The sequence below is a fragment of the Cellulosilyticum sp. I15G10I2 genome (assembly GCF_900095725.1).
Classification (GTDB): Bacteria; Bacillota; Clostridia; order Lachnospirales; family Cellulosilyticaceae; genus FMMP01.
The window spans coordinates 1-57671 of sequence record NZ_FMMP01000019.1 but is presented as its reverse complement, the minus strand read 5'-3'; the positions used below and the strand labels follow the sequence as shown (position 1 = coordinate 57671).

At 35.7% G+C, this 57671-nt stretch carries 57 protein-coding genes, 1 tRNA gene, 2 rRNA genes and 1 other annotated feature (1 of these 61 running past the window's edge); of the genes, 14 read left to right on the top strand and 46 right to left on the bottom strand.

What is annotated here, in order from left to right:
• The 9 genes from cimA to BN3326_RS17130 form a co-directional block, all read right to left on the bottom strand.
• A protein-coding gene (cimA, locus tag BN3326_RS17170; RefSeq protein WP_070000558.1) for a citramalate synthase crosses the window boundary here: on the bottom strand, positions 1-1043 show its 5' portion. 547 nt of this gene lie to the left of the window's left edge; the window shows 1043 of its 1590 coding nt (coding positions 1-1043); its start codon is at positions 1041-1043; the stop codon falls past the left edge of the window.
• Between the two features lie 3 nt (positions 1044-1046).
• Positions 1047-2579: a 2-isopropylmalate synthase gene (locus BN3326_RS17165; protein WP_070000491.1), complete on the bottom strand. Its 1533-nt coding sequence runs from the start codon at positions 2577-2579 to the stop codon at positions 1047-1049.
• A 20-nt stretch (positions 2580-2599) separates the two neighbouring features.
• A complete protein-coding gene (ilvC, locus tag BN3326_RS17160) occupies positions 2600-3601 on the bottom strand; it encodes a ketol-acid reductoisomerase (protein WP_070000490.1) in 1002 nt (333 codons plus the stop codon).
• Between the two features lie 82 nt (positions 3602-3683).
• The gene (gene ilvN, locus BN3326_RS17155; RefSeq protein ID WP_070000489.1) at positions 3684-4178 is read right to left on the bottom strand and encodes an acetolactate synthase small subunit; all 495 of its coding nucleotides are present in this window, start codon (positions 4176-4178) and stop codon (positions 3684-3686) included.
• 14 nt (positions 4179-4192) lie between these two features.
• Positions 4193-5803: a biosynthetic-type acetolactate synthase large subunit gene (ilvB, locus tag BN3326_RS17150; protein WP_070000488.1), complete on the bottom strand. Its 1611-nt coding sequence runs from the start codon at positions 5801-5803 to the stop codon at positions 4193-4195.
• A gap of 72 nt (positions 5804-5875) precedes the next feature.
• Positions 5876-6120: a binding site (T-box leader), on the bottom strand.
• A gap of 487 nt (positions 6121-6607) precedes the next feature.
• Positions 6608-8422 (bottom strand): translational GTPase TypA, encoded by a 1815-nt coding sequence (gene typA, locus BN3326_RS17145; RefSeq protein ID WP_070000487.1) that lies wholly within the window; start codon positions 8420-8422, stop codon positions 6608-6610.
• 166 nt (positions 8423-8588) lie between these two features.
• A complete protein-coding gene (locus BN3326_RS17140) occupies positions 8589-8762 on the bottom strand; it encodes an indolepyruvate ferredoxin oxidoreductase subunit alpha (RefSeq protein WP_070000486.1) in 174 nt (57 codons plus the stop codon).
• Positions 8763-8845: 83 nt separating this feature from the next.
• The gene (locus tag BN3326_RS17135) at positions 8846-11056 is read right to left on the bottom strand and encodes a DNA topoisomerase (RefSeq protein WP_070000485.1); all 2211 of its coding nucleotides are present in this window, start codon (positions 11054-11056) and stop codon (positions 8846-8848) included.
• A gap of 158 nt (positions 11057-11214) precedes the next feature.
• Positions 11215-11694 carry a heme-degrading domain-containing protein gene (locus BN3326_RS17130; RefSeq protein WP_171903855.1) on the bottom strand — a complete coding sequence of 160 codons (480 nt, stop codon included), beginning with the start codon at positions 11692-11694 and terminating at the stop codon, positions 11215-11217.
• A 157-nt stretch (positions 11695-11851) separates the two neighbouring features.
• Here BN3326_RS17130 and BN3326_RS17125 point away from each other — a divergent pair, with 157 nt between their 5' ends.
• Entirely contained in the window at positions 11852-12955 is a 1104-nt protein-coding gene (locus tag BN3326_RS17125) for a pyridoxal phosphate-dependent aminotransferase (RefSeq protein ID WP_070000483.1), read from the top strand.
• A gap of 27 nt (positions 12956-12982) precedes the next feature.
• On the opposite strand, the gene BN3326_RS17120 is transcribed toward BN3326_RS17125, so the two are convergent.
• From BN3326_RS17120 to BN3326_RS17105, 4 genes are all read right to left on the bottom strand, one after another.
• Positions 12983-13375: a hypothetical protein gene (locus tag BN3326_RS17120; protein WP_070000482.1), complete on the bottom strand. Its 393-nt coding sequence runs from the start codon at positions 13373-13375 to the stop codon at positions 12983-12985.
• 65 nt (positions 13376-13440) lie between these two features.
• Positions 13441-13842 (bottom strand): secondary thiamine-phosphate synthase enzyme YjbQ, encoded by a 402-nt coding sequence (locus BN3326_RS17115; protein WP_070000481.1) that lies wholly within the window; start codon positions 13840-13842, stop codon positions 13441-13443.
• Positions 13843-13862: 20 nt separating this feature from the next.
• Positions 13863-14777 carry a homoserine O-acetyltransferase MetA gene (metA, locus tag BN3326_RS17110; protein WP_070000480.1) on the bottom strand — a complete coding sequence of 305 codons (915 nt, stop codon included), beginning with the start codon at positions 14775-14777 and terminating at the stop codon, positions 13863-13865.
• Between the two features lie 35 nt (positions 14778-14812).
• Positions 14813-15589, bottom strand: coding sequence for a GTP pyrophosphokinase (locus BN3326_RS17105; RefSeq protein WP_330389763.1), 777 nt, complete (start codon positions 15587-15589; stop codon positions 14813-14815).
• 178 nt (positions 15590-15767) lie between these two features.
• Here BN3326_RS17105 and spoVB point away from each other — a divergent pair, with 178 nt between their 5' ends.
• The gene (spoVB, locus tag BN3326_RS17100; RefSeq protein ID WP_070000478.1) at positions 15768-17297 is read left to right on the top strand and encodes a stage V sporulation protein B; all 1530 of its coding nucleotides are present in this window, start codon (positions 15768-15770) and stop codon (positions 17295-17297) included.
• Here the strand turns inward: spoVB and BN3326_RS17095 are convergent.
• Positions 17284-18612, bottom strand: coding sequence for a replication-associated recombination protein A (locus BN3326_RS17095; protein WP_070000477.1), 1329 nt, complete (start codon positions 18610-18612; stop codon positions 17284-17286). The two genes, spoVB and BN3326_RS17095, sit on opposite strands and share 14 nt — an antisense overlap.
• Positions 18613-18814: 202 nt before the next feature.
• Between BN3326_RS17095 and BN3326_RS17090 the strand changes: the two genes are divergently transcribed.
• Positions 18815-19504, top strand: coding sequence for a TrmB family transcriptional regulator (locus BN3326_RS17090; protein WP_070000476.1), 690 nt, complete (start codon positions 18815-18817; stop codon positions 19502-19504).
• Between the two features lie 10 nt (positions 19505-19514).
• Complete coding sequence (gene lysA / locus BN3326_RS17085) at positions 19515-20765, top strand: diaminopimelate decarboxylase (RefSeq protein ID WP_070000475.1); 1251 nt, start codon at positions 19515-19517, stop codon at positions 20763-20765.
• A 223-nt stretch (positions 20766-20988) separates the two neighbouring features.
• Here the strand turns inward: lysA and yajC are convergent, their stop codons facing one another.
• Together yajC and tgt are read right to left on the bottom strand one after the other, a co-directional pair.
• A complete protein-coding gene (gene yajC / locus BN3326_RS17080; RefSeq protein ID WP_070000474.1) occupies positions 20989-21405 on the bottom strand; it encodes a preprotein translocase subunit YajC in 417 nt (138 codons plus the stop codon).
• Between the two features lie 16 nt (positions 21406-21421).
• Complete coding sequence (tgt, locus tag BN3326_RS17075) at positions 21422-22549, bottom strand: tRNA guanosine(34) transglycosylase Tgt (RefSeq protein WP_070000473.1); 1128 nt, start codon at positions 22547-22549, stop codon at positions 21422-21424.
• Between the two features lie 258 nt (positions 22550-22807).
• Here tgt and aroC point away from each other — a divergent pair, with 258 nt between their 5' ends.
• Positions 22808-23902, top strand: coding sequence for a chorismate synthase (aroC, locus tag BN3326_RS17070; protein WP_070000472.1), 1095 nt, complete (start codon positions 22808-22810; stop codon positions 23900-23902).
• Positions 23903-24114: 212 nt separating this feature from the next.
• On the top strand, positions 24115-24348 hold the full coding sequence (locus BN3326_RS17065) for a polya polymerase (RefSeq protein WP_070000557.1): 234 nt from the start codon (positions 24115-24117) through the stop codon (positions 24346-24348).
• 126 nt (positions 24349-24474) lie between these two features.
• On the opposite strand, the gene BN3326_RS17060 is transcribed toward BN3326_RS17065, so the two are convergent.
• The 3 genes from BN3326_RS17060 to BN3326_RS17050 form a co-directional block, all read right to left on the bottom strand.
• On the bottom strand, positions 24475-24669 hold the full coding sequence (locus BN3326_RS17060; protein WP_070000471.1) for a CDIF630_02480 family spore surface protein: 195 nt from the start codon (positions 24667-24669) through the stop codon (positions 24475-24477).
• Between the two features lie 65 nt (positions 24670-24734).
• On the bottom strand, positions 24735-25181 hold the full coding sequence (locus BN3326_RS17055; RefSeq protein WP_070000470.1) for a YaiI/YqxD family protein: 447 nt from the start codon (positions 25179-25181) through the stop codon (positions 24735-24737).
• 75 nt (positions 25182-25256) lie between these two features.
• Complete coding sequence (locus BN3326_RS17050) at positions 25257-26921, bottom strand: ribonuclease J (RefSeq protein WP_070000469.1); 1665 nt, start codon at positions 26919-26921, stop codon at positions 25257-25259.
• A 163-nt stretch (positions 26922-27084) separates the two neighbouring features.
• Between BN3326_RS17050 and BN3326_RS17045 the strand changes: the two genes are divergently transcribed.
• The 4 genes from BN3326_RS17045 to BN3326_RS17030 all read left to right on the top strand — a co-directional run bounded on the left by BN3326_RS17045 (position 27085) and on the right by BN3326_RS17030 (position 30021).
• Positions 27085-27909 carry a hypothetical protein gene (locus BN3326_RS17045; RefSeq protein ID WP_083258876.1) on the top strand — a complete coding sequence of 275 codons (825 nt, stop codon included), beginning with the start codon at positions 27085-27087 and terminating at the stop codon, positions 27907-27909.
• Between the two features lies 1 nt (position 27910).
• Entirely contained in the window at positions 27911-28987 is a 1077-nt protein-coding gene (locus tag BN3326_RS17040) for a hypothetical protein (protein ID WP_070000467.1), read from the top strand.
• Between the two features lie 73 nt (positions 28988-29060).
• A complete protein-coding gene (locus BN3326_RS17035; RefSeq protein WP_070000466.1) occupies positions 29061-29855 on the top strand; it encodes a ParA family protein in 795 nt (264 codons plus the stop codon).
• Positions 29842-30021, top strand: coding sequence for a hypothetical protein (locus BN3326_RS17030; protein ID WP_070000465.1), 180 nt, complete (start codon positions 29842-29844; stop codon positions 30019-30021). The genes BN3326_RS17035 and BN3326_RS17030 overlap by 14 nt, the downstream gene beginning before the upstream one ends.
• A gap of 682 nt (positions 30022-30703) precedes the next feature.
• Here the strand turns inward: BN3326_RS17030 and BN3326_RS17025 are convergent.
• From BN3326_RS17025 to BN3326_RS17010, 4 genes are all read right to left on the bottom strand, one after another.
• Positions 30704-31447 carry an acyl-[acyl-carrier-protein] thioesterase gene (locus BN3326_RS17025; RefSeq protein ID WP_070000464.1) on the bottom strand — a complete coding sequence of 248 codons (744 nt, stop codon included), beginning with the start codon at positions 31445-31447 and terminating at the stop codon, positions 30704-30706.
• Positions 31448-31586: 139 nt separating this feature from the next.
• Positions 31587-32615, bottom strand: a complete 1029-nt coding sequence (gene queA / locus BN3326_RS17020; RefSeq protein WP_070000463.1) for a tRNA preQ1(34) S-adenosylmethionine ribosyltransferase-isomerase QueA — start codon at positions 32613-32615, stop codon at positions 31587-31589.
• Between the two features lie 9 nt (positions 32616-32624).
• The gene (locus BN3326_RS17015; protein WP_070000462.1) at positions 32625-34214 is read right to left on the bottom strand and encodes a SpoIID/LytB domain-containing protein; all 1590 of its coding nucleotides are present in this window, start codon (positions 34212-34214) and stop codon (positions 32625-32627) included.
• A gap of 97 nt (positions 34215-34311) precedes the next feature.
• Complete coding sequence (locus tag BN3326_RS17010; protein WP_070000461.1) at positions 34312-35286, bottom strand: hypothetical protein; 975 nt, start codon at positions 35284-35286, stop codon at positions 34312-34314.
• Positions 35287-35478: 192 nt separating this feature from the next.
• Here BN3326_RS17010 and BN3326_RS17005 point away from each other — a divergent pair, with 192 nt between their 5' ends.
• Positions 35479-36201 carry a superoxide dismutase gene (locus BN3326_RS17005; RefSeq protein ID WP_242876026.1) on the top strand — a complete coding sequence of 241 codons (723 nt, stop codon included), beginning with the start codon at positions 35479-35481 and terminating at the stop codon, positions 36199-36201.
• Here BN3326_RS17005 and BN3326_RS22430 read toward each other — a convergent pair.
• Complete coding sequence (locus BN3326_RS22430; protein WP_242876025.1) at positions 36187-36462, bottom strand: hypothetical protein; 276 nt, start codon at positions 36460-36462, stop codon at positions 36187-36189. The genes BN3326_RS17005 and BN3326_RS22430 overlap by 15 nt on opposite strands.
• 282 nt (positions 36463-36744) lie before the next feature.
• Positions 36745-37299, bottom strand: a complete 555-nt coding sequence (locus tag BN3326_RS17000) for a LemA family protein (protein ID WP_070000460.1) — start codon at positions 37297-37299, stop codon at positions 36745-36747.
• Positions 37300-37496: 197 nt separating this feature from the next.
• Between BN3326_RS17000 and BN3326_RS16995 the strand changes: the two genes are divergently transcribed.
• The gene (locus tag BN3326_RS16995) at positions 37497-38222 is read left to right on the top strand and encodes a LytR/AlgR family response regulator transcription factor (protein WP_070000459.1); all 726 of its coding nucleotides are present in this window, start codon (positions 37497-37499) and stop codon (positions 38220-38222) included.
• A 24-nt stretch (positions 38223-38246) separates the two neighbouring features.
• Positions 38247-39518: a sensor histidine kinase gene (locus BN3326_RS16990; RefSeq protein WP_070000458.1), complete on the top strand. Its 1272-nt coding sequence runs from the start codon at positions 38247-38249 to the stop codon at positions 39516-39518.
• Between the two features lie 132 nt (positions 39519-39650).
• Here BN3326_RS16990 and BN3326_RS16985 read toward each other — a convergent pair whose 3' ends face one another.
• The 5 genes from BN3326_RS16985 to murB are packed head-to-tail and all read right to left on the bottom strand — an operon-like array spanning position 39651 to position 43689.
• Positions 39651-39917 carry an HPr family phosphocarrier protein gene (locus tag BN3326_RS16985; RefSeq protein ID WP_070000457.1) on the bottom strand — a complete coding sequence of 89 codons (267 nt, stop codon included), beginning with the start codon at positions 39915-39917 and terminating at the stop codon, positions 39651-39653.
• Positions 39910-40875, bottom strand: a complete 966-nt coding sequence (gene whiA, locus BN3326_RS16980; RefSeq protein WP_070000456.1) for a DNA-binding protein WhiA — start codon at positions 40873-40875, stop codon at positions 39910-39912. Before whiA ends, BN3326_RS16985 begins: the two co-directional genes overlap by 8 nt.
• 24 nt (positions 40876-40899) lie before the next feature.
• Complete coding sequence (locus BN3326_RS16975) at positions 40900-41877, bottom strand: gluconeogenesis factor YvcK family protein (protein ID WP_070000455.1); 978 nt, start codon at positions 41875-41877, stop codon at positions 40900-40902.
• Position 41878: 1 nt separating this feature from the next.
• Positions 41879-42751 (bottom strand): RNase adapter RapZ, encoded by an 873-nt coding sequence (rapZ, locus tag BN3326_RS16970; protein WP_070000454.1) that lies wholly within the window; start codon positions 42749-42751, stop codon positions 41879-41881.
• Positions 42752-42771: 20 nt separating this feature from the next.
• Complete coding sequence (gene murB, locus BN3326_RS16965; protein ID WP_070000453.1) at positions 42772-43689, bottom strand: UDP-N-acetylmuramate dehydrogenase; 918 nt, start codon at positions 43687-43689, stop codon at positions 42772-42774.
• A 264-nt stretch (positions 43690-43953) separates the two neighbouring features.
• Here murB and BN3326_RS16960 point away from each other — a divergent pair, with 264 nt between their 5' ends.
• Complete coding sequence (locus BN3326_RS16960; protein ID WP_070000452.1) at positions 43954-44946, top strand: alpha/beta fold hydrolase; 993 nt, start codon at positions 43954-43956, stop codon at positions 44944-44946.
• Between the two features lie 64 nt (positions 44947-45010).
• Here BN3326_RS16960 and BN3326_RS16955 read toward each other — a convergent pair whose 3' ends face one another.
• The 16 genes from BN3326_RS16955 to BN3326_RS16880 form a co-directional block, all read right to left on the bottom strand.
• Entirely contained in the window at positions 45011-45349 is a 339-nt protein-coding gene (locus BN3326_RS16955; RefSeq protein ID WP_070000451.1) for a hypothetical protein, read from the bottom strand.
• A gap of 117 nt (positions 45350-45466) precedes the next feature.
• Entirely contained in the window at positions 45467-45817 is a 351-nt protein-coding gene (locus BN3326_RS16950) for a hypothetical protein (RefSeq protein ID WP_083258872.1), read from the bottom strand.
• 86 nt (positions 45818-45903) lie between these two features.
• Positions 45904-46956, bottom strand: coding sequence for an ABC transporter substrate-binding protein (locus BN3326_RS16945; RefSeq protein WP_070000450.1), 1053 nt, complete (start codon positions 46954-46956; stop codon positions 45904-45906).
• Between the two features lie 47 nt (positions 46957-47003).
• A complete protein-coding gene (locus BN3326_RS16940; protein WP_070000449.1) occupies positions 47004-47792 on the bottom strand; it encodes an ABC transporter permease in 789 nt (262 codons plus the stop codon).
• Positions 47792-48604, bottom strand: a complete 813-nt coding sequence (locus BN3326_RS16935) for an ABC transporter permease (RefSeq protein ID WP_070000448.1) — start codon at positions 48602-48604, stop codon at positions 47792-47794. Before BN3326_RS16935 ends, BN3326_RS16940 begins: the two co-directional genes overlap by 1 nt.
• Positions 48597-49664: a spermidine/putrescine ABC transporter ATP-binding protein gene (gene potA, locus BN3326_RS16930; protein ID WP_070000447.1), complete on the bottom strand. Its 1068-nt coding sequence runs from the start codon at positions 49662-49664 to the stop codon at positions 48597-48599. The genes BN3326_RS16935 and potA overlap by 8 nt, the downstream gene beginning before the upstream one ends.
• A gap of 17 nt (positions 49665-49681) precedes the next feature.
• Positions 49682-50221, bottom strand: a complete 540-nt coding sequence (locus tag BN3326_RS16925) for a helix-turn-helix domain-containing protein (protein WP_070000446.1) — start codon at positions 50219-50221, stop codon at positions 49682-49684.
• Between the two features lie 212 nt (positions 50222-50433).
• Complete coding sequence (locus BN3326_RS16920; protein ID WP_070000445.1) at positions 50434-51474, bottom strand: TolC family protein; 1041 nt, start codon at positions 51472-51474, stop codon at positions 50434-50436.
• Between the two features lie 12 nt (positions 51475-51486).
• Positions 51487-52689 (bottom strand): ABC transporter permease, encoded by a 1203-nt coding sequence (locus tag BN3326_RS16915; protein ID WP_070000444.1) that lies wholly within the window; start codon positions 52687-52689, stop codon positions 51487-51489.
• An 18-nt stretch (positions 52690-52707) separates the two neighbouring features.
• The gene (locus BN3326_RS16910) at positions 52708-53928 is read right to left on the bottom strand and encodes an ABC transporter permease (protein ID WP_070000443.1); all 1221 of its coding nucleotides are present in this window, start codon (positions 53926-53928) and stop codon (positions 52708-52710) included.
• A gap of 2 nt (positions 53929-53930) precedes the next feature.
• Positions 53931-54623 (bottom strand): ABC transporter ATP-binding protein, encoded by a 693-nt coding sequence (locus BN3326_RS16905; protein ID WP_070000442.1) that lies wholly within the window; start codon positions 54621-54623, stop codon positions 53931-53933.
• Complete coding sequence (locus tag BN3326_RS16900) at positions 54620-56068, bottom strand: efflux RND transporter periplasmic adaptor subunit (protein ID WP_070000441.1); 1449 nt, start codon at positions 56066-56068, stop codon at positions 54620-54622. The genes BN3326_RS16905 and BN3326_RS16900 overlap by 4 nt, the downstream gene beginning before the upstream one ends.
• Before the next feature lie 27 nt (positions 56069-56095).
• Positions 56096-56749, bottom strand: a complete 654-nt coding sequence (locus tag BN3326_RS16895) for a TetR/AcrR family transcriptional regulator (protein WP_070000440.1) — start codon at positions 56747-56749, stop codon at positions 56096-56098.
• Between the two features lie 186 nt (positions 56750-56935).
• A tRNA-Leu gene (locus BN3326_RS16890) sits at positions 56936-57019 on the bottom strand.
• Positions 57020-57025: 6 nt separating this feature from the next.
• A 5S ribosomal RNA gene (gene rrf / locus BN3326_RS16885) occupies positions 57026-57143 on the bottom strand.
• Positions 57144-57560: 417 nt separating this feature from the next.
• A 23S ribosomal RNA gene (locus BN3326_RS16880) occupies positions 57561-57671 on the bottom strand; the annotation flags it as partial.

Sequence of the window (57671 nt, the reverse complement as noted above, 5' to 3'; positions counted from 1 at the left end):
TGTGGCGCAATTCTTTGAATTTTTTCGATAATTGTACTGCGTCCAGCTACCTCAGACATTAAAAATCTTCTTTCATTCCCTACCGAGTGTGGCGGAACATGTTCAAAAGAAGTAGAAGCCTTTGTAACACCATCGATATGCATGCCAGCTTTATGGGCAAAAGCACTTTTGCCTACATAAGGCATATTATCTCTTAAGGACACATTTGCAATCTCTGCCACTCTTCTAGAGAGTGAAGTAAGCCTTGTCATATTTTCCTCTGGTATACACTGATAGTCTCTTTTAACTTGAAGATTTGGAATAATAGTAGACAGATTTGCATTACCGCATCTTTCTCCAAAACCAACCAGTGTGCCTTGAACATGCGTTGCGCCAGCAAGTACTGCCATAATACTATTTGCAACGCCCATTCCCGTATCATCATGGGTATGTATACCTATTTGTACATCCACATGACCTACTACAGTCTTAACAATTTCATAGACTTCATCAGGGAACGCTCCCCCATTCGTTTCACATAGGGCGATACAGTCTGCACCAGCTTCTTCAGCTTTTTTTAAAGCACTTAGGGCATACTCTTTATTATTTTTATAGCCATCAAAAAAATGTTCTGCATCAAAGATAACTTCCTTGCCATTGTCTTTAAAAAATTTAATCGTATCATAGATCATGTTTAAGTTTTCTTCTAAAGTTGTCTTAATGATCTCCGTCACATGAAAATCCCATGTTTTACCGAATATCGCCACTGCAGGGGTATCTGCCTCAAGGAGTGACATAACATTGCTATCTTCTTGTACTTTCATATTTCTTCTTCTTGTGCTGCCAAAAGCTGTAAGCTTCGCTGCTTTTAGATGAAGTTTTTTAACTTCTTTAAAAAACTCAAGATCTTTAGGATTTGAGCCGGGGTTACCAGCTTCAATATAGCTAACCCCCAACTCATCCAGAGTACTTACTATTTTTAATTTATCTGATACAGAAAAGGAGATACTTTCTGCTTGTGCACCATCCCGAAGGGTGGAATCAAAGATAGCAATTTGTTTCATCATTTAGACCTCCTTTTTTTCTTCTTGATCATATAACATATTATTAATAGCTGATATATAGGCAAGTATACTTGCCTCTACAATATCCATACTGACACCATAACCATTATAAACTCTGTTATTGTTTCTAATTTTTACATTAACTTCCCCTTGTGCATCTGTGCCTCCTGTTACAGAGTTGATGACAAAGTCTTCTAACATAAACTTCTTGCCAACTAGTTTATCAATCGCTTTATAGGAAGCATCGATTGGACCATCATAGGAAGATACAACTTCCTCTAATATATGACCCGTTTTACTTAAAAGTCTCATTGAAGAAGTGGTCGTAATGGTGTTGCCTGAATTGATAACAAAACGATCTAACTTATACGCTTGAGGAATCTGAACAACTCTTCTGCAGACTAAAGCTTCAATATCTCTATCTGTAACGTCTTTTTTCTTATCAGCTAGCACTTTAAATTGTTCAAAAACAGTTGTTAAAGCTTCTGGATCCATCTCATAACCCATAGATTTTAATTTATCTTCAAAAGCATGTCTTCCTGAATGTTTACCAAGTACCATTTTGTTTTCGCTAAGACCAATAGATTCAGGTGTCATAATCTCATAAGTGCTCTTATTTGCAAGCATACCATGTTGATGAATACCTGACTCATGGGCAAAAGCATTTTCTCCAACAACAGCCTTATTAGGCTGCACACGTACTCCTGTAATGCTGCTTAAAAGCTTACTTGATTTATGGATTTCTTTTGTATTTACTCTGCAGTCTAACCCATAAAGATCTTTTCTTGTATTTAAATTCATGACAATTTCTTCTAAAGCTGCATTACCAGCTCTTTCACCGATCCCATTAATCGTACATTCAATCTGGTTAGCGCCTGCTCTTGCCGCTGCTAATGAATTGGCAACAGCAAGACCTAAATCATTATGACAGTGAACAGAAATATCTGCCTTATGGATACTTGGTACATTTTCTCTAATCCCTTTAATAAGAGTTACAAATTCTTCTGGTGAAGTATAGCCTACTGTATCCGGCACATTAATCACTGTAGCCCCCGCAGCTATGACTGCTTCAAAAATTTGATATAAGAAGGCTGGATTACTTCTTGAAGCATCTTCTGCAGAAAACTCAATATCCTGGCAGAATTTTTTTGCATATTTAACCATTTCTACAGCAGTTGCTAAAACTTCCTCTTTAGTCTTTTTAAGCTTATACTGCATATGAATATCTGATGTTGCAATAAAGGTGTGAATTCTTGGATATTTTGCACCCTTTAAGGCGTCTGCTGCTGCATCAATGTCCTTTGTAAGAGCTCTTGCCAAACTTGCTACTGTGGTATTTTTGATGTTTTTTGCAATAGACTTAACAGATGCAAAGTCCCCAGGCGAAGCAATTGCAAAACCTGCTTCCATTACATCTACACCAAGTCTCTCAAGTTGATGAGCCACTTCTAACTTTTCAGCTAAATTCATACTACATCCTGGCGATTGTTCTCCATCTCTAAGCGTCGTATCAAAAATTTTAACAAAGTTTGCCATAAATATCTCCCTCTAATCTATTAGTTATCTGTTTCTGTTGCCCAAGACATCATTTTTCTTAATGATTTTCCTACTGTTTCTACTTGGTGAGCAGCTTCGATACGACGAATCGCATTAAAGTATGCACGATGAGATTGATTTTCTACAATCCAGTTTTTAGCGAAAGTACCATCTTGGATTTCTGTAAGTACTTTTTTCATTTCTTTTTTAGTTTCTTCTGTAATAATACGTGGTCCTACTGTGTAGTCTCCATATTCTGCTGTATCAGAAATAGAGTATCTCATATATTCAAAACCACCTTTATTAATAAGGTCTACGATTAGTTTCATTTCATGTACACATTCAAAGTAAGCACTTTCTGGTTGATATCCAGCTTCTACAAGTGTTTCAAAACCAGCTTTCATAAGCGCTGTTACCCCACCGCAAAGTACTGCTTGTTCTCCAAAAAGATCTGTTTCTGTTTCTTCTTTGAAAGTCGTTTCTAAAATACCGCCTCTTGCCCCGCCAACCCCTGCAGCGTAAGCTAGCGCTAAGTCTTTTGCATTCCCCGTAGCGTCGTGATTAACAGCAATAAGACATGGAACGCCTCTTCCTTCTTCGAACTGAGTTCTTACAGTATGCCCTGGTCCTTTTGGAGCGATCATAACAATATTAACGTTTTGTGGTGCTATGATTTGCATATAGTGAATGTTAAATCCATGAGCAAATGCAAGTGTTTTGCCTTCTGATAGATTTGGTGCGATATCTTCTTTGTAAATTGCCGCTTGCTTTTCATCATTTACAAGGATCATAATAAGATCTGCAGCCTTTGTAGCCTCTGCCGTAGTCATTACTTTAAGTCCAGCTTTTTCAGCTTTTGCCCATGATGGACTACCATTATATAATCCTACGATAACATCTACACCTGAGTCATGTAAATTAAGAGCATGCGCATGTCCTTGACTACCGTAGCCAATTATTGCTACTTTTTTACCTGTTAATAAATTTAAGTTACAATCTTTTTCATAATATAATTTTGCCATTTGTGAAATCCTCCTATGATTTGTTATATAATTTTTTATTATTTATGATTAATCAAACTCTGCTATTTAAAACTGGGTTTGTTTAATTTTTGAGTTCTTTTTCTCCTCTTTGAAGAGCTGTAAGGCCTGTTCTTATAATTTCTTTAATGCCATAAGGTTCGAGCATACTTGTCAGGGCTGTTATTTTCCCTTGATCACCAGTTGCCTCAATAACAAGTGCTTCTTTTGAAACATCAACGATATGTGCTCTAAAGATGTTAGCTATTTCGATAATTTCTGCTCTTGTTTTTTTATCAGCTGCAATCTTGACTAAAGCCAACTCTCTATAAATAGACATTTCTTCTTTGAGTTCAACGATTTTTATAACGTCGACAAGCTTATTGAGCTGCTTTTTGATCTGTTCTAAAGTAGACTCATCTGCATCAACGACAATGGTCATACGAGATACAGTGCGATCTTCTGTTTCACCTACAGATAAACTATCTATATTATAGCCGCGGCGACTGAACAAGCCAGATATTCGGCTTAATACCCCTGAGTGATTTTCAACCAATACAGATAATACATGCTTTTTCATCTCTTCCCTCTTTTCTATAATGTAGATTCTTTATCACTTACAATAAATTCTAAGAAGTATGGCTTACCACTTGTTAAAGCTTCATTTAATGAAGCTTCTATCTCTTTTTCATCAGATATCGTTTTTGCTGTGATACCATAAGCTCTTGCAATAGCTGCAAAGTCTGGATTACTTCTAAGTGCTACCCCATGTTCTTTGAGATCTTCATTTCTTCTTTGAATTTCTCTTACCATGCCGAGTCCGCTATTGTTAAATAAGATAACAAGTGGATTTATGCCTTCTTGTATGAGCGTACCAAGTTCAAATAAACTCATTTGAAAACTGCCGTCTCCAAGTATGCTGACTACTTGTTTTTCTTTATTCCCAATACTTGCGCCTATAGCCGCTGGAAGTGAATACCCCATAGTTCCAAAGCCACCTGAACAAATAAGCTTTCTATTACCTTTAATCTCCATATTTCTCATAGTCCAAAATTGATTTTGTCCTACATCTGCTGCAATAATCGCCTCATCATTCAACATCTCGGAGAGTTTTCTTACAACAAGTTTTGGATTAATAGCATCTTTTGGATGAACCTCTTCTTTAATGTTGCGTTTACTGTTTAACTGTTCTCTCCACATTGTTGTATCTAGTTTCTTAATAAGTGAACTAAGTCCCTTAAGAATATCTTTTGCATCTCCTACTACCGGAATAGTTGCAGATGTGATTTTGCCAATTTCAGCAGGATCGACATCAATATGAATGATATTAGCATTCTCATCAAAAAGTCCTAAATTAGCCACTGCTCGGTCAGCTATACGCGCCCCAACGAACAAAATAGTATCTGCATGTTTGAGCCCCCAGTTAGCTTGTGCATAACCATGGGTGCCTATCATGCCAAAATTATATTCTGAACGCGTTGGCATCGATCCTGTACCCATTAAAGTGTGTACAACCGGAATATCAGACTTTTGTATAAAGTCGCTAAGCTCCGCTGTGGCATTCCCTAGTACAACCCCACCGCCTGCACAAACCAACGGTCTCTTGCTATGTTCTAAAAGTTTGATGATTTTTTTAATCTGACCTACATGCCCTTCTATCGTTGGCTTATAGCCTCTGATCTTAACTTCCTTTGGATAATGGTATTCTATTTGTTCTTCCTGAACATCCATAGGCAGGTCGATAAGCACAGGACCAGGTCTTCCAGTTGTTGCAATATAAAAAGCTTCTTTAAGTATTCTTGGAAAATCCTTAGCATTTTTAACTAAATAACTATGTTTAATAAAAGGTTCTGTAGCCCCTGTAATGTCAACTTCTTGAAATACATCTCTTCCTATAAGACTTGATTTTACCTGTCCTGTAATAATAACAATAGGAATCGAGTCCATATAAGCTGTTGCTATGCCTGTAATAAGATTAGTGGCTCCAGGTCCTGATGTAGCAATACATACACCGACCTTACCTGTTGTTCTGGCATAACCACTTGCACTATGCACAGCAGCTTGTTCCTGCCTTACCAGTACATGGTGCAAAGAAGAGGTTCTCAGTGATTCATAGACGGCTAGTACTGCAGCACCTGGATAACCAAATACTGTATCTACCTTTTCTTCAACTAAACAACGCACTAATACGTCTGATAACTTCATCACAATTCCTCCTTCATTTTTATCTACACCTTTAAATATTCCCGGAATATATATAAAAAATCCTCATCCCAAGAACGGGACGAGGAATATTCCACGCGTTACCACCCATTTTGACCTATAAAAAAATATAAGTCCACTCATCAGGTTCTATCAAACCCTTGCCTTTAACGGGGCTACCGGAGACTTTCTACTTAGCCTGGACTTTTCAAAAGTTCTGCTCAAGAGTGATTTACATTTTGCATCAATATTAGCTTCCACCACCCGCTAACTCTCTAAAATTGATTCTGCAAAAAGTCATTCTCCTTCATCGCATTTTAAAATAAGTATTAATTTATTAGTATTCTATCAACATTACGATAGGGTGTCAATATTTTTAATAAATTTTTATACTTAATTTTATATTTAACAAATCATAGTTTTTCTAATATAAAAGTTAGTTAAATATATATTATGTAAACCACTTCATCAACAATACCTTGCAATCAGCAAAATTAATCTAATATTCTAAGGCTTAATAAAAATACTTGGTGTCCAATTAAGTTTACATAATATATGATTTTGACGTGTTATATTTTTTAGTTCTAACAAAATAATGTATAAATATACAAATTATAAATATTTATTAATCAGCTGCATATATTTGTTTCTATTACTATTCTTTCAAGTTAAACTGTTTATTTAGTCAGTATAAAACTTTAAGCTTTTCATTTAGCTCTTACGTTACATTACCAAAAAGCAAAAAAAATCAGCCAATCACTTTTTTGTGATTTACTGATTTTTCGACAGTCTTTATAGCTTCACTTTCTATTTCTTTCTGTTAGCTCTTGTTCTTTCACCTTCGTCTAATATTTTCTTACGAAGTCTAATAGCATCTGGCGTAATTTCTACAAGCTCATCTTCTTCAATAAACTCCAATGCTTCCTCAAGTGAAAACAGTCTTGGTGGTGATAACCTAATGGCATCATCTGCTCCTGAAGATCTTGTATTCGTCATTTTTTTATTTTTACAAGGATTAACGGTCATATCTTCTCTACGAGAATTCATACCAATAATCATGCCTGAATAAACTTCTGTTTGCGGTTTTACAAAAAGAGTCCCTCTATCTTCAAGGCTGTTTAGAGCATACCCCATAGTTGTTCCCTGCTCTTGTGCAATAAGAACGCCATTTCCTCTTCTAGGCAGTTCTCCTACATACTCTGTATAACCTTCAATTGTCCTAACCATAGTCGCCTCACCTCTTGAATCGGTGATAAGCTCACTTCTAAATCCTAAGAGGGAACGTGTTGGGCAAAGATATTCTATACGGATATGACCATTTTCAGGCTCCATGCTCAGCATTGTTCCTTTTCTCATATTTAGCTTACTAATTACAGAACCTGAATACTCATCTGGCACACTAATAATAACCCGTTCAACTGGCTCCACAAGTTTGCCATTTTCATCTCTGTGCATAATAACTTCTGGTTTAGAAACCCCAACTTCATAGCCCTCTCTTCTCATATTTTCGAGAAGAACAGATAGGTGAAGTTCACCTCTTCCTGATACTCTGTAACCATCTGTCGTTTCCATAGGTTCTACTCTAAGCCCTACATTAATTTCTGTTTCTTTTTCAAGCCTGTCTTTAATATGTCTTGTCGTTACGAACTTACCGCTTTGCCCTGCAAAAGGTGAATTATTAACTAAAAAGTTCATTGCAAGAGTAGGTTCTTCTATCGTAATAGGTGTCATTGCTTCTACTTTCCCTACTTCTCCTATTGTTTCTCCAATAGAAATATTAGGAATACCTGCTAGAACAACAATATCACCACTAGTTGCCTCTTTCACAACAACTTGTTTTAATCCCTCATAAACCATCATCTTTGAAATACGCGCTTGTCTTAGCACGCCTTCATTATCTACTATTTCAACAGTTTGTCCTTCGTTTATCGTTCCTTCGTAAATACGTCCTATACCAAGTCTACCAACATAATCGTCATATGCAAGCGCACTGATTTGCATTTTTAAAGGTTTTTCATCCTGTTTAGGATATGCACCAACACGCTCGATGATTGTTTCTATAAGCGGCTTAATATCTTGCCCAGCGTCATCTAACTCATACTGCATAATACCTTCTTTTCCAATACCATAAAGAATAGGGAAATCTAATTGCTCATCATTAGCTTGTAAATCTACAAATAAATCAAAAGTCATATCTACGACTTCTTCGGCTCTATGATTTGGCTTATCAATTTTATTAATGACAAGAATAGGTTTAAGACCAAGCTCTAATGACTTTTGAAGTACAAATCTAGTTTGTGGCATAGGGCCTTCTATAGAGTCAACAAGTAAGATAACTGTATCTACTGTACGTATAACACGCTCAACCTCTGATGAGAAATCACTATGTCCTGGTGTATCTACTATGTTTATCTTATAGTCTTTATATTTAATTGAACAGTTTTTAGAATAGATGGTAATGCCTCTTTCTCTTTCTAAATCATTACTGTCCATAATACATTCTACATGCTCTTCATTATCTCTAAATACACCATTTTGGCTTAAAAAAGCATCTACAAGTGTCGACTTACCTGCATCTACATGGGCTATTACTGCTATATTAATAATTTTCATATCACTCATCTGTATATGAACCTTCTTTCTCTATTTTAATCACAATTATTGATTTTACCACCTTTAAATAAATTATTCAATATAAATGTTTTTTATTCCTTAAATTACTACAAAAATTGATATAAAAAAGGGTGATTTCTGTTCCCAGAAATCACCCTTATTCTATTTATTCTTATTATTCTGCTGGATTTGGTGCGTTAACAGGACAAACATCTGCACATGCGCCACAATCTATACATTCAGCTGCATCAATTACGTATTTTGAATCTCCTTCAGTAATACATGTTACTGGACATTCACTTTCGCATGCACCACAGTTAATGCAATCTTCATTAATAAAATATGCCATGATCCGTTACCTCCATAGTATGATTAAATTTCATGTTAATCATACTATTTTTTGGACCAGCCTGTCAAGAATTTCTGATTATTTCAGAGCACATTCTGTTGCTCTATTATAACGAATTTATAGGTCTCTTTAAGAGGTTCTCTAGTATATTTTACTAGCAAATCAATAGGTTTGCCATCTTGGGTATTGATATTCTTAAGCTTTGCTTCCCCATTTTTAAGAAGTGTTTTAACTAAAGTCTTTGTAACTTTTTTGCCATACTTGGATAAATCAGGCATTTCTTTCCATATTACAAACTTACATCCCTTTTTATACCCCATACAGCCAAATCCCTTAGTCCCTTCTACAATATCCTCTCCACACAGTGGACACTTCCCTAAAACTTCACGTTTTTTATCTTCAATCTTATCTTTCGTTTTAGATTCGGACTTTTTAGCGGGCGCTGCGCTGCCCGTACTATTTATAGGTTTTAGTGCGATGCTTCTCTGAGTTTTTATAGCACCTACAGCTTGAGTCACAAAATTTGTTATATGCTCTAAAAACTCTTGCTTTAAAATATTACCTTTTTCTATGTCCTGGAGGGTTTTTTCTAATTTGCCTGTATACTCAAGGTCCATAAGCTCTTTAACGGGTAGGGTCTCAATAATATATCTCCCCTTTGAGGTACATCTTATATTTTTCTTTTGCATCATCACATATTCAGTCGTATTTAGCTTTTTTATAGTTTCTGCCCTTGTTGCGGGTGTGCCAATACTAAAGCCACTCAAAATAGCTTCCATAAATTCACTGTCTTCTTTTTGCTCTTCCTCTTTAAACTGTTTGCCGCACGTTTCCATAGCCCTAAGAAGCGTTTTTTCTGTATAAGGCGCGGGTGGCTTAGTCTTGTGTTCTGCAACGATAGCATCTTCTGTATTTAATACGAGTCCTTTATCAACATTGGGCAGGATCACATCTTTTGTTTGTTCCTGCTCTACTTTTTTATAGCCCAGTTCTTTTTGAATCTTACCTTTAGTTATAAACACATAGTCCGTATCATTAACTGTAGTCTCGAGTATGGTTTCTTCTACCTTGGCAGGGGGCATAAATTGTGCTATAAATCTATTTCTTATGGCTAAATATACTTTTTCTTCTTGAGGTGTTAGCTGCTTAGGTATAATATAGGTCGGTATAATCGCACTATGGCTTTCTACCTTTTTGCTGTTAAATACTTTTTTTGATACTGTAAAACGAATCTCATCTTCAAATGGCAGTCCTTTTTTCAGCGTATAAAGTACACTTTTAGCCTTATCAACTAGACTTTCATCTAAAACACTACTAGCTGTTCTTGGATACGTAATATGCTTTTTTTCATATAAGCTTTGTGCAATACCCAGAACCTTATCTGAGGTAAAGCCTTGATACTTACTTGTAATATAACCTTGCAGTGCCGACAAGTTAAAAAGACTCTGTGGATACTCTGTCTTTTCAACAACCTCTTTCTTCGTAATGGTCGCCTCTTGATCTTTAATTTTATCTCTTATTTGCTCTAAATAGACTTTATCTTCAAATTTATCCTTCTTTTCCTCTGTATAGGTCCCTTCATAGCTAATATCATCTTTTTTAAACTTAGCAGCGAGCTTATAATAAGGCTCCTGTTTAAAGTTTTCGATCTCAATATCTCTGTCGTAAATCATCTTAAGTGTCGGCAGAAGCACTCTTCCTACATTTAAAAGTTGTCCCTTGCCGCCATATTTAAGCGTCGCAGCAGAGGTTAGATTAATACCTATAAGCCAGTCCGCATGCTGCCGGCTAATCCCTGCATCTTGAAGAGGCTTAAGTTGTTTATTAGGGACTATTTCCTGAAGTCCCTTAATAACCTCTTTTTCTGTCCATTCATTAAGAAGAAGCCTGTAAATAGGTTTTTTAACTTTAAGATAGGCAAAAATAATATCTGCTATAATCTGCCCTTCACGGTCATAGTCACAAGCAGAGATGACAGCTTCTGTATCTTTTCTGTAAATCAGCTCTTTGATACATTTAAGCTGCTTTTTAGCGCCTGCATCAGTTACTTTTTTAAGCTTATTTTCTTTAACCTTATATTCAAAGCTTGGAGGAATAAATGGAAAGTTCTCCAGACGCCATATTTTCATCTTTTCATCATAATCTTTTGCATCAAATAACTCCAGAAGATGTCCAAAAGCCCATGTGATTAAATAGTCTTCTCCCTCAAAATAACCATCACATCGTTTTTTTATTTTAAGTGCATCTGCAATATTTTTAGCTACAGAAGGCTTTTCAGCTATTATTACCCTCATTTTTTTCATCTCCTATATTTAAATCTGCATTCTATTTTTACCGCTAAAACTTTAACCGCTAAAAACAGACACAATGGCATATATCCTTTGTGTCTGTTTTATTTTGCTATAGATTGTATAAATAGTATAGCATATTTTTATGGCTAAATATACCCTTTTTATGCTTTAAGGTTTACTTTTAAATAGTCACATAACACATCGACTATCATTTGATGATCTTCAAGATGAGGCAGTCCGGATACACCAATGCAGCCTATTATACCCGTTTCTTTTATATGAATAGGAAAGCCTCCACCCATACAAGCATATTCCATCGGATCAAGAAACCAATCTTTCAATAAGTCTTGCTCTTTTTCCTGCAAAATAGTAAAAACATGCAGTGAACTTTTATGCACTGTATTAACTGTATTAATTTTTCTTTTAAGCCACTTATCATTATGTGCGTTCGTTCCTTTAAACCCGTATCTAAATACCTGATAACCATTAATTGAAATATCAATAGCGACTGCGGCATTTCGGCTTTTTGCTTTTTCAATGAGAAGCATTCCTATTTCTAATGCGTCTTCATTAGAAAAATGCTCAAATCTTAGAAGTTCTTCTTGTTTAATAATTTGTTGCTGCAATGATTTTAGATTCATCTGAGCCTCCATCAATAGATTATTTTGACTTAATTATATAGTATTTTTTTAGTATATTAAATGTTTTAATGTCTCTTATGATATTTTTGACTTTAATCAGGCACTATAGTATATTATTAGTATTTATTCTAAGACTCCAGAAAGAAGGACTGTAGTTATGAAAAGTAAACATTATTTACACGGCGGAGATTTGGATGCTGTCTCCATTAAACATAATATAGATCGAAACAGCATCTGGGATTTTAGCGGCAATATTAACCCTCTTGGTATCTCGCCTAAAACACGGGAAGCCCTTAAAGAAAATATTGATCTGATTGCTACTTATCCTGATCGAAACTATACTAAACTTAAAGAAGTTATCTCTACGTATGCTCAGGTGGATTCTAACCATATCATTGTTGGAAATGGATCGACCGAGCTTATTGCAATGACAATAAAGTGTATTAAGCCTCAAAAAGCATTGGTACTGGGTCCAACTTATTCTGAATACGAAAGAGAAATAAATCTTTTGGGAGGACTTTGTGATTATTATCCACTTCAAGAGTCTAATGACTTTAGATTAGACACAGAAGATTTTATAGCAAGCTTAAGTGTGGATTACGATCTGCTCATTATATGTAATCCAAATAATCCAACAGGTACGGGTATTTCCGCAGACCATCTTAAACGCATTTTAGAGATCACTCAAAAACTTCATATTTTTACGATGATAGATGAAACTTATGTTGAGTTCTGTGATGACCCAGGCGTTTATTCAGCAGTTCCTTTGACACTCATCTTTGATCATTTGCTTGTCCTGCGTGGTATATCTAAGTTTTTTGCGGCACCTGGTCTCCGGTTTGGGTACGGTATTTCTTCAAATGCACCCCTTAAAGCCACCCTTTTAAAGCTTCAAAATCCTTGGAGTATTAATAGTCTTGCTGACTTTGCAGTACAAATGATGCTTACTGATCAAACTTATATCTCAGATACACATCGTCTATTTGTTTCAGAAAGAAAACGTATAGTAAATGAACTTTCTGCAGTTAAAGAACTTCATTTATTTGAACCTGCTGCAAATTTCGTTTTGATCAAAATACTAACGGAATCTATTTCATCTGATTATCTTCTGCATGAACTTCTAAAAGATCATATCTTAATACGTGATGCAAGTTCATTTCCATTTCTGAGTGATGGCTATATACGGTTTTGTTTCTTAAACCCTGAGCAAAACGACATTCTTATATCAAAGCTCAAAACACTTATAAAAAATAGAGGATAGCTTATAGGCTACCCTCTATTTTTTATATTACTCTTGATTTTGTACGTCACTTTCTTTACTTGTAGATTCATCTGATTCAACCGATTCTTCTGTTTGTGGTTCAACACCTTTTTCATCTTCTGAATAATTCATGAAGTCTTTGATTTTAACATACTCAACTTCTTCATCCTCATAAATAGAGTCATCATACTCATCAAAATCTTCATAATCCTCAGCTTCATCATAGTCGTCGTCAAAGTATTCATAATGTTCTTCTATATCTTTACAACTCTTTTTAGCAAGCCAAATAACTATGGCAACAAGTACAAGAATAACACTTACCGCGATGGTAATCCATATTGCCTTATTAGAATTCTCTTTTTTTATCAAGTCTCTAACCTCCTCGAATGTTAATGGAAATTCTCTGCCTCTAATCTGCATACGATCAACTCCTTAATCTCCTTAGATTATTATACCAATATTTAAGTTTCTTAACAATGATAATATTATTTTTCCCCAAATATACTGATAAAAACTTGTCTTTGTCTCGGGCCGTCAAACTCACAAAAATAAATACCTTGCCACCTTCCGAGTAGAAGTTTACCTGCATTAATAAGTACTGTTTGCTGAAATCCTACAGTCGATGCCTTAATATGTGCTGCTGAATTGCCTTCAAAATGTCTATAATCAGCTTGCCTCGGATAAGCCTTATCAAGTGCATAAAGCATATCTCTTTGTACATCTGGATCAGCGTTTTCATTAATAGTAAGCCCTGCTGTTGTATGCGGCACATAAATGATACAATAGCCATCTTGAAGATTGGTTTTATCAACATATTGCTGTACCATATGTGTAATATCTAACATCGCATCTCTTTTAGGTGTTGAAATATTAAGCGTATGAATCATTTTAATGGCTCCTTTTTAGTTTATCGTATTTCATCTAAATTATACGGTGTAACTTGATATACATAATAATTCAGCCAATTTGAAAATAAAATATAAGCATGTGAACGCCAGCGTACAAGTGTACCTTTTTCCATTTCATCATCAATATAATAATTATCTGGTATTTCTATAGGTAAATTTTTCTCTAGATCTCTCATATACTCTTTGCCTAATGTATGAGGGTCATACTCTGCATGTCCCGTTGCAAATATATGTTTGCCATCATTAGATATAACAAGCGCAACACCGGCTTGCTCTGAATGCAAAAGCAGCTTAAGGTCTTTACACGAAAGAATCTCTTCTTTAGAAACCTCAGTATGTCTTGAGTGTGGTATATAGACAATATCGTCCAGTCCTTGTAATAACTTTTCAAAGTTAACAATTTCATGCTCAAACACACCAAACTTCTTTTGTGGAAGATGGTATTTTGGTATGCCATAATGGTAGTGAAGCCCAGCTTGCGCACCCCAGCAAATATGAAAAGTTGAAGTAACATGGTGCTTAGACCACTCCATAATCTGTGTAAGCTCATGCCAATAAGTAACCTTTTCAAACTCAAGCTGTTCTACGGGGGCTCCTGTTATAATCATACCATCAAATTTAAGATGTTTAATCTGATCAAAAGTCTTATAAAAAGTTTCAAGATGTTCTTGGGAGGTATTCTTGCTGTCATGTGAAATTGGCCTTAGCAGGGTAATATCTATTTGCAGCGGTGTATTACTAATTAAACGCAGCAGCTGTACTTCTGTTTCTTGTTTAATAGGCATTAAATTAAGTACCGCTATTTTAAGTGCCCTTATATCTTGCTTAACTGCTCTGTTTTCATCCATTACAAATATATTTTCTTGCTGTAATATTTCTATTGCTGGTAATGCATTAGGAACTCTAATTGGCAAATTCTTTTCCTCCTTATGTTTAACACGCAATCATTTTATGTGGAATACTGCAAACTTTCACTAAACTCTTTAAGCTTATTGATATCCCCTTCTTCCCAAAGACTCCAAAACATCTCATAAATTTCATGCATATCTCTTGTACTATTTTTGTTGTTTATCGTCTGAATACTGCTAAAAATATCTGCTATAAGATTAGATTCCAGTTGAAAAGACTCTTGACATTTAAGCACTTCTTCTCTGATTTCTGCCATTTCCTGATCTAATTGATAAGCAGCTTCTGCTGCCTTTGTGAGCCTTGCTTGTATCTGAGTCGGCATATTCTGTTTATATTTATATCTTAGCGAGTGCTCAATTGTTGCCCAAAAATTCATAGCCAATGTTCTGATTTGGATTTCTGCAAAAATCATTTTTTCTCCATGACCCGTTTGTAATGGATATTTGATAATAATATGATAACTTCGATAACCGCTGCTTTTTATATTTGTGATATAATCTCTTTCTTCTTCAATATAAAGATCTTTGCCGTCTCTCGCCCGTATAATATCTATCACTCTGTAAATGTCTTCTGCAAACTGGCACATAATGCGAATGCCCGCTATATCCTCTATCTTTGCTTCTATATCCTCCACTGCTATATTTTTTTTCTTCGCCTTTTCTAAAATACTGGATATTTTTTTGACCCTACCTGTAACAAACTCAATAGGAGAATATTCATCTAAACTTATATAGTGATTTCGAATACTTTTGAACTTAACTTTTAACTCCTCAACAGCTTGTGAATAGGGTAGTAAAATCTGCTTCCAGTTTTTCATTTCCACTTAACTTCACCTCCACTTTGCATTCCCCTCTTGCTCATTATATATAATTATTGCCTTATGCTCAACTTTTAAGTGAAATATTACTTATTTTATTGGATTATTTTCATATTTCACCATCTTGTCTCATAAATTGTACTAGCTGCACTTTTATCTCTTTACGAAAGGAGTCCGTATGCGAAAAAAAACATTAATCACTGGTACACTCATTTTAACAATAGCTAGTCTAATTACACGTTTATTAGGCTTTGGATTTAGAGTTTATATGTCCAATATCATGGGAGCAGAAGGGATGGGGCTCTATCAGCTGCTATTTCCTATCTACATGCTGTTATGGGCTGCATCTTCTGCTGGGATATCTCTTGCTGTATCTAAAATGGTTGCTGAGCAAACTTCAAGAAATCAACATAGTAATGCTGTCAGAATTCTTAAGACCTCCCTATGTATTGCGTTAGGTATAAGTGTCATTTTATCTTTAGCACTTTACACTTTTTCTTCATTTATTGCAACCTATTATATTCATGAACCTATTACAACTTTATCACTTAAAATACTTGCAGCATGTATTCCTTTTATGTCTGCAGCCTGCTGCATTCGCGGCTATTTCCAGGGTCGGCAGGAAATGACTGTATCAGCACTTGCTCAAATCGTTGAACAAGTGGCTCGTATGCTTGTTATTTATCTATTTGCAGGCTTTTTCATCCCAAAGGGGCTTGAATATGCATGCGCCCTAGGTGTTTTAGGCATGTGCATTGGGGAAGTCTTTTCATTTATTTTGTCCTTTGCGGCTTTTCGCTTAAAAAAACGCCAACTCTATTTCACCAAAGCAACACTTAATTATCACACGACTTTTAATACACTGCTTGCCCTATCTATTCCTATTACTGCCAACCGTTTTTTAACATCTGGCTTGCAATCTTTTGAAAATATATTGATTCCAATACAGCTTCAAAAATTTGGACTCGACTCAAGCAGTGCACTTGCTCTTTATGGGAAATTCAGTGGTATGGCGCTTCCGCTTCTTTTCTTCCCATCTATGGTTACAATGTCTTTATCCACTGTATTGGTGCCTGCTATATCTGAGGCTGTTAGCAGAAATAATCATTTAACACTGCAAAAGATCATCTCCAAAGCTATTCAATTTTCTTGTCTGATAGGCGTAGGCGCAACTGCTCTTTTTTTATCACTTTCAAAAGAAATTGCTCTTGCATGCTATGGACTTGAAGATGTAGGCGAACTTCTTAAACTACTTGCTATTATCTGTCCATTTCTTTATTTGCAAAATATCCTTACCGGAACAATGAATGGACTTGGTATGCAGAAACAAACTTTTAAAACCAATATTTTAGGTTCATTAACCTGCATTTCTATTATATTAACTATTGTTCCGCTAAAGGGCATTTTAGGCTTTGTACTCGCACTCCTTATTCAATCAGGCTTTGTCACAGTAATGCTCTTATGGCACGTATTAAAAAACATAGATCTGCCCGTTGATATTAATAATTGGGTCGTTAAGCCTATCGTGGCCGCACTTGCGGGAGCGCTTACCACTACATATATTCATCACACTTATTTGATGCCCGCTTTTTCTCTAAGGCCCGCTACACTCATTGCTATCTCTTTACTCGGAACTTTCTATATTTTTATGCTTTTTGTGCTACGGTGTATTACCCTAAAAGACATTAAGATGCTTACAGGGTCCTAGAGTCTTTTCTTGCTTCTAGAAGATGTTTGATATGCTTTTCATAGCCTTCATTGGTTGGTTCATAATATAGGGTGCCTTGAAGCTGATCCGGCATATATTGCTGCTTCACATAGTGATGCGGATAATCATGGGCATATAGGTACCCTATGCCATGTCCCATATCTTTCGCCCCACTATAATGACTGTCTTTAAGATGTGCTGGCACCAAGCCGATCTCTTTTGTTCTTATATCCTCCAGTGCTTTATTAATAGCAAGATAGCTTGCGTTACTTTTAGGGGCGCAGGCTACATAAAGTGCTGCCTGTGAGAGAATAATCCGACCTTCCGGCATGCCTATTCTTTCAACTGCCATCATAGCATTTGTAGCAATAATAAGGGCTTGTGGATCTGCATTGCCCACATCTTCACTGGCACAAATCACTATTCTTCTGGCAATAAATTTAGGATCTTCTCCCGATTCAATCATTCTGGCTAAATAGTGTGCAGTTGCATCTTGATCGCTGCCTCTCATACTCTTAATAAATGCTGAGATAATATCATAATGATTATCTCCATTTTTATCATAATTAAGTACTTTTTTTTGCAAACATTCCTTAAGCACATCTTGGGTTAAATGAATCTTGCCGTCGCTACTTCTATCTGTAGTCATCGCTGCAAGTTCTACAGCATTTAATGCACTTCTGGCATCTCCGCTTGTATTAACTGCTAAATAATGAATGGCTTCGTCTGTAATAGCCATGATATAGGCCCCTAAACCTCTCTCCTTATTATAGACAGCTTCTTTTATGATTGTTTCAATATGCTTAGTACTAAGCGGCATTAGTTCGAATACTAACGAACGGGAGATGAGCGCTCTATTTACTTCAAAATAAGGATTTTCTGTAGTGGCACCTATTAACACAAGGGTGCCATCTTCTGTATAGGGTAATAATGCATCTTGCTGTGCTTTGTTAAAACGATGAATTTCGTCTATAAAAATGATCGTCTTTTTACCAGATAAGGAGCGCTCTACTTTTGCCTCTTCCACTGCTTTAACAATATCTGCTTTTCCTGATGTCGTCGCATTGAGTACAATAAAATGAGCTTTTGTTGTACTTGCTATCACTTTAGCTATCGTTGTCTTACCCGTTCCTGGGGGGCCATAAAAAATAAGTGATTGCAGCTTATCAGCTAATATAGCGCGGTAAAGCAATTTATCTTTACCTAAAATATGTTCTTGTCCAACTATTTGATCAAGCTTTGTAGGTCGCATCCGGGAAGCAAGGGGAGATTCACTGTTTCCCTTTTTTTCATTAATATATTCAAAGAGGTCCATAGTTTCACCTTTCTTTTTTCACTTCTTATCTTATTATATTAGATGTTGGTAATTTATACAAATATTTAGAGAAACAACAAAAAAACTCTTTTAATTTTAATATATCGGGCGCATTTTTCTAATAAATTTCACATACTATATTGACATTCTTTTTACACTGTTTTATAGTAGTACTAAACAATACTACTACAAAGGTGAGCTAATGAACTTTAATGAAGCACTTCAAAAAATAGGCTTTTCACCCCTTGAAGCAACTGTCTATATTACCTTATGCAAACACGGCTCTTTAACTGGCTACGAGGTAGCTAAGCTCAGCGGTATCTCCCGCTCAAATGTTTATGCTGCTTTATATAGCCTGCAAGATAAAGGCATGTGCTCTGTATCCGAAGGAGAATCCACGAAATATGTGGCACTTTCTAAAGAAGAGCTTATCCTCTCGGCAAAACGCTCTATGTCTGAAGTTCTTGCTGAAATTGATACGCATTTTCCTGACAGGATAGATGTATCTGAACCTTATATCACTATAAAAGGCTATGATAATGTGCTCGCAAAGGTTAAAAACAGCATATTACTTTGTCACTCACATCTTTATATTTTAAGTACTTCAGCTTATGTTGAACTCTTTAAAGAAGAATTACTGACGATCAGCAGTTCTAAAAAAGTCACTATTTTATGTAATGAAAAGCTTGATCTAGGACCAAACGTGGCAATAGGACCCAGAAATAAAGCCCCCCAAGGCTTTCATATGATTATTGATACTAAATCTATCATTACCGGAGATTTAAAACCCGAAGGCTCTCAATGCCTCTACTCAACGAATCAATCATTAGTTCGTATGATGCGGGAATCTTTTATTACTGAACTCGATAATATTACTTTAACCAATTATTAAGGAGGATATCATGCACACTTTAAACGGTATTTTTACACAACAAACAAATTTTTATGGCGGAAACGATGTATTTGATCTTATGAGCCAATACGGAAGTCCCCTTTATGTTTATAACGAAGACATCCTAAGATCTCGTTGTAAAGAAATGAAAAACTTAGTGACTTATGATAACTTTGTACCACATTATTCCATCAAAGCCAATACCAATATTCACTTATTAAAAATTGTTCGCGAAGAAGGTTTGCACGCTGATGTTATGAGCCCTGGAGAAATATTTCTGGCACTTGAAAGCGGTTATACGGCGGATGAGCTTTTCTTTATTCCAAACAATGTAACTAAGGAAGATATGATTTATGCGATAGAACACAATGTAACAACTAGTATTGATTCTCTTGATCAGCTTAAGTTATATGGTGAACTTAATCCTGGCGGGAAGGTAGCTATTAGGTTTAATCCTGGAGTAGGTGCCGGCCATCATGAGAAAGTCGTTACAGCTGGCAAAAAGACAAAATTTGGTGTAGGTCCTGAATCTATTCCTGAAGTAAAAAAACTTCTTGAAACTTACAACCTCACTTTAGTTGGAATCAATCAGCACATTGGTTCTTTATTCATGGACCCTACCCCTTATATTCAAAGTCTGGATTCTATCTTAGATATCGCTAGACACTTTGATGATTTAGAGTTTGTTGATCTTGGCGGTGGATTTGGTATTCCTTACCACAAACAAGATGGCGAGGCACGCTTAGATATTAAATCCCTTGGCGAAAAACTTGATGAGGTCCTTCATGCCTTTGCAGCATCCTACGGTAAGAAAATTCAGTTTCAAATTGAACCAGGCAGATACATCGTTGCTGAGTCAAGCGCCATTCTTGGGGCTGTAACCGCTACTAAATCTAATGGGGGTACTAAGTATATTGGCTGTGATATAGGCTTTAATCAACTTCAAAGACCTATTATGTATGATTCACATCACGACATTGAGCTTTATTCGACAGAAGAAAGAGCAGCAGTATCCGGGCCTTTCACTGTAGTAGGTAATATTTGTGAAAGCGGAGATATCCTTGCAAAAGACCGCATACTTCCAGAAGCTCAAACAGGAGACATCATTGCATTAATGGATGCTGGTGCATATGGCTATTGTATGGCTTCTTGCTATAATCAAAGATTTAGACCTGCTGAAGTGTTAATTACATCTGATGGGTCTACAAAGTTAATCAGAAAAAGAGATACTTTTGAAGATTTAATTAGAAATATGATTTAAAGCACAAAAAAAGAAGCTATTGGGGATTAGCTTCTTTTTTTTGTTCCGTTCATATTTTATAAACAGGAAAATAGATATATTATGGGGAGATTCTGTAAGCAAGAAGCGTTATGTTTCTTGCTTACTCTTACTATACACTAACTTTCTTAAGAAATTATGAATTTGTAGTGAATAATTGTGTTTTTATCCCGCCAATTTATGGAAACGACTTAATAAGTAGCGTCTATTCTTCTACTTCTTCTTCAACTTCAATGTATTCGTATTCTACACCATCTTCTTCAACTACTTTTGTACCTACTTTAGGCTCTACCTTTTTACCAACCGTTAAGTTTGGTTCTTGTACTGCTGCTACAGCTGCTTTTTTCACAGGTATACGTACACTTTTATTAAGTCCAAATTCAATAACAAAAAGGTCATTAACAACATCTACAACTTTACCATATTCCCCTGACTGTAATAAAACATGATCCCCAACTTTAATTGTATTTTGCATTTCAGCTACTTGTTTTTCTCTTTTCTTCTGAGGTCTAATAACTAAGAACCACATAATTCCAAAAAACACCGCCATATATGCAACTGTTACAAACATCCCTACGCCCCCACCTGCTGCGCCTCCTGTAAATCCTAATATTAAATTCATTTTCATTCCTCCATTTTTAGTTGTTTTTATATCCTTCTAAACGCATTTTTTTGTAACTTTCAAAGTTACCTTGGTCTAATGCATTGCGGATTTCTAACATTAAATTATTAAAGTAGTGTAAGTTGTGCAGTACACATAATCTCATACCGAGCATTTCTTTCGCTTTTAAGAGATGTCTGATATAAGCTCTGCTGTGCTGCTTACAAGTAGGGCAATTACAGTCTTCGGCTAAAGGCGAGCTATCCTTTTCATGCACTTTGTTAAATAAATTCAGCTTGCCCTCATTTGTATAAACATGCCCATGTCTGCCATTTCTTGCTGGTAATACACAGTCAAAGAAATCTATGCCTCGTGAAACAGCCTCTAGAATATTTTCTGGCGTCCCTACTCCCATTAAATACGTCGGCTTATTTTGCGGCAAATAAGGTACAACAGCTTCTAATACGTTGTACATATCTGCATGGGACTCACCTACAGCAAGTCCACCTACAGCATAACCCGGCAGATCAAACTCGCTAATAATTTTTGCATGTTCTATCCTGATATCTTCAAGTACTCCGCCTTGATTAATACCAAAGAGCATTTGTTTTTTATTAATAGTTTCTTCTAAAGTATTTAATCTGTTCATCTCATCCATGCAGCGCTTTAGCCATCTGGTCGTTCTTTCAACAGAAGGTATAATATAATCTCTATCAGACAGTGCCGGCGGACACTCATCAAAAGCCATGGCAATTGTAGAGCCTATATGAGATTGTATTTGCATACTTTCTTCTGGTCCCATAAAAATTTTCCTGCCATCTATATGGGAAGAAAAGTGAACCCCTTCTTCTTTGATCTTACGCATAGCTGCCAATGAAAAAACTTGAAACCCTCCTGAATCTGTGAGTATAGGCTTGTCCCATACCATAAAACGGTGAAGTCCCCCGAGTTCCCGAATAAGCTCATCACCGGGTCTAAGATGCAGATGATATGTGTTTGCAAGCACTACTTGCGTTCCTATATTTTCTAAATCCTCTGTAGATAATGCGCCCTTAATAGCCGCTACAGTCGCTACATTCATAAATACAGGTGTTTCGATTGTCCCGTGTGGTGTATGAAATCGTCCCCTTTTTGCACGTCCTTCTACTTTTAGTAATTCATACATGTAATATCTCCAATCTTTTTAATACTCTCATACAGTTTACAAGAAAACGGTATTTTTTTCAATATTAGTTCTTCTTATTTTAATCATTTTTGCAAAGTATTAATCAGTTCTTATTGAAGATATACTATATCTCTGTTAAAATTATCTTTATATCATGTTGTTTCTCAGAATGATTTCACATTATATATTATTGTGAATAACTAAAATGCAAAGAAGTGAAATCTATATCTATTCTATATAAATGAAAGGGGCATAATAATGTCAGGTTCAATATTTGGTAAAATGTTTTGTATTTCTACGTTCGGCGAATCGCATGGGAATGCCCTTGGTGTAGTTATTGATGGTTGTCCTTCTAATATCACCTTGTCTCATGAAGATATTATGGAAAACATGAATAGAAGAAAACCGGGCAATGCTGCCGTGGCTACATCTCGCCAAGAAGATGATATCGTTGAAATATTATCTGGCGTATTTGAAGGTAAAACAACTGGAACGCCCATAGCACTTATGATCAAGAATACTAATCAAAAATCTCATGATTATTCTAAAATTCAAAATGTCTACAGGCCTTCTCATGCAGATTATTCTTTTGATATGAAATATGGTATAAGAGATTACCGTGGGGGCGGTCGTTCTTCTGGACGTGAAACAGTTGCACGGGTAGCGGCTGGTGCAGTGGCAAAAAAATTCTTAAAAGAACTGGGTATAGAGGTAACAGCTTATACAAGATCCATAGGCCCCATTAAAGTTGAAGAGAAGGATTTTAATTTATTAGAAATGCGTACTAATCCAGTTAATATGCCTAGCAATAAGACAGCGGACCTAGCCCTAGATTATATTCAATCTGTCAAGAAAAATCAAGATTCCGTGGGCGGCACAGTAGAATGTATAATTACTGGTCTAAAAGCTGGTATTGGAGAACCTGTATTTGATAAACTGGATGCTACGCTCGCTTATGCTATTATGGGTATCGGCGGTGTAAAAGCATTTGAAGTAGGTGCTGGTACTGAAGCTTCTCTTATGTTGGGCTCAGTTTATAATGATGCCTTCTATAATCATAATGGCAAAGTTTCTAAACGCTCTAATCACTCCGGAGGAATATTAGGTGGTATTTCAGATGGCACCGATGTTTTTATAAAAGCACATTTTAAACCAACGCCCTCTATCTCTCAGCCTCAGCATACACTTGATAACATGCTGCACGATACAACCATTGAGATTACTGGCCGTCATGATCCTGTCATTGTACCTAGAGCTGTGGTTGTTGTAGAATCTATGGCTGCACTTGCAGTTGCTGACTTACTGTTATGTAATCTTAGTTCCAATATAGAAAATATTAAAAATAATTATTAGAAATAGCTAGCAATATGCCGTTTATAATTGCACTAATTTTTATGTTTTTTTTGTTTAAATTGCTTAATCCAATCTCCTTTTTAATAACTATTAACAATTATACCGAAATCATTTTTAAATATTTGTTTATTTTTAATCTTATATAATTGTTTTAATATTGTATAATGAAAGTGTAATCAATCTAATTGACAGGAGGTATAGATATGAATAATATAAAGATCACAAACATAACAGATGTAGATAGTTTCTTTAAAACTGTTGATCAATGCAAAGGGGAAATAGAGTTAATAACTTCTGAAGGGGATAAATTAAACTTACGTTCAAAATTATGCCAATATGTTTCTTTAACAAAGATATTCTCTGATGCTAAAATTGACGAGATAACCATTGCCGTTTCTGATACGGCTGATGTTGAGTTACTTCTTAAATACTTAATTACAAGATAGTATTTAGCCCTATAACGGATTTTAATTAAAACCGACACCCCAAGTGAAGTCTATGGGGTGATTTTTGTTTTTATTATTGCAAAAGACTCCTTATCTAAGGAGTCTTTTGCATGTTTTTGTATATAACTATAATCTACTTCCGTTATCTACCCATTCTTTAGCGTTGATAACATTTCTTTCAGAAGGCACATTAACTTGGGTTTCTTTCATGAGTCTCTCAGCATCGGCCCAAGCCGCTGTCCCTTCATTTTTTATAGGATCATTGCTAAAAAGTCTTTTGTTCTTTTCTCCTCTTACAGGTTCAGCTGCTTTATTTTCCATTTGCTCACCTCATCTATCTGATTGTATCTATAATAAATTGTTACATCCTTATATTTCCCTATTTGTCATAATCTATTCGAGACTTTTAAAACCAATTTTGTTAAACCTTTCTTAAATGCTTCATTGTTTTCTTTAATTCTTTTTTTCGGTCCTTTTATATGTCCGCCAGAACTTCTTACCTTTTTAGCAAGATGTCTTGTAAAAAGCAGTTGATCAATATTCTCTTCTGTATAGATCATACCATTTTGATTAATAGGATGGCCTTTTTTTGAAAGAACCATTGCGGCTAGTCCATAGTCCTGAGTAACTACAATGTCTCCAGCTTGCACTTCATTTACAAGCACAAAATCTACTGCATCTGCACCTTTTGAAATCACCTTTGTAATTGCACCTTCTCTTTCAATACTATGCGCTGTATCACAAAAAATGAGTACTTGTATATTATAAATTTTAGCAATACTTATTACAATATCCACTACTGGGCAACCGTCTGCATCTATTAGTATTTTCATATTTACCCCTATATTTTTATTCTGTATTACTCTTATTATAGATACAGATTGGCCTAATTTCAACTTTAAGATTAATTAAACTTCTAATATGATAGGAAAAACGCTTGGTCTTCTTTTCGTCTTGTCATATAAAAACCGTTCAACTGCTTTTTTAATATTAACTTTCAGAACGGCTCTTTCAACCATTTGATTTCTTAGACAGGATTCTAACTCTTTCTGAGCAATTTCTTTGACGCCATTTATAAGTTCTTCTGAGTCTTTAACATATACAAAGCCTCTTGTAATAATATCTGGTCCTGCAGCAATACTATAAGTCTCCTGTTCTACGGCAGCTACTATAGTCAGCATACCATCTTGTGCCAGGTTTCTTCGATCACGCAGCACGACATTACCTACATCTCCTACGCCGATACCATCTACAAAAACATTGCCTGCCCGTACTTTTCCAGTAATACCTGCTGTTTGCTCTGATATTTCTAAGACTTGGCCTGTTTCTAAAATAAAAATATGCCCAGAGTCCATACCTAATTTCTTTGCTAAGTCCTTATGGTGTACAAGATGCCTGTATTCACCATGGGCCGGCATAAAGTACTTAGGATGTGCCAGGGTATGCATGAGTTTAAGCTCTTCTTTATAAGCATGCCCCGATACATGTACATCTTCTAATGCTTCATAAACAACATCAGCACCTTTTCTGTAAAGCTCATTAATAACCCTGGAAACCAGCTTATCATTGCCTGGTATAGGGGAAGCTGAAATAATAAAAAGGTCTTGTGGTTCTATTTTGATTTTTCTATGGGTTGAGAAGGCGATTCTAGCCAGTGCAGCCATAGGTTCGCCTTGACTGCCTGTTGTAATAATTGTAATCTTTTCACTAGGATAACTTCGTATTTCATCTTGGTCGATTACATCTTCTTCATTGAGATGCAAATACCCGAGTTCTTTTGCAACTTGTGTGATATTTTCCATACTTCTTCCACTAAAAGCTACTTTTCTGCCATGTTTTACAGAAGCGTTGATAATCTGTTGAATACGATGGATGTTAGATGCGAAGGTTGCAACAATAATACGTCCTGCCACATTAGTCAGTAATCTGTCTAAGGTCTCACCTACAGATTGTTCAGAAAGGGTGTGCCCCTCTCTCTCAACATTTGTACTGTCTGCTAACATTAAGAGTATGCCTTTTTTACCCAGTTCACCAATACGCTCTAGATCCATCTTCAGGCCATCAACTGGTGTATAATCCACCTTAAAGTCGCCTGTATGCAGTATGATACCAAGAGGGGTATGGATAGCAATGCAGCACGCCCCTGCAATACTATGTGTGCTCCTGATAAATTCAATTTCAAAGTGTCTAAGCTTAACGGTTTCTCCTGGTTCCACATGATGAAGCTTACAGGTTTCAATCAACCTGTGTTCCTTCAGTTTGTTGCCTATAATCCCAAGCGTCAGCTTCGTCCCATATAAAGGTACATTCAGCTGTTTTAAAAAGTATGGAATACCGCCTATATGGTCTTCATGTCCATGGGTTAAAAAGATGCCTTTGACTTTATCGGCATTGTCTAACAGATAGCTAATATCCGGGATGATAAGATCAACACCATACATATCCTCATCTGGAAATCCCATCCCACAATCTATAACAATAATTTCTTCATTATACTCAATAGCTGTTATATTTTTTCCTATTTCTCCAAGTCCGCCTAATGGAATAACTTTTATTGTATTATTTGCTGTCATTTCAACTGCTCCTTTATTGTTTAATACATTGAGTTGCCATTAGTTTACCTTGTTAAACACCATTTCATTCTTTAAATGCAATAAAAAAAAATACGATTTATTTATTTTACATATTTGTGTGTTAAAATAGATTATATGATATAAACAGCTAGGAGTGAATACCTTGAAACTTAAACATTTTCTTATTACTTTTTGTATACTCTATATACTAGCATTACTTATTTCATCAAATATTGCCAAAAGTGAGGGTTATTTTACTCCTGACTATCAAAAAATAGATCTTATGCCCATACTTACTAAAAGCATGCTTTTGGAAAACGATTATCAAATAATTTATGATCAGACTGGCATTGCAAAACCTATTGTAGAAGAACTTAAAGATATGCCAGATTTTCAAGAAAAAATGCTTATCTTTCAGCAAAATTACTTCACAGCTTTAACAATAGCCTCTGAAAACTTTACGCCTGTAACACAACAAGATTATGTTGCAAACGAAAAAAAGGAGGCTATTGCTGGATTTGAAATAGCCCCTTATCATAATGGCTATATTTTCTTAACCAAATCTACCTATACAATGAACTGGCGCCATGGTCATGCTGGGATCGTTATTGATGCGAAAAGAGGTAAACTTTTAGAAGCAGTTAATCCCGGTTCAAGGAGTCTCGAACAAGATGCTAGTAAATGGCGTTATTATCCTACCTTTAAAATGATGCGTCTTAAAGATACGCCCCAAACACAGCTTGATGAAATTGCACGGTATGCAAGTTCTGTCCTGCGGGATCTTCCCTATAATATCTTCGCAGATAAAAATCAAGGTGAAAATCCTTATGAAACACACTGCTCTTTGCTGGTTTGGCAGGCTTTTAAACCCTTTGGCTTTGATATTGATGCATCCGATGGCCTCCTTGTTTCGCCAGAGGATATTGCAAATAGTCCACTGTTAGAAACATTGCAAATCTTTGGATTTAACCCCAATAAGGAATGGTAATATGAAAAAATATCTTTTAACTTTTATATTATGTACTTTATGTACATTATGTATTATAGGTCTAAGTGTCTTTAGCTATTTTATGTTTAACCCTTCACTTGGCTATGATATCTTATTAAATACTCTAAATGAATCAGATGATTTTAAACTAACAGCTTTTTATAGCGACATCAGTATGGATACTATTAAAGGCTTTGAAATTACCCCCCAAAATATTACCCCTCTTAAAGCATCTTTCAGAAGTTATACAGAGGGGTTTTTGCCATCAAATCATTCTAAAAAAATAGTATCTGTTATTAATAATTTTAGAAAGAACAACACAGAGCCACCCTTAACTTACTTTCATGATTACTATGAAGACTCAGATGTAATGATCATTTCTTTTACAGGTGACTTGGACCATATCTATAGGATTGATAAGCAAACATGGCAGGTCAGTACCCTTCAATATAACCCAAGTGATAATCTGGGCCATATGTACGTTTCACATATCAAACGGATTGCTGATACTTTTGTTTTAATAGGCGGGGAAGTAAATGCTTATAATGCCTTCATCTATACAATAGATACGGCTTCCTTTACTGTACTCCAAGCTCATAAACTGCCTACTGACCCAAGTGCCATTTACGAACAACATTATACGATTGATTCACGAGGAAATTCTGTTTTTATAAGCGGTAAAGGTTTAGATATACTGCCTTATCAAACGTCCCAAATGCGTCATACCCCCTTACCTTTTGAAGCACAGTATGTTTTTTCCAGCACTTCAAATACCATAGCACTCTCTTTAACTTCAGATAGCATTCACTACGCCTTACTTGATGAAAGTTTAAGTACAATAGATTCAGGTTCTATACCTTTACCAAATGAAGGTGTCCTTTTAATAGATGCCTTTTTAAGTAATAACATTTTGAACCTAGTAGGATATGATCCTATAAATAAACGCTATAAAAATTATATTGCGTTATATGATCTTACTGCTGATAAACTGATCTATTGTTTAGGCCTTCATGAGTATACAAACTTGGCACTTTTAGATGCAGAGCTTCACTTACCGTTTGATCGGCTAAAAAATTAATGCTATACTATATTTACAGAAAAAGACAATATAATAGATAATTTTGTTACGCTATCAGAAAGAGGGATGAATAATGGCATCTGCTACGCATGTTTTATGCTTTGTTAACAATAAAGGAGGGAGTGGCAAGTCCACAACCTGTGCAAATATAGGTTATTCTCTAGCCTCTCTTGGTTATAAGATACTGCTCATTGATGGTGATATGCAGCTTAACCTTTCACTTAATTATTTTGATGAGGATTTTATACTAGAAGCAGCAAAGAGTCATAAAAACCTGTACTATGCTGTTAAAGAACAAAAGGATCTCTCTGATTATATTACCCCTACCAGGTATCCGAGTATAGATATGATTCTCTCTTCTACTTTGATGAGTTCTATAGAATATGAACTTTTCACTAAATGGCAGAGAGAATATATTCTGAAAAACAGTTTGAAAACTATTGTGGATTCAAAGAAATATGACTATATTTTAATTGATTCTCCGCCTACCTTAGGGGGCTGGGTAATGAATATCCTTTGTGCATCCCACTATATGATTACCCCCGTTGAAGCGAGTCCTTGGGGACTTTTTGGTCTTGCTAATTTATTTGATTTTCTAAATGATATTAAGTATGTAATCCCAGAGCTTAAAATGCTTGGCATCTGCATTACTAAAGCAGATACACGCAAAAGCTATCTTAAACAGACGATCACAGCCCTTGAAGAACTTCAAAATACCCATGTCTTTGAAACTTACATAAAAGTAGACAGCGCCATAGAATGGTCTCAAGAAAATGGCAAACCCGTTATGGATTACAAAAAATCCAGCCGCAGTGCTAATGAATACCTAAGCCTCGCAAAGGAGGTCGATGCCCGTGTCAATCAGTAAAAAAAGTGTTAACCGTATTAATAAGGCCGTAATGCCACATGACGCTGCCCCTCCCCCTAAGACTTGTGTAGATTCTGACGCAAAATCTTCAGCAAATGATGTGTCTCAAGAAAAGAAGGGTGTCGTTTCACGCATTCATCAAGAGATGCCTGATTACTTATTATAAATATGATTTTATATGAAGTCCGCAGAGGAATTTTAGGGTTCTCCAGTTGCTCACTTGCGTATTTCTAAAAATCTAAGCACTTTCTTTAAATGAACGGTCGAAACTCGCTGCGCTCAAACAGTCTCCCTAAAAACCATTTAAATAAACTGCTAAGATTTTCTATACGAAATACTCCAGAGGCAACTTCCGAACCCTAAAATCTCCTCTGCTAAGCTTTGTTTTATTTAAGTTTGAATTAGTTTTAGGACATCTGTCATAGCCTCCCCGAAGTACCTCAAAAGCCCCCTCTAGTCAGTGAAAAGTTTAGATAACTGCAAAGGTTAAGCAAACTATTCATATAATTGGGCGTTAGACCATTTAAATAAGTTATCTTTATCCGTTTTATAAAATCATTAAAGCATTTGAGTTTATATTTCTAAGCTTCAGATCAAGTCTTAGGTATTTTTTGTTATCTCATCTATTGTTTCAGTAATAGTATAATAGCACATAGCGAGGTAGGCAGGAGATGTTTTTTGGCTTGACTCGGGTATGGCGGTGGGTAGGCGGGAAAGACAAAAAATATCTCCTGCCTGCCAAGCGGACCTAATATCAAGACTTCAATTATAAAGATACCTCATATACTGCTATATGCAGTAGTTTTCGGACAGTCTGATGGATAGGCGGGAGATACGGAAGTTCTATCTCACCTTATATCTCTCATGACTAATTTGGCACTAAAATAATTGACCGTATCATCTAAACTTGTCCCGTAAACAATGCGTTCATCTTCGGCATTAGTTCCCATCACGACTTTAACTTTTGTATCATAAGTAACTGATGTATTATAATTAAGCTGAAGGCTTTCTATTTCTTTATGATAAAAGTCTTCAAGATCAATCATATCCACAACCCACTTCACATAGTAGGCATTATTCATATGTTTATTCACATCTATCTCTGTATATCTTGCTTTTCTAATATCTTGTTTGATGATCTTAGTTGGCAGCACAAGTTTATCTAGTTTTTCTCCCTCATAAGGGAAATCTAAAACATTCATAGCCCCTTGAATACCTTTTATTCTAACTGGCCGCTCCGTTTCTGCATCCATCAGGATATAGTTACCTATGATATGACCTATCTTTTCCCCTTCTTGATCAAATAAGTCAAACAATCTGACTGCAAAAAGCTTATCATATCCCCCAGGATAAGTTTCTATAGCCATTTGATCCTGCCAACTTGGGTACTTATACATCTCAAACTTAACTCTTGAAATTACCCAGTAGTATTTGGGTTTTTCTGTATTTTTATAATAGCTAAACCCAAGCTTAATCGCGTGATTGGCTGCCACTTGCTGCATATAATGTACAATGCCATGCATTGCAAGCTTCTCTGTAAAATCTATATCTTCAAACTCTATTTTGTGCACTTCTCTTAATCTTAATGACACTTTTAATCCTCCCCTAATCAACCCTTTAGTTTAGTAATCACTCTAAATTTCATATTACCCCTATCATTTTAAGATAATATGTAGTTTTACAAAAAAGCTGCCTTGTGTCATCCAACATCAGGCAGCTAATCTATTTTGTCTATGCATGGATAAACATAGCATCTCCAAAACTAAAAAATCTATATTCTTCTTTAACTGCTTCATTATAGGCTCTAAGTACATTTTCTTTCCCTGCTAAGGCACTTACTAACATAATAAGCGTAGACTCAGGCAGATGAAAATTAGTAATCAGCCCATCTATACATTTAAAGGTATACCCAGGATAAATAAAAATATTTGTCCATCCACTGCCTGCCTCAATCATGCCATCTTCTCTTGCATTTGATTCTAAGGTTCTCGTACTTGTTGTACCCACAGCTATTACTTTGCCACCATTTTGCTTAACTGTATTAATGATGTGAGCATCTCCTGATTCAATACTATAATATTCTGAGTGCATATCATGCTCCAAGACATTTTCTACTTTAACCGGTCTAAAGGTCCCAAGGCCTACATGGAGTGTAACATAAGCTATTTTCACTCCCTTTTCTTCGATTTTACCTAGCAGCTCTTGTGTAAAATGAAGCCCAGCTGTTGGGGCAGCAGCACTACCTTCGTGTTTTGCATAGACTGTCTGATAACGTTCTTTATCCTCTAATTTTTCATGAATATAAGGTGGAAGCGGCATCTCTCCTAGTTGGTCAAGCACCTCTTCAAATATCCCTTCATATTCAAATTCTACAATTCTTTTGCCATCCTCAATAATATCTTTAATAGTTGCCGTAAGCAGTCCTGCTCCAAATAGAATTTTATCACCTATCTTAGCCTTTTTCCCTGGCTTAACAAGCACTTCCCATGTTTTGTTTTCTTTTCTTGTAAGAAGAAGGAATTCCACCTTTCCGCCTGATGGATACTTCTCACCAAATAGTCTTGCAGGAATAACTCTTGTATTATTAAGCACAAGACAATCTCCAGGGTTTAAATAGTCTATGATGTTATAAAAATGTCTATGCTCAATGCTTCCTGAGTGCTTATTTAATAACATAAGCCTTGAGGCGACTCTATCGCTTAAAGGCACCTGTGCAATAAGACTTTCTGGAAGTGCGAAACTAAAATCTGATGTTTTCATGTAAGTCTCCTATCTTTCTACTGTTACACCACTATAATAATGTTTAAGAATCTCTATATAATTATAACCAGCTTTAGCCATTCCCATAGCACCACTTTGAGACATCCCTACCCCATGTCCAAAACCTTGTCCATATACGGTTATATCTCCGAATATCAGTTCACTTTGCATAGGACTTGTCATCCCTTGGCTTGTCTGTACTGAAAGCGTCTTCTTATCTTGGGCTGACTGAACCACTGGGTTTCCAGCAAGCACTTCTATTCCCGACGAACTAATCGCCGTAATCGCTGTAATATTCTTTTGAACGATGTTATCTACTGACATCACACTAACTGTTTGAGATGGTGTAGTGGCTGTTGGCGTCCCTATAAACCCTGAAAAACTAAACAATCTGCTTTTTAGAGAGCCTTCTTTTGTACTGCTAAAAAAAGTTCTAACGTTCTCATTCTTTATTGTATGGGTACCACTTGCTCCTATAAATGTTAAAACTTGCACCCTACCTGCAGGTGTTCTTGATGTAATCTCTAGTCCTTGCAGATTACCTATGTTGATGCCTTGGCTCATCAAAACACTATTTATTTCACTGAGTGTAATGGTACGTATCCATGGTTTTTGAGCAGGTTCTGTCTCAAAACTATCTGATACAGCTTTAAGATAAGGCACTTCATTTCCCCATACATATTTTGCATCCTCGGTTACTCCCCCACTCGTTGAAGAATATAGCGCCTCTGCAACCTTATTGTTGTACTTAATGACTTCTCCTCTTGTTGCATCTACTGCTGCGTTTGTGCTGGCACACTCTGCGCTAAATCCTCTATAAACTTGACACAGTGTCGTATCTACAAGGTTATAACCTCGATTTATAAAACGATTGTATTGAAAAACAGCTATAGATCTTGCCGCTACCGCTTGTGTCTTTAGGGCTTCTTGGGGCCATGAAGCGGGCATTTCACCAGGAATAACCCCATATAAATATTCCTCTAAATCAACAGTATTTAAAGCTGTCAGTCCACCTATTTGTCCATTAACAACCCCTATTGCACCTCTATACTTTCTGCTGTTGCCTACTTGTGTAATAGGAAAGCTGTAGCCGTTTTCTGAGCCCTGCAAAAGAAGGGGTTCAGTATTATTCTCACTAATAAAAACAAGTTCATTTTGAGCATTGTATAAGGCTATTCTTGTATAAGATGCAGGCGCTGCTAATAGTTTGTCATTATAATCTTTTATGTATACACAATAAGTACCTGGTGCTAAATAGGCTGCTACTGCGCCGTTACCATAAGCTTTTGCAGCATTGTCTGCTTCCATATACGTATAATAAGTAATCCCTGTAAAATAGTAGTCCTCGACGGTTTTTACAACCGAAACACTATTGGTATTCAGCGTTCCTTCTACTTGGAAATAATGGTCATTTAAATATCCTATCTGCAGATTATTTTGGCTTGATATGTAAATACTTGAGGCATCTTTATAAATAGATTCTAACCCAATCTTAACCGTAGTGGGTACTGCTGCAAAAAGAATACTGCTGCAAAAACAATATACGCCTAGCACCATAATAATCTTATAATAGCTTTTTAGTTTAAGTCCTTTATCCAAACCATTTCCTCCTTTAAGTCATTAATGTCTGATTAAGTCTCTCTTGATGCAATTCAACTTTACTTTATATTATATAGGCATATGCCCTAAAAATCTATCATTTATAATAATCCGCGCATATTTTTAACGCGTTAAGCCATTTTTCTACGTCATTTTGTTCGATATCACACAAATATTCTCTGCTAAAATACGCTTTAGTATCTTTTAATGACAATTGATTATGATACGCTATACCTTGATCCCTTAACTCTTTACTATAAATTCTCATTGAATTTCCTTTATGTATTACAACTTTTTTATAAATACTATAAAATGCTTCAAAACTTTTACCCGATGGAAATCTGACATACTCCTCCCATTTATGACTGCATAGTTCCCACCAAATAGGATGTGAATCTATATGATATCCATTAAATAATGCTGTGGTGGAGGCTATCCAATGCTCTTGTCCCTCTAGAGCTTTATCAATCCATTTATAGACTGGAAATATACTTAAATACGCATCCCTTTCATAAACAAACACAGTATCTATAAAGCTATATTGTGCTATATAGAGCGGCATATAAATATTATGCCACTGGGATACATCTAGTATAATACTAAGCCTTTTAACTTTTCCTTTTACACAGTGTTCTATAATTGAGAATACTTTTTCGTAGGGGATATATATTGGTGGACTTTTAGAAAAATCCATAAACATACCGCCATAGTTGCCCTGTCCAATAAGGATTAAAATCACTTCATCCGCTTGTAATTTCTCGATACCATCCTTTAAGAATTTTTCAAAAGTTATCTCTGAAGTAGAGTTAACTTTTAACTCACAAGTTTTGATTGTTTCATCTCCATTGTAAAAATACTCATGTACGCCACCTCGGCTGATTTCTTTTACATATTCCTTAATCTGCTTAAATCTGCGATACATCGCAATACAGCTATTATTAAAGAAGTAGCCTCTTGCAAATATTTTTATATTTGGCTTATTAATCTGCGTAATCTGATTAAGTTCATATTCTAATGCACCAGCAATTTCACAATTACCTGCTCCATAAATCAAGATACTATGATTACCCATACAGACTTCTCCTTCATATTTTAATCTATTAGCTTTGATATACTGTTACTAATATATGTCCTATTGTATTGTCCTATGAGTATACTTCGCTTAAAACAAATCTCTTCTAAACATATAGGTTCCAAATTCATCCTAAATTAATATAATATTACAGAGGATTACAAATTTTTTATTTGAAAGGACTTATGCCCTATGAAAGACCTACTCCCTTTATTATTAATGACAGCTGCTACAAGTCTTAATAGAAATAGATATGCTTATTCCCGTATTGCTCATACCAACACTAACAATGATTTTGCTGCACAGACAGGACCTTTTGAACTCCCGGCTCTTCCTTATGCCTATGATGCGCTAGAACCTCATATTGATGAAGAAACCATGCGTGTACATCATGATGGCCATCACCGTGCTTATGTAAATAATCTTAATGAAGCACTTTCACAGTATCCAGAACTCTATAATTTCTCACTTGAAGAGTTATTACGTCGTGCTAATGCACTGCCCTCTGATATTATGGAAGATGTTATTAATAATGGTGGCGGTCACTATAATCACTCATTTTTTTGGAAGGTTATGTCTCCAGATGGTGGTGGTGAGCCTAATGGTAACTTAAAGGTTGCAATTGACAGGACATTTGGCAGTTTTGAAAACTTTAGAGAAGTATTTAAAGAGACAGCTCTTGATACCTTTGGTTCTGGATGGACTTGGCTGTTAAAAGATCCTTCAGGCAACTTGCAGATTGTTTCAACTGCTAATCAAAATACCCCCGTTCCTTTTGGACTTAGGCCTATTATCGCTATTGACTTATGGGAACATGCGTATTATCTTAAACATAAAAATCGCCGCGGCGACTATATTGATGATTGGTTTAATGTAGTAGACTGGGATCATGCAGGCGAACTATACAACCGCTAATAAAGATAATTTAAGAAAAATCAAACTGAATACGAGAAAACAAGGGTGGAAACCGACATTGGTTTCCACCCTTGTTTTCTCGTAGTACATCCACAGTCTGATGTCATTTATCGTCTTTCTCAGCATGGTATGGCTGGAGCGCACCAGTTCCACCAAGTGACGCAGCACTGTCGCCGATCCATTTGCCTTACCGTCGTCTAGCTTATCAAGAACACGTGTCATCTGCCTGTTCATCATAAACTGGAAAATTTGCAGAGCCATAGCCATAGCACGCACCGGTATAGTGCTGGCATAGTAGCGTATGCCCTCAGTGGATCCCTCAAACAGGGGGCACTATCCTCTTTAATGATGAAGGATTTTAACTGTCCAGTCTCAAACACAGTTTTATCCAAGCTTTTGCTCATGCAAAACAGCTTGTTCTGGTGTTCAAAGATGATTTTGGTATCCCAAAGGCCGAAATCAATCTGTTCAGAAATCACAAATTGATCTTTCAGTAGCTGGTTTTTAGAATTAGGTTGCTCATAGATTTGCGCATAGTGCGCCTCATTTCATACTTGGCATATCTGCCTTGCCTGCCTGCTCAATAAGATACTCTCTTTGTCCAAAGCCCAACATTCCAGCGATCATGGCAACCGGGAACATGCGAATTTCACGGTTGAGCTTAATCACGCTGTCATTGTAAATCAGGTGGCTGGTGCGCACCATGTTTTCAAAGATTTCCACAGCATTCATGGTTTTGATATAGGTTTGGTTTGCTGCCAGTTCCGGGTATTGCTCCGTTACCATGGCAATCCTGCCCAAGGCTTCGGAAATAATTCCCTCTTGGTGCAGCACATCATTGGGTGTTGACTTTGCCGTAATGACGCTTCTTCTTGATTTGATGGTTTCAATCAGCGTTTCGCTTTCATGTTTGGCATAGCCCTTTGTCAAATCCAAAAGTGCTGTCAGGGCGTCGAAACGGCTAGAGAGCTGCACACCGATCTGACTCATGGCGTTGCTTATATTCTCATCCAATACTACAAGTCTGCGTTGGGTAGAGATTACCCATAGTAAGATTGACACGACGATTATGCCAATTGCTATTAGGGTTGGTAACATAGTGTTTACCTCCATTTTCTATTGGTTAGTGTATAAGGGAACATTTCCTTATCTTTAATGTATCAAAAATTCTCCTTAAAACCCCATCCACAGCATGAAACATTATTTTTACAACATGAATCATGGTTTTTTACATTCTATTTTTATGGTAAAATTATCATTGAGAAATAGACTAACAATGAAAGGGAGGAATGCTTATGCTACAGATTGCAGTCTGTGATGACAATATTGAAGAGCTATCCAATATGGTACAGCTCATAGACCTATACAGGACATCAAAAAATTTTAACTGCCAATACGCTGTCTTTACAAACGGATTTGAACTGGTTTCGGTCTTAGAAAAAGGAAAACGGTTTGATATATACTGTCTGGATATTATTATGCCGGGCTTTACAGGCATTGATGTGGCAAAGGAAATTCGGGGTTTTGACAAAACCGCGCCGATTTTATTCTTTACCTCCTCCCCTGAGTATGCCTTAGAGAGCTATTCAGTGAAAGCCATCAATTACATACTAAAGCCAATCTCAAAAGAAAAACTATTCTTTACCTTTGACGAGCTACTAGAGCAAATCAAAGCAAAAAAGGATGAGAATGCTATTATCGTAAAGAGTAGTGAGGGCATTCAAAAAATACTGATCTCCAATTTGGTTTTTGCCGAGGTCATCGGCAGAAATGTGTTGTATCATATGCACTCGGGCAAGATAATCGAATGTACAGAAGCCTTTTCCTCTGTCTGTGATAATCTTGTGAAACATGGATGTTTTATCAGACCCCACCGCTCCTATCTTGTGAATATGCAGTATGTGGATACCATCCAAAATCATCAGATAACCTTACAAACCCTTTCCTTTGTCCCCGTTGCACAGGGCAGGGCAAAGGAGATGAAAGCGCAGTATCTGAATTATCAAATGGAAGGGGAATAACTACGTGGAGAGAGGTGCTTTAAAATGGTGGTAACAGTGATAGGACTTATACGATTTGGATTTTCTCTGCTTTTTGGCGTAGCGGTGTCGGTTCTCTTTGCAGGCATAGAACTCACCCGCAAAAACAGGCTTATCATTGGCCTAATCTGTGTAATTTTTCTTTTCATTCAGACCGCCTGCTGGTGGTTTTTGGGCTTGGACTTAACCTCCAAGCTTTATCCCCTGATCATCCACCTGCCGCTGATAGTAATATTTTCTCTATATCATAAGCGTCCGTGGCTCATTTCCACCGTCAGCGTGCTTTCGGGTTACCTGTGCTGTCAAGCACCACGCTGGGTGGGTTTCCTTGCAGGAGCTGCCTTTGGTAGCAGACTTGCAAACCACGTTTTTTATATTGGGGCTGTGTTTCTGTCCTATTATTTTCTGAAAAGATATGTGACTAGGTCCGTCCGGCAGCTTATGGAGATGTCCAATAAATCTTGCTTGCTTTTAGGCGGCGTACCACTTTTTTACTATATGTTCGACTACGCTACCACTATCTATACCGATGTGCTTTACAGAGGTACTGAATGGGCGGTTCAGTTCATGCCCTCAACAGTATCTGTTTTCTATTTTGTATTTGTCCTCCTTTACTACTCTGAGACGCAAAAACAGGCAAGCATCCAAAGAGAGCGAGACATGCTGGATATGCAGTTTAGGCAGGCACAAACAGAATTTGCTTCTCTGCGACAGATGCAGCAGAATGCTATGGCCTATCGGCACGATATGCGCCACCATTTCGCTCTTTTACAGGGGCTGGCCTCCAAGGAACAAATAGAGGAGATCAAAAAGTATCTACGGACTGCCCAATCCGATATGGATACCATCACGCCCATGCGATTTTGTGAAAACGAAACCGTTAATCTGATTTTGTCCTCTTTTGCCGTCAAAGCACACCAATCGGGAATCCTATTGACAGTAGAAGCAAGGTTGCCTGACGCGCTTCCCTTTAGTGACACCGAGCTTTGCTCCCTATTGTCAAACGCTTTGGAAAACGCCATACAAGCCTCTGAAAATATAGCAGACAGCAAAGAACGCTATATCAAACTGCGTGTGTATGCCAAGAATAATAAGCTGTGCATTGACATTCGCAACAGCTATCACACAGAACCCATATTCCACGAGGGTCTTCCTGTGTCAAAAAAACAGGGGCATGGCTTTGGCACAAAAAGCATGGCGCATATCGTGGAAAAACACGGTGGCGTATACCAGTTTTCGATCAAGGATGGCTGTTTTATATTCCAAGCAACTACATAATCTCTGAATATACTAAGCCCCCTGCCTTTACTCAGTAAGACAGGGGGCTTAGCGTATGGTATGCTTGTAAGTGGCAATGGTGCTATCAATAAAATGATAGACTATCGGCAGATAGATTTTTATTTTTAATAATTACTCAGTTACTTCTTGAGTCGTTAGAAATCTTATTAAAGCAGCAGCTGCTTCCTCTTCATCTTCTCCGTCAGCTACAATTTCGATGCTTTGTCCCTTAATAGCACCCAAAGACATCATACCCATAATACTTTTAGCATTAACTTGCTTTTCATTCACAACAACTGTAATATGACTTTCATATTTGCTGGCGATCTGAACAAATAACGCTGCTGGTCTTGCCTCCAGTCCATTTTTGAATTCTAGTTTAATTACTTCTTTAATCATTTTTAACTCCTCCTCTGATTTGTCTAGTTTGCTCTGCAATCTCACTTATTTTTTTTAGTCTATGATTTACTCCCGACTTTCCTACTGGGTGGCTGATAAGCTCTCCGAGTTCTTTTAAAGTAGCACTTGGATATTCTAACCGATATGTAGCTACTTCTTGTAAGTTGTCAGGCAAAGCAGAAATACCTATTGTATCTTGTATATACTCTATATCTTGCACCTGCCTGACTGCTGCTGATACTGTTTTTTTAAGATTAGCTGTTTCACAATTAACAATACGGTTTACATTGTTTCTTACCTCTTTTATAATACGTATATTTTCGAGCTCCATCAGTGCAATATGTGCTCCCATAATATTCAGCAAATCAACTATTTGTGTGCCTTCTTTAAGGTAAACCACATAGTTGTTTTTACGTGGTACTATTTTGGGATCCATTTCTAGTGAACTCATGACCTCTTTAATGAATTCAGCATGTTTTAAGGCAGGACTTACAAATTCAAGATGATATCCCTTTTCTGGATCGCTTACCGAGCCTGCTCCTAAAAACGCCCCTCTTAGATAAGCTCTTTTACAGCAAATACTTTGTATAATTGTTAAATCTACATAATCTCTAATGATTAACTTTTCCTGATCTGCCTTAAGTACCGTCGTTGCCTTTAGTACTTTTAGAGACGCTTCATGGTCTTTAATGTGTAAAATATAAGTTTGTTTCTTATGAAACTTTTTACTGACTTTAAAGACTACCTTTGTATTTATATTAAAAGTTTTTTTAATCATTGTAAAGTACTTTCTTGCAACAGCAGCATTTTCTGTCTGAAATTTGACCGAATAAGCCCCGTTTTCACATTTAATCTCCCCTGACATGAGTATAAGCGCAGCGATTTCTGCAATCATACAATGCCTTGTACCTAATGGAACACAAGTGAGTTCTTTTTTTACATTGGAGGAAAAAGACATATTTGTCACCTCTTTTATGTAATTTTAATTGAAAAACTCTTTAAATATACATTCAGCTAGTTTTTCTGAGTCGTGCCTAACAAACTTTTTATCCTTAAAAATCTTAACAAGTGGTGCTTCAACTCTTTTAACATGATGCCAAATCTCATTTTGCGGGTCAAATCTTAAGATATCTGCCCCTTCTTCAATATATTGGTTAAGGTACTCATCAGGTATTATTTCATTGTTAACAATGACACTATGTATCACATTGTTTCCAATATACTTCTCCAGTATTCTTAAATGTTCTTCAATTGAAAACCCCGTTGTTTCTCCTGGCTGACTCATAATGTTGGCTACATAAATTTTCTTTGCCCTTGACCTTTCAATAAGCATTGGAACTAAATCCACCAATAAATTTGGAATCAGGCTTGTATAAAGACTTCCTGGTCCCAGAATGATAAGGTCTGCTTCTTGAAGTGCATAAATAACTTCTTTAACAGGCCTAGGGTTAGTTGGATTTAAAGCTATCTCTTTAATAAGAGACTGGTTTAATTTGCCATATTCTACGATTTGTGTTTCACCTTCAATAGATTTTCCGTTTTCAAATTGTGCACAAAGATGAATATTTTCAAGTGTAACGGGTATAACCTTGCCTGTAATAGCAAGCACATTTCCAGTCAACTTAACAGCTTGTTCAAAGCTGCCTGTAATATCTGTCAAAGCTGCTAAAAATAAATTGCCTAAATTTTGCCCCTTTAAAGAACCTTCTTTGAACCTGTATTGAAGTACTTTTTCCATGATCGGTTCCGTATTAGCTAGTGCCACAAGACAATTTCTAATATCCCCCGGGGGCATGATTCCCATTTCTTCTCTGATTTTACCTGAGCCACCTCCATTATCAGCTACAGTTACAACAGCACTTATATGGGAAGTATATTTTTTAATACCTTTTAACATAGCTGATAAGCCTGTTCCCCCACCTATTACAACTACTTTAGGCTCTTGCTGCCTCATTTTCATATTACTTCCCTCTTTTACTATCTTTATCAATATCTCTATGTTGAATAATTACAGTATGTCCTTCATCTTGTAAAAATTTGCAGAGTGCATTGGCGATAGTTACAGATCTATGTTTGCCCCCTGTACAGCCAATACCAATAACTAACTGATTTTTGCCCTCTTGCATATAGTTTGGCATAAGGAAGCTAATCATATCCTTTAATTTTGCAACAAATGTTTGTGTCACTTCAAATTGCATTACATAATTTTTTACAATCTCATCATTACCTGTATAAGGTCTCATTTCTGGTATATAATAAGGATTTGGCGCAAATCTTACATCATAGACGAGGTCTGCATCAATAGGCATCCCATATTTGAAACCAAAAGAAAGAATCGTAACCATTAAGCTGTTAAATGCCTTTTTCTCACTATAAATTTTAAAAAGCACTTCTTTAGTATCTTTTGGCAGCATATATGATGTATCAATAATATGATGTGCTTTTGATCTCATTTCCTTTAAGATTTCTCTTTCTCTTTGAATACCTTCTTCTACCCTTTCACTTCTTGCTAAAGGATGGAGCCTCCTTGTTTCTTTATACCGTTTAATAAGCTCTTGATCACTACAGTCAAAATATACAATTTCATAAGTGTGTCCACAAGATTTAAGATCATGTAAACTGCTGAATAAATCTGAGAATAAAACACCGCCTCTAATATCAATACCCAAAACAACCTTGCTTAACTTTTCTTCTTGAGGCGCTATAAGTTCAGCAAAATTTGTTATTAAAGTAGGCGGCAGATTATCTACACAATAGTATCCCATATCTTCAAAAAACTTTATAGCACTACTTTTACCTGCTCCTGACATTCCTGTTACAATAATAAAGTTCATAAGTGCCTCCTGCCCATTTCTTATCCTTGGTTACTAATAATTTTGATTTCTGGTTGCAAATCAACATTAAATTTTTCTTTGACAGTTAATTGAATATGATCAATAAGCGCTTTAACATCTTTAAATGTAGCAGTGCCATCACTCACTACAAAACCACAATGCTTCGTAGAGACCATGGCCCCGCCTATCTGATAGCCTCTAAGTCCAGCATCCATGATAAGCTTTCCCGCAAAGTAACCCTCAGGCCTTTTAAAGGTGCTGCCTGCACTAGGCTTTTCAAGTGGTTGTTTATCCCTTCTTCTTCCTGCCAAATCTTTCATTATTTCAGATATAGCTGTTTTACTACCTCTGGATAAAAGTAGTCTTGCCTTTAAAACAATATATTTATTTTTTTGAATAATGCTTGTTCTATAGCCTAATGCCAAATCTTCTTTCGATAAAGTTATCTTTTGGCCTTTTTGATCAATTACCTGGGCATCTATTATGACATCTTGTATTTCTCCGCCATAAGCTCCTGCATTCATAGCTACTGCCCCTCCCAGAGTTCCGGGGATGCCTTGTGCGAACTCAAAACCTGCAAGTCCGTGTTCAAATGCAACATTTGCAATTTTAGAAAGCAACGCGCCGCTATCTGCCGTAATCACTGTATCCTCTATTTCTATATCAGATAGGTTTTTATATAACTGAATAATAACGCCTCTAAAACCTTTATCATCTATTAATAAATTACTGCCATTACCCACAATATAATAAGGAATATTATGTGCATTGCATAATTGTACTGCACTTACTAATTGTGTACAATCGGTCGGCATAACAAATAAATCTGCCGGCCCCCCTATTTTAAAAGAAGTATGATTTTTCATAGGTTCATTCATTAGAATATTTTCATTTGGTATCTGAGTACATAAAAGATTTATAACCTCATTTATTTCCATTTTTCCAACTCCTTACTAGGATACCAATACTTTTATTAAACTATCTATACATTATTATAATATACATTATTTTTATTCATAATGATAGTATTTTTTAGTTTATAAATAGTGTATCAAATAAAACACTTTTTCTTCTTGGATATATTTAACGCCTATAATTCGATAACTTTTTTACTTATTTCATCCAATAAAACATAATTTATGCTATAATAAGATGAACTTTATAACTCACATACTTTTATGTAATATATTAGGAGATAGCCGATGCGTAAGAATAAAAAAATGGTACTGGGAAACTATGACAAAAAACAAAAAGGCAGTAAAAAAATTTATATCTATCTATTAATCATATGTATGCTCCTGGTAGGAGCTTTTTATCAAATATATTATGTTTATGCACATGCTAATCAATATGGACGGGTAGGTAAATTAATTGATGTCAATGACTCTATGATGCATCTTTATACTTCTGCCTCTTCAGGTATGCCACTCGTCTTCGCCTCAAATATTGGCACTTCTGTGCCTTATGCTGAATTATACCCTCTTTTTTCAAAGTTCTCTGAGGAAGCAGCAATAGCAGTATATGATAAACCCGGTTATGGCTGGAGTGAGCTTACCAAAGCCCCTAGAGACGTTACTACAATTGCTTCTGAAATACATACGCTTTTACATAATAGCAATCATCCTTTACCAGCATTATTTATTGCACACTCTATGGGTTCGCTTGAAGTACTAAGATATGCTCAGCTCTATCCTGAGGATGTAGCCGGTATTGTTTTAATTGACGGGGCTTCTCCTGATTTTTGCAGTAAATATAATAATATTATGATAGTAGAATCGTTCTTAATGAACGGACTGCGTAACGTAGGACTCTTAAGATTATTAAGTGATACAGACGCCATGCAAAAAATACTTAACACTAATGATATGCTGCCAGAAGAACTTAAAACTCTAAACAGCGGTATTACACTGGAAAAGTTATGGAACAGAAATATGATAGAAGAAAAGCTTAAACTTCAGTCTAATGCTAAAATGATTTTAGAAGGAGGTACCTTAGGCGATATTCCGCTGCATATTATAACTTCAAAAACCAATCCTTATGGTACTTGGCAGCAGACACAGACCACCTTGCTTAAGTTTTCTTCTAATAGTACTCAAACTTATATGGACGGCTCTGTAAATTTTATTGAAGAAAAAGATATGGCTATTATTCAGGGTGTTATCAGCTCCTTAATAACTTCTTTACAAAAAGAATAATAAAAAATAGCTGACTAAAATACGTCTAGTGTATTTTAGTCGGCTATCGAAAGCTAGATAATGACTATAGTGTTATGACTTTGTGTGCTTTTAAAACAATATCTGCAATTTCTTCCATATTCGTAATTCTTCCTACTTGTAGTGAACTGTTGTTACAAGCCTTATAGACACATGTTCCACACGCTAAGAGTTCCACCCCTTCGCATTCAAGCCCATCTAATATATCTATAAAATAAGATCCTCTTACAACGAGTTTTACTCCTGAATTATAAAATATAATGACATCTGGCTTATTCATGCTGGCAAGAAGTTTTCTAAGAAATGTACCTAGGAGTGTATGCCCAACCTCAGCATCTCCTCTCCCTAGAGTATCACTGTTAATGATAATAACATTTTTATACACCGTATCATTGCCCCCTTAATGTACTCTGCATACCAATATTGTATGCTCATTTAGAGTAATAGGTGATTGTGTCTAATTATGTCACACAAAAAAAGGATTGCTTATTTTAGCAACCCCTTAGTCTTTATTTGACTTCTTGATATATTTGATGATATCTAAAATCCCTTTTGCTATAGACCCGATTAAGAATACTGTATTAATAACAAATCCTGCAATGGCAATACCTCTGGCATTTCTTGTTTTAATGCCTACAGCACCTAATACCGTCCCCACTATTGTAACTGGAAGCCCAATAATAGGGACAAGCCACCCAAGGGACCCCACTATGCCTAATATCAGTGATGTCCATGCATTTAATTGTGTAGAATGCGTAGGTATGGGCATAGGCTCAACGCCGTTGTTGGTATCATCTATTTCATATTCATCCTCTAAGAAATCTAATTCTTCCCCTAATGTTGTCTCGTGCATTAAAAAACCTCCATTTCCGTTATCTCTTTTTATTATAACTGATATTTTTTATCTTTTAAAGAATAAATTTAATATTCAATATTATATTAGTTAGATACTTTTACCTGTGTCCATATACTGCTATAGCGTTCTATCACATCTGAAGGATCATTAAACATTTCCATCTTAGGATCAGTGATAACATGGTCACTTGGATAAGCTACTTCGCTATTTTTAATTTCCTCTGGCAACAGTTCTCTTGCAGCACTAATAGGTGTAGAATAACCTATGTATTCTGCATTTTTTGCTGCTATATCCGCACGGCACAAAAAGTCAATATACTGATGAGCGAGCTTTATATTTTGACTTCCTTTAGGAATAACTATAGAATCAACAAAATAGTTAGAACCTTCTTTAGGAATCACGTAAGCTAAATCTGGATTCTCATCCATCATTACCATTGCATCGCCTGCCCAAGCAACCATTAAAGCCGCCTCACCATTAACCATTTTTCCTTTCCCTTCATCTCCAACATATGCAAGAACTAAAGGTGCTTGCAAAGTTAAGAGTTGTTTGGCTGCTTCAAGTTCCTTTTCATCTCTTGTATTCATGGAATAACCTAATTTTTTAAGAGCAACCATAATCGAATCTCTTTCACTATCATACATAAATATTTGTCCTTTATAGTCTTCATTCCATAAGATATCCCAACTATCTACTGTTTCATCTACCATTTGTGTATTGTATAATATACCTACAGTCCCCCACATATAAGGGACTGAGTAATTATTTGGTGGATCAAAGGGTAGGTTTTTAAACTTATCATCAATCTTATCATAATTCTTTAACAATTGTTTATCTATCGGCTCTAACATCTCTCTATTTATCATTTTTTCAATCATATAATCTGATGGGAATAAAATATCATAGTTTACATTGCCCGGTTCAACTGTAGCATACATTTCTTCATTATTTGCATACTCCGAATAAATTACCTTAACGCCAGTTTCTTTTGTAAACAGTTCATTTACTTGTGGATCAATATAATCTCCCCAGTTATATACGATAAGCGTCTCTTTCTTTGATCCACACCCTGTAAGAGTACTCACAAGCAAACTTACTGCTATAATCCCTCTCATAATCATCATCCATTTTTTCATTCCTTTAATCTCCCTTCCATAAATTAATCTCATTCTGGCTCTACCCTTTAATCACTCTGACGTAAACGCTTTGCTTTTACTTTTTGATCAGCTCTTAAATTCATTATGAGCAGTATACTTATAATAGTAACAAACATAATAGTAGAAATAGCATTGATCGTTGGATTAACGCCCTTACGTGCCATAGCATAAATCTTAATAGGCAAAGTATCAACACCTGCTCCTTTGTTAAAAAAACTAACAACAAAATCATCTATTGATAGCGTAAAGGCAATAAAAGCACCGGCTATAACCCCAGGCATAATCTCTGGAAAAATAACCTTTTTAAAGGCATACCACGGTGTTGCACCTAGATCCAGTGCTGCCTCATACAGATTATAATTCATTTGTTTAAGTTTTGGCATTACCGAAAGTATTACATAAGGTATATTAAATGTAATATGTGAGACGATTAGCGTTGGAAGTCCAAAAGGTAATTTAATAACCGAAAAAAGCATCATCAGTGAAATACCTATTACGATATCTGGACTTAAAAGCGGAATATATGTAATATTCATCACAACGTTTTTTTGCCAACCTCTCATCCGATTAATACCCATCGCTGCAAAAGTGCCAATGATAGTCGCCACTGCTGCTGAGGTAAGTGCAATAATAATCGTATGCATAAAAGCTTGTTGAATCCCTGCATCATGAAACATTTTAGTATACCAATCCAATGTAAAACCATTCCACACTGGAAGCTTTGAGTTATTAAAAGAAAAAACCATAAGCAATATAATTGGCGCATACATCATAACTAAAATAAAAGCCGTATATATCTTTTTTATAAATTTCATCAAAACAATCCGCCCCCTTTATCTAAGGAGTCTTTTTTAGACATAAAGGTCAGAGTAACTAGTACAATGATCATCAAAATCATTGAAACAGCTGATCCAAATCCAAGGTCTCTTGTACGAGTAAATTGTTCCTCAATGATATTACCTATCAACATAATTTTGCCACCTCCTAAAAGCCTTGTAATAAGGAACGTGGTTAAGGCAGGCATAAACACCATAATAATGCCTGTTATAACCCCTGGCATACTTAGGGGTAAAATAACTTTTCGAAATGTTGTCACTTTATTGGCTCCTAAGTCATATGAAGCTTCAACTAAACTTAAATCTATTTTACAAAGCACATTATAAATAGGAAGTACCATAAACGGAAAAAAGTTATAGACCATGCCAAATACAACGGCGCCACTCCCATATAGAAATTGGATAGGAGACAAGCCAAGTACACCTAGTATACTATTAATGACCCCATTATTTTCAAGCAAACTTGCCCATGCATACGTTCTAAGTAAAGAATTCATCCACATAGGTAGTACAACAAGTAATAAAATTATTTTTTTTTGAGACATCTCTTTTGTACTTAATATCATAGCTAGAGGATATGCCATAATTAAACAGATTACAGTACTGACACATGCAAGCTGTATAGACTTCAAAAGAGCTTTTATGTAGTAATCTTCAAAAAACTTTTGATAACTGCGCAAGGTAAAGTGACCTTCTTCAAAGAAACTAAAGTACACAATCAACATTAAAGGAACAATGATGAAAAGAGATGCCCATATTAAATAGGGATAGGCTAAAGATTTTCTATGCATACACTGTACTCCTTTTCATAATATGAATGTCCGCTGGTATGATAATGAGTCCCACTGTTTCACCCACCTGTGACATTGTAGTGGAATGAACCATCCATAGGAATTTCTCCCCTTTGATAAGCATTTCATAATGTACCCCTTTAAAAGTAACAGACTCTACACATCCACTTAACATCCCTTGTTCCTTAGAAACAATTTGAATATCTTCTGGTCTTACGACAACATCAACAGGTGTATTTTCACCAAATCCAGCATCTACACATTCAAACACATAATTATGAAACTGAACCTGATAATCTTTAAGCATTATACCTTCTAAAATATTACTTTCTCCAATAAAATCAGCTACAAAAGCATTTTTAGGCTCATTATAAATATCAACTGGTGTTCCTATCTGCTGCACTTTACCTTCATGCATAATAGCAATAGTATCTGACATTGTCAGAGCTTCTTCTTGATCATGTGTCACATAAATGAACGTAATACCTATCTTTTGCTGAATTTTTTTAAGCTCCAGCTGCATACCTTTTCTAAGTTTTAAGTCGAGGGCCCCTAGCGGCTCATCCAGAAGAAGCACATCCGGTTCATTAACTAATGCTCTTGCAATAGCAATTCTTTGCTGCTGCCCGCCGCTCAAAGAATCAATAGATCTTTTTTGAAAACCTTTAAGATTAACTAGCTCTAGAATCTCATCGACTTTCTTTTTAATAAGCTGCTTGTCTAACTTCTTGATATTTAGTCCAAAAGCTATATTGTCTTCAACATTCATATGTGGAAACAGTGCATATTTTTGAAATACGGTATTAATTTTGCGCTTATAGGGAGGTAAGGTTACAATATTTTTTCCTTCAAAGAATACATCGCCTTGACTAGGTTCTTCAAATCCCCCAATAATCCGAAGGAGCGTTGTTTTACCACACCCACTGGGGCCAAGTAAAGTAACAAATTCATTGCGCCTTATATACATACTAATATCTTTTAAAACTTCTGTATGATCAAATGACTTAGATATATTTTTTAAATCAATTATATAATCCTTGTAGGTTTCTTTAGCATTCATATTCTTCTCTAACTCCTTTAAAAACTCGGCGGTGTAGCAACCCAAAGTATTGTTGCTCTTGTTTTACCAGTATTTTGCAAGTAATGATTACTTGTAGGCCTAAAATAAAAACTATCTCCCTTTTTTGCCTTAAATTTTTTATTGCCTAAATGCACATAAATATTTCCTGATACGACATAGCCAAATTCTTCTCCTTCGTGGGGTGCATCAATAGTCGATTTGCCCCCTGGCTCTATATTGATAAGGATAGGCTCCATGTCATTTTTCTGAGCATTTGGTATGAGCCATGTAATCATATTGCCATCTTCTTTATCTTCTTTTTCAAATACATCCTGTTTCGTAAAAACAATTTTTTCTTGACTGGATTCATTAAAAAAGTCTTTTAAATTGGTCCCTAAACATTCTAATATGTCAATTAAAGTCGCGATAGATGGAGATGTAAGTCCCCTTTCTACTTGAGAAATAAAACCTTTTGAAAGTTCACACCTATCAGCAAGTTCTTCTTGTGTCAATCCATTTTTCTTTCTTAATTGGTTAATCTTTGCGCCAATATCCATAGGTATATCTCCTTTACTCTATTTTTTCTATAGTTAAATAAACTTTTTGTTTACTAGCATTAAACTCATTCTTAAAAATTATACCTATTAATAACGCAAAGGTCAATAAGTATAAGTAAAAGTTTAGTCTATCTATCTTTTTTATTTATATCTTTAAAGCAAAAAGAAGCACTTTTAAGCGCTTCTTTTTGCTTCTTTCTTTTTTAAGTTCATTAAACATTACCAATCCAAGGTTTTTGGATCATTTCTTTTGAACTATTATACTGACTGATGAGTTTCAAAAGATTTAACTCAGCTTCTTGCTTTGCTGTTACTTGCTTATCATATTCTATGACACTTATTAACTGGTTACGATAACGAATTTCTGCGGTTCTTAATTTTTTATCCAGCACTTCAAGCTGTAAAGCTGACGAAGCTATTTGTTCTTCTAAGCTAAGTAGAGAGGAATAACTATTGATTAAAGACTGCTTAAGCGTCTTTTGTGTATCTTCTAACTTTAGGGTTACTGTCTCTGCTGCAGTTTTATTGGTTAAATAATCCGCATAAAATACTGGGAAGTCCCCCTCTTTAAGAAGATTATCTTCTTTAAGTTTTGCAAGCTCTTTATCATATTGAAGATAGATACTTATTTTGCTATTAATATAGCCTTCTGTTGATCCTATAATCCTAAAAGTTTCATAAGGAATAGTGTCTTCTAAAGTATATCTTGTAAGGTCTTTTCCTGTAATAATTTTGAAATAAACCTGTGCATTTTTTAACTCTTCTTCTTTAGTCTGCTTACTGCTCTTTAAATTAATAAGTTCGATCTCTTTACTTTGATACTGGATAGGATTTACAAGGCCTTTTTGACTTTTGATTGCCATTTGTCTAAGCTCTTTTGAATGAATATCTATGTTTTTACTGAGTAATTGTATTTCTTTTTGCAAAATAATGATTGTATTGTATTTATTTGAAATGTCATTTGTGATTTGATCTTCTAGCATCTTTTTTTGCTGCTCATTTTTTGCTTTATTTAAGTAAAGACTTTGATATTGGTAATAAGTAGCGCTATTATTAAGTTTAAGTTGTTCTCTTAGGGCTTCATGTTCCTTGCTGTTAATAGAAACTTGTGTACTATAAACAATAGCTGATTTTATGGCATCTTCTAATTTAAGCATAGGATTTTGCTCAGCTGCATAAAGCGGCATAGTAAGTCCTGCTACGGCACTTATAAGAACTGCTGCTAATCGTACTAAATAATTCTTTGCTTTCATTTTATCACTCCTTTATTCAAATCTTAATGCTTCTATTGGATCAAGTTTGGCAGCTTTATACGCTGGATAAACGCCAAATACGAGGCCTATTACACTAGAAGTTCCTACAGAAAATATAACCATACCTAATGTCATTTTAGCCGTCACTGTAATAAGGCTGGCTATTAAGAGTCCTCCTATGTATCCTATTAACAGGCCTATAATGCCGCCTACCACTGTAAGAATAAGTGCCTCTATTAAAAACTGACTGAGGATTTGTTTATCTGTAGCGCCTAGTGCTTTTCTTATGCCTATCTCCCTTGTACGCTCTCTTACGGTTACAAGCATAATATTCATAATACCTATTCCCCCTACAATTAAAGACACCGCCGCCACGAGACTTACGAAGATATTAAGCGTATTGATAATATTATTAATTTGGTCAACTTGCTCTGTTAAAGTAGATACTTTATAAATGTCTTTTTTCCCATGTCTTTTTTCGAGTATTCTTTGTATAGAATACGTATAATCATTGGCATCATAAGCATCTTCAATAACGATTAAGCTATCGTAACTTCTTCCATCTCCATAGCCAACTATGCGATCCACTGTTGAAAAAGGCATATAACAAAGTAGCGGTATCTGATCTATCGGTACAAAAGAAGGAATCTCGCTTTTAATAATACCAATAATCTCAAATGATTGAGGTTCGCCACTGATATTAAGTTCAACAGTCTTTCCCAAAACATACTTAGAACTTGTGCGATTATACATCACTCTCGCAAAGTTAGTATCTACCACGACCACATTGCTTTTAAGACCTTCATCAACCTCTGAAATCATTCTGCCTTCAATAACTTTAAAAGACTGTACTTCCCCGATATTATAGGGTATTCCAAATATCATGGCATCTTTCGTATTCTTTTTATAATCTTTGGTCGTTGCAAAATAGCCATTATGATAATTCATCGTCGTTTTTACTTCTGGAATTTCCCCAAGAACTTCTAGGTCTTCCTGGGTAATCATATTCTCTTCTGTATATTCTCTGGTATTAATTTCTATAGTTCCCTTACCCATTTGCGAAAATTGATCGTTAAAATACGCTTTAACCCCTTCACCAACACTTAGTATAATAATAACCGCACCTATACCAATAAACATTCCGAGCATTGTAAGGAAGGTTCTTAGTTTATTGCTTTTAAGCTGACTAAATGCACTTTTAATGGTTTCATTCATGCTTAATCCTCCCTTTCATTATTCATATCTCAGTGAATCTACCGGATCAAGTCTGGCTGCTTGATAAGCTGGATACACCCCAAATATTAATCCTATGGCTGTTGATGTACCTACCGAAAAAACAATCATGCCGAGTGTCAGCTTAGCTTGTATATTATACATGCCACCAACAACGATAGACCCAATATAGCCTAAAAGCATACCAATAACACCCGCAATAACGGTCAAGATAAGTGATTCTATAATAAATTGCCTTAATATTACCTTATTAGTGGCACCAAGGGCTTTCCTAACACCTATTTCCCGAGTTCTCTCTGTAACTGTTACAAGCATAATATTCATGATCCCTATCCCTCCTACAACAAGAGATATCCCCGCTACAGCACTGATAAATAGTGTAATCATATTGAGCATATTGTTTGCCATGTCTATCATGTCTGCCGCACTTGATACGGTATAGTTATCCTTTTGAGCATGTCTTCTGTTTAAAAGAAGACGTACTTGATTAGTCACTTCTTTTTGATCATAACCTTCTTTAATAACCCCAGCAGCACTAAATACCTTTGACTCATTTTGGACAATAATATCTAATGTTGCTTTTGGAACATACAAGGGGTACTGAGTTAACATACGTTCTAAATGGTTTTGTGAGGCATTACTTGGTGCACTGCTTTTATACACCCCGACTATCTCAAAATTCTCTATTTGATTATCTACGATAACTTCAATACTTTTTCCAAGGATATTTCTATAATTTGTTTGTCTTAAAATAACCTTAGCAAATACATCGGACACAATGACAACCTTCGCTGCTATTTGTTCGTCTTTTTCTGTATGTAATCTTCCTGCTATTAAATCTATTTTTTTCATAGTGGTTGTATATTGTGGTTCTGCGCCCATTAAACTAACTTTTTTAATCTCTCTATTTCTGTTATAAATAGATCCCTCTTCCCACACAGTGCCTTTAATGGCTTCAATCTCTGGCATAGACTCAATAACGTCTAAATCTTCTTGTGTAATGAGTAAGTGTGAGGAAGTATCTTTAATACTGACTTGGAATGCTCCAAGACCAATATCACTATAAAAACCTTTTGTGTACTCTTTAAAGCCAGCACCTAAAGATAAAATCATAATGACTGAACCTACCCCAATAAACATGCCCAGCATCGTCAAAAAGGTACGGCCTTTATTGCCTAGTAGTTGCTTAAAACCAAGCATTATACTTTCTTTTAAATCCATCTTCAGACACCTCGCCTATTTATTATCGGTGCATCCTCTATGATAATACCATCTCTAAATACAACTTTCCTTTTTGTATACTGTGCGATATCAGGTTCATGCGTTACCATAACTACCGTAACGCCTTCATTATTTAAATTTTGGAAAATATTCATAATTTCTACGCTGGACTTACTATCTAAATTACCTGTTGGTTCATCTGCTAGAATAATCGAAGGATTATTAACTAATGCTCTTGCAATAGCCACTCTTTGTTTTTGACCTCCAGATATTTCATTTGGGGTATGCTTAATCCTATTTCCAAGCCCCACTTTAATAAGTGCGTCTAAAGCTCTTTCTCTTCTTTCTTTAGGCTTTACTCCGCCATACATCATAGGTAACTCCACATTTTCTACGATTGTAAGTTTTGGCAGAAGATTAAACGCTTGGAATACAAATCCTATTTTTTGATTTCTAATTTTGGCATATTCAGTATCTTTAATCTCTGAAACATTAACCCCATCTAATATATAAGTGCCGCTTGTCGCATGATCTAGACATCCTAATATGTGCAAAAAGGTTGTTTTACCTGATCCTGATGCGCCCATAATAGATACAAACTCTTCTTTTTCTACTTTAAAATCAATATCAAATAAGGCTTGTAATTGAAGTTTGCCATTTCTATAAATTTTATTGACTTTTTGTATATCTATCACTGCACATCACCTGTCTTTTCGTAAGAGACTTTCATTCCTTCCTTCAAAAACTCAGTTGGATTAGCTACTATTATTTCACCTTCGTTAAGATTATCTGCTTCTACATATAACCCATTATTTAAACCTTGCACGACCATTCTCTTTTCAAGGGAACCATCTTCTTTGATAACATATACGTAAGAATTATTATCATCATCTTCAAGGGTCGCAAGTATTGGAATAATACTTACTGCTTCTCTTGTTTGGGTAATAACTTTAACATCTACTGTAAACCCTGGTTTAATAATAGTTCCTGGATCCGATACTTCTATTTCGATAGGAATATTAGCATTATTAGCCCCCTTAGTTGCAGCGCCTTGTTCTCCAATAGCTACTGGAGATACTTTGGTAACTTTGCCATCTACTTCTATTGTTTTAGACCCTGTATACTTTATTTTAGCATCTAATCCTACTATTAAATCTGCTGCATAGTAAGGAGAAATACTACAATTAATAATCAACTTACTTGGATCTATTATTGTCATAAGCCGCATACCTTGTGTGATAGGCATACCTTCTTCTGTTGGTGCTTCAATAATAACGCCGTCCATAGGTGCTAGTACTTGTGCCCCTGATTTCTTTACATTATTTTCCATAGCAAAAATCTGGGCCTGAAAGTTTTTGATCTCTGACTGTTTACTTGTAATACTTTGTTTTCTGTTTGGATCTTGTATTTGATTGAGTAAAACACCTAAATGATATTCTGCTGTTTGTTTACTTATACTTGCAGCTTGTATAGCTTTTTGTGCAGATGCAATGGCTGTCTGTGTACTATCTGCTTTTTGTTCTAGATTAGCAAGTGCCGTTTTTGAGTCATCTATTTCCTTTTGTGCAATAAGTCCTTCACTAAATAATTGAAGCTGCACTTCGTGGTCTTTTCTTTGATTTTTCAAGTCTCTTTCTAAATTTTCAAGATTAGTTTGTTGAGTGTCTAACTGATCTTTTGCATCTTGTTCACTTTTCTCTGCTTGAACCAATGCACTCTGTGCATTTAAAATCTCTTGTTTTGATCCCCCTGTGATAAGTAAATCTAATGCATCTTGAGCAGCTTTAAGCTGCAGTTCGAGGGTTTCTAATTGTTTCTGCGTTTGTTCTTGTGTATCTGTATCCAAAGTAAGCAGTATATCTCCAGCTTTAACTGTGTCTCCTACTTTTTTATGTATTGTAACAATTTTATTATTAGCTTCTGCATAAATTGTTCGGGTGTGTTTTGCTTCTAATTCGCCACTTGAAGAAATTCTAGTTTGTATATCATCTTTTTTAACCGTTTCTATTTTTACACGAGGCCCGCTTTTAAACCCTCCTATCTTATCTTCTGTCTTAGGTTTTTTTGCAATAGCAACAGCTATAAAAGCTAGCATTACTAGAGCTATTAAAATAACTATCCACATTTTTTTGTTTTTCATAATAATCTCCCCATTTTTATAATAAATTTATATAGTGTGTTCATTTTTATAAACACCATTTTTTAATACTTCAATATATTTATCAAATCCTGAATGCTCTTCATCTAAATCATGCTCACCAACGCTCGACTGTATACTATTCATTTCAATATGTCTTTTTATTAAGGCTTCAAACAACGTAGAGGTAATAAACAAAACATCTTCTTTAGTAATACCTCTTCTTAATTTTTTTTCATCTAAATAGCATATTAAATGTTCTTGTAAAATAGTATCATCAAGTAAATAATATTTTTTAAATAGCTCATTTGTTTCCAAAACAGTTTTCATCGGTTTCATAAAGAAGTGCGTAACAATATGACTTTCTTCTGGATATTTTATAAAAGCTTTATGTTTAATGATAGATATCTTTTTTAAACGATTATAAAAATCCTTGTCCTCTATGTGCTCTATAGCTTTAAGTATATTGTCATTAATAATCGTAATGGCGTAATCTAAAACATATGCATAGAGATTTAACTTATTATTAAAGTAATTAAATAAGCTTCCTTTAGAAATACCAGCATTATGAGCTATCGTGTCTGTAGAAGCTCTATCATATCCTTGAATAGCAAATTCTTTTATGGCTGCCTTAAGTATCGCTCCTTGCTTTTCATAATTTAAATTTAGAAACTTATCATTCATCCATTTAGTCACCTTTGATTATTTATTTAAAGTAGATTTTCTTTCTCATGGTGCTGACTCCTCAGTCATATGCTATTATATTCCTATTTGACTTATTAGTCAAGAAAATTCAACCATTTGTATTGTATTGACTCATTATATTTGCACATAGCAAAAAGACTACAAACTATAGTTTGTAGTCTTTTATGCCCGAGACCGGAATCGAACCGGTACGAGGGTTAGCTCGCAGGATTTTAAGTCCTGTGCGTCTGCCAGTTCCGCCACTCGGGCACGTTGATTTGGCAGCCACCTACTCTCCCGGCTCGTCTCCAAGCAAGTACCATCGGCCGACTAGGTCTTAACCTACGTGTTCGGTATGGGAACGGGTGTGTCCCCTAGTCGCATCGCCACCAAAAATATTGGGAATAAATTTCCTTCAGTCTTCCGACTTCGTCTTGCTGCAAATCTAAACAGCTTTCTTTGAATGAACGGTCGAAACTCGCATGCGCTCAAACAGTCTCCCTAAGTACCATTCAAATAAACCTGTAAGATTTGCTACGCAATACTACGTAGTCAGCCTTCAGGATATTTATTCCCTCTACGTGAAAGGAATATCCAGCCCCAAAAACTTAACTTATTGGTTTTTAAATAAATGATTAACCTTAGGCTTGACGAAATGCCTATTCCAAATCTTGCGTTTACTTTGTAAACTTAAGATTTGTCATTTGGACTAAAGTTTATTAAGAACAAAAAATTTTCTTTTTAATTTTGTGTTCTTTGTATTCTCAAAAACAAATACTACGATGTATTTTTTCATTTAACCTTGTTTTTTTAGGTCAAACCCTCGAACCGTTAGTATTGGTCACCTACATGTATTACTACACTTACAGCTCCAACCTATCAACCTCATAGTCTCTAAGGGGTCTTACTCCATTTCTGGATG

Excerpts from the sequence above, each read along its gene's own strand:
- BN3326_RS17010 (WP_070000461.1), bottom strand. The coding sequence starts at position 35,286 with ATGGGTAATCATAGTATCTTGATTTATGGAGCAGGTAATTGTGAAATT.
- BN3326_RS16935 (WP_070000448.1), bottom strand. The coding sequence starts at position 48,604 with ATGCATAGAAAATCTTTAGCCTATCCCTATTTAATATGGGCATCTCTT.
- BN3326_RS17060 (WP_070000471.1), bottom strand. The coding sequence starts at position 24,669 with ATGGAAAATAAAGCAGCTGAACCTGTAAGAGGAGAAAAGAACAAAAGA.
- ilvN (WP_070000489.1), bottom strand. The coding sequence starts at position 4,178 with ATGAAAAAGCATGTATTATCTGTATTGGTTGAAAATCACTCAGGGGTA.
- spoVB (WP_070000478.1), top strand. The coding sequence starts at position 15,768 with ATGCGAAAAAAAACATTAATCACTGGTACACTCATTTTAACAATAGCT.
- BN3326_RS17105 (WP_330389763.1), bottom strand. The coding sequence starts at position 15,589 with ATGAAAAACTGGAAGCAGATTTTACTACCCTATTCACAAGCTGTTGAG.
- BN3326_RS16915 (WP_070000444.1), bottom strand. The coding sequence starts at position 52,689 with ATGAATGAAACCATTAAAAGTGCATTTAGTCAGCTTAAAAGCAATAAA.
- BN3326_RS17125 (WP_070000483.1), top strand. The coding sequence starts at position 11,852 with ATGAAAAGTAAACATTATTTACACGGCGGAGATTTGGATGCTGTCTCC.
- BN3326_RS16960 (WP_070000452.1), top strand. The coding sequence starts at position 43,954 with ATGCGTAAGAATAAAAAAATGGTACTGGGAAACTATGACAAAAAACAA.
- tgt (WP_070000473.1), bottom strand. The coding sequence starts at position 22,549 with ATGTATGAATTACTAAAAGTAGAAGGACGTGCAAAAAGGGGACGATTT.
- BN3326_RS16940 (WP_070000449.1), bottom strand. The coding sequence starts at position 47,792 with ATGAAATTTATAAAAAAGATATATACGGCTTTTATTTTAGTTATGATG.
- BN3326_RS16985 (WP_070000457.1), bottom strand. The coding sequence starts at position 39,917 with ATGATTAAAGAAGTAATTAAACTAGAATTCAAAAATGGACTGGAGGCA.
- BN3326_RS22430 (WP_242876025.1), bottom strand. The coding sequence starts at position 36,462 with ATGGCTCTGCAAATTTTCCAGTTTATGATGAACAGGCAGATGACACGT.
- potA (WP_070000447.1), bottom strand. The coding sequence starts at position 49,664 with ATGAATGCTAAAGAAACCTACAAGGATTATATAATTGATTTAAAAAAT.
- BN3326_RS17040 (WP_070000467.1), top strand. The coding sequence starts at position 27,911 with ATGAAAAAATATCTTTTAACTTTTATATTATGTACTTTATGTACATTA.
- BN3326_RS17005 (WP_242876026.1), top strand. The coding sequence starts at position 35,479 with ATGAAAGACCTACTCCCTTTATTATTAATGACAGCTGCTACAAGTCTT.
- ilvB (WP_070000488.1), bottom strand. The coding sequence starts at position 5,803 with ATGAAGTTATCAGACGTATTAGTGCGTTGTTTAGTTGAAGAAAAGGTA.
- BN3326_RS17035 (WP_070000466.1), top strand. The coding sequence starts at position 29,061 with ATGGCATCTGCTACGCATGTTTTATGCTTTGTTAACAATAAAGGAGGG.
- aroC (WP_070000472.1), top strand. The coding sequence starts at position 22,808 with ATGTCAGGTTCAATATTTGGTAAAATGTTTTGTATTTCTACGTTCGGC.
- whiA (WP_070000456.1), bottom strand. The coding sequence starts at position 40,875 with ATGTCTTTTTCCTCCAATGTAAAAAAAGAACTCACTTGTGTTCCATTA.
- BN3326_RS16950 (WP_083258872.1), bottom strand. The coding sequence starts at position 45,817 with ATGCACGAGACAACATTAGGGGAAGAATTAGATTTCTTAGAGGATGAA.
- BN3326_RS17120 (WP_070000482.1), bottom strand. The coding sequence starts at position 13,375 with ATGCAGATTAGAGGCAGAGAATTTCCATTAACATTCGAGGAGGTTAGA.
- BN3326_RS17055 (WP_070000470.1), bottom strand. The coding sequence starts at position 25,181 with ATGAAAATACTAATAGATGCAGACGGTTGCCCAGTAGTGGATATTGTA.
- BN3326_RS16900 (WP_070000441.1), bottom strand. The coding sequence starts at position 56,068 with ATGAAAAACAAAAAAATGTGGATAGTTATTTTAATAGCTCTAGTAATG.
- rapZ (WP_070000454.1), bottom strand. The coding sequence starts at position 42,751 with ATGAACTTTATTATTGTAACAGGAATGTCAGGAGCAGGTAAAAGTAGT.
- BN3326_RS17165 (WP_070000491.1), bottom strand. The coding sequence starts at position 2,579 with ATGGCAAACTTTGTTAAAATTTTTGATACGACGCTTAGAGATGGAGAA.
- BN3326_RS17140 (WP_070000486.1), bottom strand. The coding sequence starts at position 8,762 with ATGGCATATTTTATTAATGAAGATTGCATTAACTGTGGTGCATGCGAA.
- BN3326_RS16945 (WP_070000450.1), bottom strand. The coding sequence starts at position 46,956 with ATGAAAAAATGGATGATGATTATGAGAGGGATTATAGCAGTAAGTTTG.
- BN3326_RS17050 (WP_070000469.1), bottom strand. The coding sequence starts at position 26,921 with ATGACAGCAAATAATACAATAAAAGTTATTCCATTAGGCGGACTTGGA.
- lysA (WP_070000475.1), top strand. The coding sequence starts at position 19,515 with ATGCACACTTTAAACGGTATTTTTACACAACAAACAAATTTTTATGGC.
- BN3326_RS16925 (WP_070000446.1), bottom strand. The coding sequence starts at position 50,221 with ATGGATATTGGCGCAAAGATTAACCAATTAAGAAAGAAAAATGGATTG.
- BN3326_RS16990 (WP_070000458.1), top strand. The coding sequence starts at position 38,247 with ATGGTGGTAACAGTGATAGGACTTATACGATTTGGATTTTCTCTGCTT.
- ilvC (WP_070000490.1), bottom strand. The coding sequence starts at position 3,601 with ATGGCAAAATTATATTATGAAAAAGATTGTAACTTAAATTTATTAACA.
- BN3326_RS16895 (WP_070000440.1), bottom strand. The coding sequence starts at position 56,749 with ATGAATGATAAGTTTCTAAATTTAAATTATGAAAAGCAAGGAGCGATA.
- BN3326_RS17095 (WP_070000477.1), bottom strand. The coding sequence starts at position 18,612 with ATGGACCTCTTTGAATATATTAATGAAAAAAAGGGAAACAGTGAATCT.
- BN3326_RS16920 (WP_070000445.1), bottom strand. The coding sequence starts at position 51,474 with ATGAAAGCAAAGAATTATTTAGTACGATTAGCAGCAGTTCTTATAAGT.
- murB (WP_070000453.1), bottom strand. The coding sequence starts at position 43,689 with ATGGAAATAAATGAGGTTATAAATCTTTTATGTACTCAGATACCAAAT.
- queA (WP_070000463.1), bottom strand. The coding sequence starts at position 32,615 with ATGAAAACATCAGATTTTAGTTTCGCACTTCCAGAAAGTCTTATTGCA.
- BN3326_RS16975 (WP_070000455.1), bottom strand. The coding sequence starts at position 41,877 with ATGAAAATGAGGCAGCAAGAGCCTAAAGTAGTTGTAATAGGTGGGGGA.
- BN3326_RS17135 (WP_070000485.1), bottom strand. The coding sequence starts at position 11,056 with ATGAGGGTAATAATAGCTGAAAAGCCTTCTGTAGCTAAAAATATTGCA.
- BN3326_RS16995 (WP_070000459.1), top strand. The coding sequence starts at position 37,497 with ATGCTACAGATTGCAGTCTGTGATGACAATATTGAAGAGCTATCCAAT.
- typA (WP_070000487.1), bottom strand. The coding sequence starts at position 8,422 with ATGAGTGATATGAAAATTATTAATATAGCAGTAATAGCCCATGTAGAT.
- BN3326_RS17130 (WP_171903855.1), bottom strand. The coding sequence starts at position 11,694 with ATGAATCTAAAATCATTGCAGCAACAAATTATTAAACAAGAAGAACTT.
- BN3326_RS17090 (WP_070000476.1), top strand. The coding sequence starts at position 18,815 with ATGAACTTTAATGAAGCACTTCAAAAAATAGGCTTTTCACCCCTTGAA.
- BN3326_RS16910 (WP_070000443.1), bottom strand. The coding sequence starts at position 53,928 with ATGGATTTAAAAGAAAGTATAATGCTTGGTTTTAAGCAACTACTAGGC.
- BN3326_RS17115 (WP_070000481.1), bottom strand. The coding sequence starts at position 13,842 with ATGATTCATACGCTTAATATTTCAACACCTAAAAGAGATGCGATGTTA.
- yajC (WP_070000474.1), bottom strand. The coding sequence starts at position 21,405 with ATGAATTTAATATTAGGATTTACAGGAGGCGCAGCAGGTGGGGGCGTA.
- BN3326_RS17000 (WP_070000460.1), bottom strand. The coding sequence starts at position 37,299 with ATGTTACCAACCCTAATAGCAATTGGCATAATCGTCGTGTCAATCTTA.